The organism is Butyrivibrio sp. XB500-5, assembly GCF_003625505.1.
Taxonomy (GTDB): Bacteria; Bacillota; Clostridia; order Lachnospirales; family Lachnospiraceae; genus Butyrivibrio.
This window is the reverse complement of sequence record NZ_RAIS01000003.1, coordinates 1-57,671: the sequence shown is the minus strand read 5'-3', so window position 1 is coordinate 57,671 and position 57,671 is coordinate 1. Positions and strand designations below refer to the sequence as shown.

The following is a 57,671-nucleotide window of genomic DNA, read 5'->3' as shown; positions in this document are numbered from 1 at the left end:
GAAGCAAGGGTGCTTTATTACATTTCCGCTAAAGAGAAGTCTTGTCTGGATATTGTTATCTTCAAGTGCCTTGGTTATCGCATTTCTTGTAAGGTCGTTGCCCTTACCGTCCTTAGCACCATCCTTTACGATCATGATAAATCCAAACCATGAAGGGTTACTGTTTTCGGAAGGCTCGGGAAGGACAAGAACATCACTGAGCTCAGAAAGTCCGTCGTGAAGCTTCTTCCAGTTGCTTCTTCTTGCATCTGCAAAAGGAACCATCTTATCAAGCTGCGCACATCCTACTGCCGCCTGCATATCTGTTGCCTTTAAGTTATATCCGAGATGGCTGTATACATATTTATGATCGTATCCGACTGGTAACTGACCGAATTTGCCGTCAAATCTGTGACCGCAGAAATTATCTTTTCCGGGAGGACAAATGCAGTCTCTTCCCCAGTCACGATAGCTGCGAATGAGTCTGTGAAGGAGCGGATTGTTGGTATAAACGCATCCGCCCTCGCCCATCGTGATGTGATGGGGAGGATAGAAGCTGGAAGTTCCGATATCTCCCCAAGTTCCGGTAAATCTTGTCTCGCCGTCTATAGTATATTCAGATCCGAGCGCGTCGCAGTTATCCTCTACAAGCCAGAGCTCGTGCTTATCACAGAACTCTTTTACCGCCTTAAGGTTAAACGGATTTCCAAGTGTGTGCGCGATCATAACTGCCTTGGTCTTATCTGAAAGTGCCTTCTCAAGCATCTCTACATTGATGTTGTACTCGGGAACGGTAACGTCCACAAACACAGGGATTGCACCGTACTGCATGATAGGTGCGATCGTTGTGGGGAATCCGCAGGCAACCGTGATCACTTCGTCGCCTCTTTTTACTCTTCTCTCACCGAGCTCTGTTGCTGTAAGTGCCATGAAAGCAATGAGATTGGCGGAAGATCCGCTGTTTACAAGGCTTGCGAACTTTACATTTAAAAGCTTTGCAAATCTGTCTTCGAACTCATCGGTATATCTTCCGGCTGTAAGCCAGAAATCAAGCGAAGAATCAACGAGGTTCACAACCTCTTTTTCATCAAAAACTCTTCCTGAATAAGGGATTCTGTCTCCCTTGCTAAACTTCTCTTTATCAGTCTTAAGAAAGCGCTCGTAGTAGTCCTTTACAAGCTCAAGTATCTGCTCTCTTGCCATCTGCTGTTCGTTACTCATTAAAAAATCTCCTCAAAACTCTGTTTCTTTTATTACTGAAAATACTCTTTTATCTGCTTCTCCATGGAAGCTATTCCCTCGCCCGAAAAATAGGCATATGTCCACTCCGCGGTAGCTCTTACCGCATCGTCGATGTTCCATTTAGGCGACCACTTAAGTCTACTCTTTATCTTGGAACAGTCAAGTTTTAGGTAATTTGCCTCGTGCGGACCGCCGTCCGGACGAACCTCGATCTCAAGCTTATTGGGATACTTACAGTTCTTTTCACCTGCTGCGATGAGTTCGTTCCACACATCCGCATAGCTGCCCGCAAGCTTACCCGCTGTAACGGCGTCACCCTCATTGGGACCGACATTGTAATAGCCTGCATAAGCTTTATCTTCGTACTGCATCTGCGCAAGAAAAAGATATGCAGAAAGCGCCTCAAGCACATGCTGGAAGGGCCTTGTAGAATCGGGGTTTCTAAGAATTATCTTTTCACCTTTCATAGTCGCTCTCACGCAGTCGGGGATAAGTCTGTCGTTGGCAAAATCACCGCCTCCGATAACATTACCCGCTCTGGCTGTGGAAGTCGCAACACCCATTTCATTTAAAAATGAATTGATATAGGAATGTGTCACAAGCTCGGAGCAAGACTTTGAGTTGGAATAAGGATCGAAGCCGTCGAGCTTCTCATCCTCGCGGTAGCCCCACTCCCACTCATTGTTCTGATAAACCTTATCCGTTGTGACATTAAGAAAAGACTTAACGCTACCCGAAAGCCTTACGCACTCACAGATATTAACCGTGCCCATAACGTTGGTCTCATAGGTATAGCGCGGGTCCTTGTATGAATCTCTGACAATAGGCTGCGCCGCGAGATGAAACACGATCTCGGGCCTAACCTTATCAAAATACTCTTTTAACTCATCATAATTTCTTATATCGCCAAGATGCGAATCCATGATGTTCTCTATGTCCGCGATCTTGTATAAACTCTCGTTATCCTCAGGCTGTGGCAGCGCGTATCCGTGCACATCCGCTCCCGCCATAACAAGTATCTTGGAAAGCCAGCTCCCCTTAAATCCGGTATGACCGGTTATAAGAACTCTTTTTCCTTTGTAAAAATCAAGCATCATTCACCTTTCTCACACTCGGCCGCTTCTCTCTCGTAGTCCGCAGCCTGTTCCTCATTGCCCAGTGCTCTGTAGCACTTTGCAAGGGCAAGTCTCGGAAGTTCTTTACTCTTTTTTATATCAAGGACACTCTCGCACTCGTAAGCTCCGTTAAAGAACCATATGATAGCTTCGTCGTAATCCTTTTTACCGTAATAATATTCGCCGAGCTCGTAGCACATCTCGCTCGACATCTCAGTCGTCGCATCTTTCAATGAATATTTCAAAAGAGCCGGTGCATCGTCCTCGAGCACAGCAACATGCGCAAGTACGCAGCTTGCCTCTTTGATCTCATCGACGCCTCTATTTGTGTCGCATGCAGACTTTTTAAAAAACTCTTTTGCCTTTATAAAATCATCGTCGGTTCCGCCCATGAAAAGCTCGCGCGCATACATATTGTGAAGTCTCTTAGACAAATATCTACCGTCGTCAACCGCTTTCCTAAACGAAGCGAGGTCTCTTCCTGCGTGATTCTCCCTGGGTCTGTGGATGATCTCGATGTCGCTGTTGCACACAACAGGCTCAAGCGAAACCTGCTCGTGGATCGGATCCTCCCAGACGAAATGTCTGACGCGCTTAAAAAGCTTGGGTCTAAGCTCTCTGTCATAGTTGTAGACAGTTCTGAACGACAACTGATTGCAATAATACATCTGAACTATATCAATATCAAGTTTTTCGATGTCTTCTTTTAACTTAACGAATCTCTGACGATTCTCCTCATCCAGCTCCTCGTCTGCATCCGCAGCATATATATAGTCACAGGTCGCAAGTGAAAAAGAGTAGTTTCTTGCTTCACTGAAGTCGCCCGTCCACTTAAAATCGTAGACCTTCGCGCCGCACTCCTTCGCAATCTCTTTGGTCTTGTCAGTCGATCCGGTATCGACAACGATCATCTCATCGACGATCCCCTGAAGGCTCTTAAGGCATCTTCCAAGGCACTCCTCTTCGTTTTTTACTATCATGCAAACACTTACTGTAACCATATCCCCTCCGCTTTTATATCCCCAACGTTGTTTATACTCACTACCTAATTTTACCTTAAAATGCCCAAACTTGCCACTTTTCAATAATTTTCCTCTGAGTTACAATATCAATAAAACACCTGACGGGAATAATAAATGAAACCGATAAGCAATTTCTTTTTTCATATAAAAAAAATATCTGTCAAACGCGCCGCAGTAATGACGGCGTTTATCTTTGCTTCATCCGTATGCCTCTTTGGCTGTTCCGGAAAGAACGCCGTGAAGCAAGACGATAAGCCTGTCGTTAAAGAGACCACTCCTTATGACGGAAAAGAATATCTGGAAGAATCTTCTCTCACTGAAGCAGGCGAGGATCTTTCAGCGGCGGCCGCAGAGTTCACTCCCATAAACAACTTTGATACAGAGCTCAGCGTTCCAACCTACATTACCAAGGTCGATGACACCTGGTTCATTGTCGACTGCTACCACAACAGAGTCATTTATTCAAAAGAGCTTGGTGCTCCGCTTACATCCTGGCTCATCATGTCATCCGAGGCAACGCAGCCTCATACGATGGCAAGCGACGGGCACGTTTACGTTATCGACGACACCGAGAACAACCGAGTTCTTATATATGAAAAAGAGGATGATAAATACCTCCTCACACAGCGCTTTAATGATATAGGAACAAGACCTCACTACACTGTTTACGACAAGGACACCGATACCTTTTATGTATGGAGTTCGATCACGGGAGAGCTCTTTTGCTTTAGAAGAGAAGCTTCAACAAACCGCGTCTATCTTACGGATAAGCGCGTCATCTCATGCCTTGACGGCATATACGTAAGATCTTTTTCCATAATAGACGGTGATATTTACTTCGTCTCCGGCGTTTCGGATTCGGCGCCCGATTCCAAGATCCTTAAATGCAACCTTGAGACTCTTGAGATAGAAAAAGAATACCCGGTTCCCGACGAGCTTGCGGGAATGGTCCAGCTCACAAAAGCCGGCAAGGGCTTTCTTATAACAATCTCAACGGATAAGGCAGGCGCACAGGATAAGGCAACTATAGTTCAGACAGATTCGCTTGAAGCCCTTAGTAAAGGCAAGTACACGGATGTGTACGCCGACCACTTTATAGGCGGTGGAACGCCCTACTACATTTCAAATGTGGACGACACGTTCTTCCTTACCGAACACCGCATAAAAGGCCACTCCATCTGGTCGTTTAAGGTTGATGATAAGGATATCACTGATGTAACAGCAATTTACTGATGACAATCGCCCTTTCCGGCCACCGGAAGGGGCTTTATTTTTTTCTTTATAATATTTATAAATTTTTTAGATTTCTCTTCCTAAATTACGTTATAGCTAGTAAAATAGGATTGGGGGATGAACAAAAATGAAAATAATTACGAACGCCAAATCGTTAATGACATTATTTAAAGATTATCGCACAATGACTCACGAAGACCTTGAGGACTTCTATCAGTCTAAGTGCGACTACTATCAGGACTATGTTGGGATCAGCCTTATTGCCGGTTCTGTATGCTCCCTACTCTATATCATTTCCGATTACTTCCTTAACGGAAGTTTTATTCCCACACTCATTCCCAGATTTTCGATCATCTTTTTTATCATACTTTTTCTTGTGGTAACCAATAATACCAAAGAAAGAACGACGACTGTCCTTATAGACTACATACTCGGCCACGCAGTTGTCATCGCTACCATCTGGTCGATCTACCACCTCGATATCAAGGTCCACGCCAGTGAAGGCTTTATCATCATGAACCTGATATTCATGACCTTGGGTTTCGTATCAAGGCCGCGTGAGATAGCTTTTTCATCCGTGGCATTCATCTTGGAGATACTTATCTCAAACACATTCAATCACTACGAAAATCTCGACATTATAATCTCACTTCAGATCCCATGCGCGATCGCGGTATTCTTCTCACATTGCCTACTGACACTTGTATACCTCGACCACTACAGAGTCCAGCAAAAGCTTGAGCTTGCCATGGTAACGGATCCGCTCACGCAGGTTTATAACAGACATTTACTTGAAAAGATTGTAACGAAGAATGCTCTTATAGATGCAAAAGAGCCTGTGACGATCGCGATGCTCGACATCGACTTCTTCAAACAGGTCAACGATGAGCACGGTCACTACACAGGCGACTTGACTCTCCTTTATATGGGACAGATGCTCTCAAAGCAGACGCATGAGGATGACTACGTTATCCGCTTTGGCGGCGAGGAATTCATCATCATCTTAAAGGACTGCGATGTGAACAATGCCTGTGCCCGCATGGAGCAGTTCAGGCGTGATATCGAGGTGTCAAAAGATACTCCGGTACCGTTCACTATTTCGGTCGGAATCTCCAAATACACGGGGGACTTCGCAAAGACTATCCAGAACGTAGATCACGCGCTATATAAAGCAAAGAACTCAGGACGTAACTGCGTTGTGGTTGTATAAGAAAGATAAGACGGCATGTCGCTTGTTTCAGCCGTACGCATTGCATAAAAAAAGTCGCTCGAATATCGAGCGACTTTTATTTTATTCTTCAGTTGTATCTCCAACCGGCTTACCGCCTGTGGCAAGCCACTTAAGATATGCATTGATGAAAGGATCAAGCTCTCCGTCAAGTACGCCGTCAGCGTTAGATGCCTTGAATCCTGTACGTGTATCGTTGACCATTGTGTAAGGCTGAAGTACATATGAGCGGATCTGGCTACCCCACGCATTGTCTTTTACCTCACCGCGGATACCGTCGAGCTTAGCCTGGTTCTCTTCCTGTTTCATGATGAAGAGCTTAGCCTTAAGCATCTGCATAGCCTTGTCCTTGTTCTGGAACTGTGAACGCTCATTCTGACAAGCTACAACTACACCGGTAGGGATATGTGTGATACGTACAGCGGATGATGTCTTGTTGATGTGCTGTCCGCCGGCACCACTTGAACGATATGTATCAATTCTGAGGTCATCAGGATTGATCTCGATATCAACGTCTTCTTCTATATCAGGCATAACGTCGCAGGAAACGAAAGATGTCTGTCTCTTGGCCTGCGCATTGAAAGGGCTGATACGTACAAGTCTGTGAACACCGTGCTCTGACTTAAGAAGTCCGTAAGCATTGGTTCCGGAAATCTGGAAAGTAACTGACTTGATCCCCGCCTCGTCTCCGTCAAGAAGATCGAGAACCTCTGTTGTAAATCCCTTGCGCTCTGCCCATCTTGTATACATACGATAAAGCATGCTAGCCCAGTCACAAGCCTCTGTTCCGCCTGCTCCTGCGTTAAGTCTTAAAATTACATCATATTTATCATAAGGCTGGTTCAAAAGATTGCTGATACGGATATTCTCAAGAGTATTCTCAAAATCATCAAGCTCAGCTCTGATCTCTGCAGCCATATCATCATCGTCCACACCCTCTGCGTTCTGCATATCGATAAGATCGATGATATCACCGTACTGATTGTTGAGCTTCTCAATACCTGCAACAAGATCCTGCATGGTCTTGAGATCTTTGGTCTTCTTATTGGCTTTCTCTGCGTTATCCCAGAAGCCCGGCTCTTCCATTTCACGTGAGAGCTCTTCTATTATCTTTTTCTTGGAGTTCAGATCAAGTGACGCAGTAACCTCGTCGAGAGTTCCGCGAAGATTCTGAATCTCCACTTTCATTTGATCAAGTATAACCATTGTGTTCTCCTACCTATTACGCCCTTCCGCAGCAATTCTTATATTTTTTGCCGCTTCCGCAAGGACATGGATCGTTGGGATAAACCTTGGCTTCCACTCTCTTAACGGGGGTCTTCTGAGCAGAGTCGTCCTTATTGGTTCCTGTAACCTTGGCAACCTGCTCTCTTTCAACCTTCTCTTCAATGTGAACATGGAAAAGAAGTCTTACTGTATCTTCTCTGATAGCTTTAGTCATATCATCGAACATCTCATAACCTGCAAGCTTGTACTCAAGCTTGGGATCTCTCTGAGCATAAGACTGAAGTCCGATACCCTGACGAAGCTGATCCATATCGTCGATATGATCCATCCACTTTCTGTCGATGACCTTAAGAAGGATTACACGCTCGATCTCACGGATCTGCTCAGGCTCAGGGAACTCTGCCTCTTTTGCCTCATAGAGCTTTACAGCCTCTTCCTTGAGCTGCTGGATAAGGCCTGACTTTGTGAGATTATCTATACGTCCTCTGTTGATCTTCTTAAGAGGAACTGTAGGAAGAAGGATCTCATTGAGTTCCTTAAGATCCCAGTTATCGGGATCGTTCTCTTCACCTACTACAGTCTCAACAGACGCCTCAACAATATCAGTGATCATCTTGTAGATGGAATCACGCATAGAATCGCCGTTAAGAACTTTCTTACGCTCGTTGTATATGATCTCTCTCTGCTCATTGTTAACCTGGTCGTACTCGAGAAGGTTCTTTCTGATCGCATAGTTGTTGGACTCGATCTTCTTCTGAGCAGTCTCAATAGCCTTGGAAAGAGATGAATGCTCAATCTCCTGTCCCTCGGGAATTCTAAGTGCATTGAACATAGCAATGAGTCTCTCTGAACCAAAGAGTCTCATGAGGTTATCCTCAAGCGAAAGATAGAACTTGGATTCACCGGGATCACCCTGACGTCCGGAACGTCCACGGAGCTGGTTATCGATACGTCTACTCTCGTGTCTCTCAGTACCTATGATCTTAAGTCCGCCTGCTGCTCTTGATTCCTCATCAAGCTTGATATCGGTACCACGGCCGGCCATGTTGGTCGCGATCGTAACAGCGCCGTGCTTACCTGCCTCGGCAACGATCTCAGCCTCCATCTCATGGAACTTGGCATTGAGGACCTGATGCTGGATGCCTCTCTTTCTGAGCATCTTGCTGAGTTCCTCCGAAGCCTCGATTGTAATCGTACCTACAAGTACAGGCTGTCCTTTTTCATGTGCAGCCTCTACGGCATCGCAGATTGCGTTAAGTTTCTCTTTTCTTGTCTTATATACGGCATCCTGAAGATCCTTACGGATAACGGGCTCGTTGGTAGGAATCTCAATAACGTCCATTCCGTAGATATCACGGAACTCGCGCTCCTCTGTAAGAGCCGTACCTGTCATACCGCACTTTTTCTCAAATTTATTAAAGAAGTTCTGGAAAGTGATAGTCGCAAGGGTCTTGGACTCTCTCTTAACCTTAACATGCTCTTTGGCCTCAATAGCCTGGTGAAGTCCGTCTGAATAACGACGTCCGGGCATTACACGACCTGTAAACTCATCAACGATAAGAACTTCGTCATCCTTAACGATGTAGTCGTGATCTCTCTGCATGAGGTTGTTAGCACGAAGCGCAAGGATAATGTTGTGCTGGATCTCAAGGTTCTCAGGATCTGCGAGGTTCTCGATACGGAAGAATCTCTCAACCTTGGCAACACCCTGCTCTGTAAGGTTAACGATCTTATCCTTCTCATTAACGATGAAGTCTCCGGTCTCTTCTCTCTCTATACCCATGATGGCATCCATCTTGGAAAGCTCTTCCATATCCTCACCGCGAGTCATCTGCTTAGCAAGGATATCGCATGCCTCATAGAGTTTGGTTGACTTATCGGACTGACCTGAAATGATAAGAGGTGTACGCGCTTCGTCGATAAGGATTGAGTCTACCTCATCGATGATGGCATAGTTAAGTCCGCGAAGAACGCACTGCTCTTTGTAGATAGCCATGTTATCACGAAGATAATCGAAACCAAGTTCGTTGTTGGTTACATATGTGATGTCACAGTTATATGCGGCTCTTCTTTCTTCCGCATTCATGCTGTTAAGAACGACACCTACGGTAAGTCCCAAGAATTCATGAATCTTACCCATCCACTCGGCATCACGCTTAGCAAGGTAATCGTTAACTGTAACGACGTTAACACCCTGACCTGCAAGTGCATCAAGATATGAAGGAAGTGTAGCAACGAGTGTCTTACCTTCACCTGTTCTCATCTCGGCGATACGTCCCTGGTGAAGGATGATACCACCTATAAGCTGAACTCTGAAGTGCTCCATTCCAAGCACACGCTTACCTGCTTCTCTTACAACCGCATAAGCTTCCGGCATAATATCGTCAAGAGTCTGTCCCTCTGAAAGTCTCTTCTTAAACTCATCTGTCTTAGCTCTGAGCTCTTCATCCGAAAGAGCCTGCATCTGAGGTCTCATCGCCTCGATAGAATCAACGATAGGTCTGATCCTCTTAAGCTCTCTCTCACTGTGTGTTCCGATAATTTTGTCAATAATACTCATATTTAAATCTCCGTAAAAAAGGGTATAGTTTCCCTTTATTTTAGCAAAAGTCCGTTGTACATTGTAACAGATTTGCAAAAACTATTCAACTTCTCCCAATGAACTTATTCGAGATACTATTCTATTATTATCACCGAAGATTTTTAATCTTATCGATAAGCAGACGATGATTCCCTGCATACGCTTCATAAACAGGTTCCATTGCTTCCTGCCATTTAGATATATCATCAATTTGGGTTATTTTCACTTTTTCCTTGATCAGCTTATTATAAGCATTTGATTCCGCATCTTCTATCTCGGCTTTATTATATTCTTTGGCCATTTCCGCTGCGGTTAATAAAATGTTTTTATCCTCATCCGACAAATGCTTCCATGTGATCTCACTTATAAGAATGACGCTCGGTGAATGCGTGTGTGCATCAACCGTATAATAAGGTGCAACCTTATAAAACTGATTTGAATAATAGCTACATACCGGGTTCTCCGCTCCGTCCACCGCTCCCGACTGAAGTGCGGAATAAACATCGGCATAATCCATAACCACGGGTTCTGCACCTGTGGCTCTTATAACATCGCACAAAAGCTCATCTTCCATGCTCCGTATCTTTAATCCCTTAAGATCCGAAATATCTTTTATCGGTGCATCTACCGTCATAATATTTCTTGCACCCTCATCCAAGAAACATAGTCCCACCATATTTGAACCTGATTCCTGTATATCGGCAAGGATTTCTTTTCCTATTTCTCCGTCGCATACTTTCCAAAAATGATCATTATCTCTGAAAAGATACGGCATAGCCATAACACCGACTTCCATATTGGATATTCCTTCAAGCGCAATGGCATTTCCCCTGTACATATCAAGGGCTCCTATCCTTAGCTGCTCATAATACTGGGCATCGTTTCCAAGTTTCCCCGCATCGTATATCTCAATCTCAATCCGGCCGTCACTCATCTCTTTTACACGATCGGCAAAATATTTACCTGTGCGGGTAATGATATGATCGGACGGATTAACTTCGGCATAGCGCAAAATAATCTCAGGCTCGGAACCTATACTCTGATCCAACACTATTCCCGAACATGCAGACAAAAGAGCTGTCACCGCTCCCGTCAATACAGCACATACAATTTTCATCCTACGAAATGCCATATCCTGATACTCCTTGGTTCAAAAATCACCAAAAGGCGTACCGCCGGGCTCTGCTACCCGGCGTCTACGCCTTGACTACAACTATTATCAGTACAACAGATTAGGAAGGAACATACTCACCTGTGGAATAAAGGCTATTATCATTATAACAGCCAATATTGCAACATAAAACGGTATTGCTTCCCTTGCCGTCTCCTGAGGTTTACACTCCATTATCTCCGAAGTGGTATAAAGAGCTATTCCTACGGGAGGTGTCATGATTCCTCCTGTAACCACCGTCATCATGAGAACTCCGAAGTGAACCGGATCAATTCCGACACTCATGACAACAGGGAGAAGGATCGGTGTCATCAAAAGAGCTACCACGGTAGTCTCAACAAACATTCCGGCAAAAGCAAGCAGGATTATGATAAGAGTCAGCATGATGAACTTGTTACTTGTCACTCCCACAAGGAGCTGCGCAAGCTTTCTCGGAACATTCTCGTATGTTATGCCGTATCCGAAGATATTGGAGATCATTACTATCAGCATGATAACGCCGATATCTCTCACGCTTCTCTTAAGACATTCTACAAGTCTTTTGATATTAAGCTCTTTGTATACAAAAAATCCGATGAACAGAGCATATACCGCGGCAAAGGCTCCTGATTCGGCGGGGGTCATGATTCCCATTCTGATTCCAACGATAAGGATGACGGGAAACATAAGCGCCCACAGACTTTCAACAAATGCCTTTATTATCTCTCCGAAAGACGATCTCTTTTCCCTCGCGGGCTTATATCCTCTTTTCTTGGCAGATACGTGAACAGCCGTCATAAGTGCCGCGCACATAAGCATTCCCGGTATAAGGCCTGCCACAAATAACTTTCCGATAGATACATCACCGACAGAGCCGTATATGATAAGGCCCATGCTGGGCGGAATCGTTGCAACGATCAAAGATGAAACACCGTTTATCGCAGCACTCCAGCCTTTTGAATAACCGGACTTAACCATGTCGGCGCCCAAAACCCTGCATTCCATCGCAGCATCGGCATTGGCCGATCCCGAAACACCGCCCATAAGAGTCGACAACACGCAGCTCACCTGTCCCAAATGGCCCGGAAGATGACCAACCAGAGTATTCGAAAGCTTTATAAGTCTCTTCGTGATACCTGTCTCATTCATAAGGTTACCCGCAAAAATAAACAGCGGGATCGACAACATATTAAGCGATTGGGTCGAAGAAACAACTTTCTGCACAGCAATACTGTACGGTACGCTTGGATTTATTATAAAAAACAAAACTCCGGCAATACCTATCGCAAAAGCCACCGGCATTCCTATGGCTAGCAGCACAAGAAAAGTAATCATTACAATCAGCATACTTCGCTACCTCCTTGTACTCCGTAGGTTCCGTTCTCGGACTTTATCATCTTAAAAAGATTGATAACGGAAGTGATCAGCAAAAGGATGCTTCCTGCCGGAACACTGGCGCTCGCCCATGAATAACTCAGATTCATGTTGGAGAATTTCCTGGCAACGGAATCGATACAAAGCGGAATTCCGAAATATACAAATGATATCAAAAGAGCCATCGCCAAAACGTGACATGCTATCCTGATGATCTTCTGTACCTTCACAGGAAACTTTACCAAAAGCATGTCCACGTTAACCATACTCTTTTCTCTGATGGCCAAATCCGCTCCAAAAAAACAAGCCCATGTAAACAGTAAAAGAGAAGTATCACCGGCCCAGTTGAGAGGTAGTCCCGCCTTCCTAAGTACAGCCGACAAAAACATAAGGCCGACTATTCCGGCGAGAAGAAGACAAGCCACGACCTCTTCCGCTTTTACAAAACAGTTATAAAACTTCTTCATGGAATTACCTCCTAAGCCTTACTTCTTACCTATCTTTTCGTACAGCTCAGCTCTAAGCTCGGTAAATCCAAGTTCTTCATATGCTTTCTCAGATGCTTTTCTGAATGCTTCAATGTCAATTTCCTCGGGAGGAATGATAGTCATACCTGCTTCTGCCATCTTGGCTTCATTGTCTGCTGCCTGATCCTGAACAACCTTCGAAGCATTCTGTGCTGCAACCGCGCACTCATCGATAATTATTTTCTGATACTCCTCGGGTATTGTCTCCCAATACTTTTCTCCGACAATGATACCGTTCATAAGGAGAATATGTCCTGTCTGATCCATGTAATCAAGAACTTCATAAAGAGCTGCGGGATAAGAAGCCGATGTCTGTCCCTCTGCACCGTCTATGGTCTTGGTCTGAACCGCATTGTAAACGTCTGCCCATCCTACTGTGGAAACAGGTGTTGCTCCCAAAGACTCGATTGACTTACTCCATACGTCGGCACCGGGAGTACGGATCAGAACACCCTTAAGATCGTCGGGCGAATGGATTGGTTTGTTGGTAAGGAAATGTCTGAAGCCGTCGCACCATCCAAAGTTCAGTATCTTAATTCCGTGCTGTGATTCAAGCTCATCTGTCCATCCCTTAAAAGTATCGGTTTCCATGAATTTCTGCATCTCTTCATAGTTGTCCGCAAAGTATGCAGCATTAAGGATTCCCATTTCTTTTACATAATTACCCATTCTTCCGCAGTCGGTAAGAACAGCTACATTAGCTCCCTGAAGAGCCTGCTCTATAACATCCTCATCACTTCCGAGAGCTGCGGAAGGATAAACCTCTATAGTAACATGTCCGTCTGTCTTTTCCTTAACGGCATCAGCCCATGCGTAAAAACCGTCAACAAAAGGTGATCCCTCGCTAAGCTGAGTCGACATCTTGATGGTGTAATCCCCACCTGCTGCCGCCTTATCGCTTGCAGGAGCAGCTTCTGCGGAATCAGCGCCGGAATTTGTTCCGGTTGTTCCCGCGGAGCCACAAGCAACCACTAGCATAGAAACCGCCATTAACATAGCACCTATAACCTTCTTTTTCATACAAACACCTCCATAAAAATTTATTCCGTTACACCGTAATTGTATGAAGGAACAAATAGTTCATAAAGGTAATAAAATATTAAAAAGAGTAAAAAATGGTTGCTATTATTTTCTCGTCTGTCCCGACTCCAGGATCAGCATTGCACAGTATTCTTTGGGCGTGATACCTTCATTCTTTTTAAAGCTCTTCCCAAAATAATTGGAATCGGAAAAACCAACTTCATAAGCAATCTCCTGAATGCTCATGCTCCCTTTCCTCATAAGCTCTTTTGCCTCATTGAGTCTGACGCTTGTAAGATATTCGGAGAAGCCCTTTTTCTCTATATTCTTAAAGCACTTGCTAAGATGACCGGCGCTTACCCCGTTGGCATCCGCAACTATCTGCAGATTGATCTGCTCCTTATAATGCTCATGAATATAGTCCTTAGCCCGTCGCACAACAATAACATTATGATTGATCATAACGTCGGGAGAGCGCTCTATAAGTTCATCCACAACCTGAGCCATGATTTTGTCTATATCGCAGCCCTCTTTTTCAAACTCGGCAACAAGTCTGTCCACGTCCTCATTTGTAATCCTTATTCCAAGCTTCCTGTTGAGTCCTCTCAAGATTACCATCAGTTGCTGTAGGTACGGATCTGACAGCTCTTTTTCGGAATATTCAGCCATCAGACTCATCCTAAGTTTGGAAAGCCACAAAAGAGCCTGCTCCCTGTTCCTGCTGGCTATGGCAAAGCTCGCTTTGTCCGTGATCTCAAGAACATTTCTGATATGGGCTATATCTTTTTCAAGACCGTTTTGAACCTCTCTGTCTCCGTAGGTTTTTATAAATCCCGAAGCCTCTTCAAATCCTTTGGCAGCTTCGGCGCTTTTGTATATTCCGCTTACTCCGCAGTATACCGTGCCTCTCCCCAAATCCTTCATGTAATTTCGGGTCTTTCCGATGCACTGGTTAAGCTCGATAAATGAGTCCTCATCCTCCGCAAACACATACACCACCATGAAATCAAAGAGCCTGCTTAGAAGTGTCTGCGTCCCACCGATATGAAAGATTCCCTTTACGATATCGCAGCCTTTTTCGTCGATTCTTTTTATTCCGTCATAATAGAAAACAACACACTTACACTGCGCTTCGCCGATCCCCCACAAAGACAGATCCTTGGCTATCTCCGTCTCATCTTTTTGCTTGAGGGCCAGCTCCCAAACTATATCCCTGTCTATATCTGCGGTTACCGCATCGATTATCTTGTCGGCAGATGATTTCTTATTGAATCCACCGATAGTCGCTATTATATTGTCGATCGTCTGGAACAGTTCTTTGTCCAGATAAGGCTTTACCAAAAAGTCTTTTACCCCAAGTCGCATAGCCTGCTTGGCATAGGAAAAATCGTCATAGGCAGAGACAATCACCACCTGAACATCAGGATTTGTCTCCACAAGCTGCTCCGTAACCTCTAGCCCATCGAGCCTTGGCATACGTATGTCAAAAAGACAGATCTCCGGCTTTAGCTCTTTTGCCTTTTCAAGAGCCTCCGCGCCATCTGCCGCAGCGTACACCACCTCAAGGACTCCTTCATAATTCTCTGAAAGCGCCTTGCGTAAGTAGTCTCTCTCATATTCTTCATCATCCGCGATAATAACTCTAATAGCCACTACTCAACCTCTTTATACAAATAAAGTGTAATCAGGGTTCCTTCGGAACTGCTCTCTATCTTCATGCAGTCATCTCTGTGGTAAAAAAAGCAAAGCCTCTCATATACGTTACTAAGACCGATCCTTTTCATCGGTACATGTCCCATGATATTGTTCACAATCGCTTCCGGAACTCCGCAGCCGTTGTCCTGCACCTGTACCCGGATCATATCAGCCTTTTCTTCAATGAATACATTGACCTGTCCGTCCGACGTAGTGTCTTTAAGCCCGTGCTGTATGGCATTCTCAACAAGAGGCTGAATGATAAGCGGCGGGATTCTTATCTCCTCATCCATGTATGACTTTCTGACATCAAGCTTGATGCTGATCCTGCCCTTGCAATGTATCTTTTGAATAAAAAGATATTTCTCAAGAAGTTCCAGTTCCTCATCCATGGTGATAGTATCATTGCCTACCGCAATGGATCTCCTAAGTAGCTGAGACGTAGCCTTAACAAGCCTTATGGCCGTGTCTCCCTCTCCCATCTGTATATTCCTGATGACAAGACTTAATGTGTTAAAAAGAAAATGCGGATTCATCTGCATCTGAAGCTCATGCATCTTTGCTTCTGCGATGTGGCGCTTCTGCATTTCGTTTTCAAGTCTGGTCCTCATGAAATCTCTGTATATGTTGGTATTTAGCATGAATGAAATTACAGTAATGACCACAAGGAAAATGTTTCCGACAATAAGTACTCTCTTTATATTTGCAGCATACTGCGAGAATCTCACACTGACGTAATCGATATAATACGTTGTCAGGAGATTTAAGTTTCTTTCTATCTGGAAATTTAGTTCTTCGATCTCACTTATGCTTACCCTGCCGTAGCTGACATATTCCTGCATAAGCTCCTGTCTGTGCTCAAGCATCTGATAAACTATCCTGTACATCATGATGCAGTTTCTGTCTGCCTTCATACTGTCCTTGGCGTTATCAAGCTCACTGAATATACTTGCATTGGCATTCTGAAATTCCGTAAGATCATCTTCACTACGGGATCGTGAATAGGTTAAGAACGCGGCCTTAGAATCATCGTAAGAGCCGACGATATTGTTGATTGACTTATAATCCTGCAGATAATCACTGTATCTGTTTATAAATCCGGCTGTTAAAAGAACATTGAATCCAACCAAAAAACACAGGCATAATGAAAAAAAGAAATAACTGAGACTGTATTTCTCCTTAACCTGTTTGTCGGATGCTTTCGCTATTTTTTTCTCCCTTGGTCCAACAATTTTTTTCAGAACTATTTTCATATCCCCACCAAGTGATGCATTTTGGGTTGATCATCACAAAATCCAATTACGGATTAAAGTATCTATATTTTATCACAATTACAGATTTTTCCTATGCAAAAAGCTGCCGCAGGAATAATTCCCGTGACAGCTTTTGATCATCATAAAATACCTCAATAAGTTTTTGCAGTTTCCTCACCGTTCATTACGCGGATAGCGCCCTGTGCAAGTGCAAGGAGCTCGTCCTCTCCGGGATAAACGGTTACGGGTGCGATCCACTCAACACGATCCTTGATCTTGTCTGTGATAACCTGTCCGTAAGCGATACCGCCTGTAAGGATGATCTGATCAACCTTACCCTTAAGAACTGTAGCGCAAGCGCCGATGTTCTTGCAGATCTGATAGATGAATGCGTCACGGATAAGATTTGCTTTCTTATCGCCCTCTTCGCACATCTTGTTAACTTCTCTCATATCGTTTGTTCCAAGGTAAGCGTTAAGTCCGCCGCCACCTACGATCTTCTTTTTCATCTCTTCGTATGTGAACTTACCTGAGAAGCAAAGATCAACGAGTGCCTTAGCGGGGATACCGTTAGCTCTCTCGGGTGAGAATGCACCGTCACCGTTAAGTGCTGCAAATACGTCTACCATCTTGCCGTTCTTGTGAACGCCTGTTGATGTACCGCCGCCCATGTGAACAACGATAACGCTGATGTCTTCATACTTCTTGCCAATCTCTTTTGCATATCTTCTGGCAACAGCCTTCTGGTTGAGAGGATGATCGATAGATACACGCTCAACTTCAGGAATACCTGAAATACGAGCAACCTCATCCATCTCGTCAACTACAACGGGATCAACGATGTATGAAGGAACACCGATCTCATCAGCGATCTCTCTTGCGAGGATACCGCCGAGATTAGATGCGTGCTGTCCCTGAACTCCCTTCTTGAGGTCCTCAAGAAGAGCGTCTGTACACTCATATGTGCCACCGGGAATGGGACGAAGAAGTCCGCCTCTTCCTACGATAACGTTAAAAGACTTAATGTCGATGTTTTCTTTCTTAAGGAAATCAAGAATGATGTTCTTACGGAAATCCTTCTGATCAATAATAGTTGCGTACTGATTGATCTCCTCAGTGCTGTGTCTTAAAGTTTCCTCTTTTACAAGAGTCTCATCCTCGAAGATGCCGACCTTTGTAGAAGTTGAACCGGGATTTATAATTAAACTTTTTATCATGGTCTTTTCCTTTCTTTTTCATAATGAACTTCCGCTCTCGGGACAAGCCCTCGCCGGAAGACGTTCGAACTAGATTCGAAAGAACCTCATCAAGTTCTCTCAGCGGCTACAACTGCAGCAAGTGCGATTGAGTTAACCTTAACCTCAACACTGTCAGATCTTGATGTAAGGATAACGGGTGCCTTTGTTCCTGTAAGGATGTTACCGTTCTTAACCTTGGCAAGTCTTACGATTGTCTTGTATGTAAGGTTACCTGCGTGGATATCAGGGAAAAGAAGGATATCGGCGTCACCGACGATCTTTCTGTCAAGAGCGCCTGCCTTGTGCTGAGCAGCCTCGGGATCGATAGCAAGATCCATTGAAAGAGGTCCGTCAACGATGCAGTTCTTGATCTCGCCTGCTTCGTTCATCTTTGTAAGCTCAGCAGCCTCAACTGTAACGGGCATCTTGGGATTAACAACCTCAACTGCTGCAAGAGGAGCAACCTTAGGGCAATCAACGCCGCAAGCTCTTGCTACATCTACTGTATATTCAATGATGACTTTTTTATCCTCAAGTGTCGGATAGGGCATGAATGCAACGTCTGTAAGGAAAAGAAGACGATCGATTCCGGGAATCTCAAACACGCATACGTGTGAAAGAGGACGACCTGTACGAAGACCAACTTCCTTATCAAGAACGCTCTTAAGGAAATCCTTGGACTCCAAAGCACCCTTCATGTAAATGTCAGCCTTGCCGTCATGTACAAGTGAAACCGCTGTACGAGCAGCCTCGATGGTATCCTTAACATCGATGATCTCGTAATCGTCAAGGTTCATTCCAACCTCTGCTGCCTTCTTCGCGATCTCATCCTTGTCACCAACGAGAATGGGTTCAACGATTCCTCTCTCCTTAGCCACCTTAACAGCCTCAAGTACGTGTGTGTCCTGCGCTACGGCAACAGACATCTTCTTGGTTGTCGCTGTCTTAAGCTTAGCCAAAATGTCATCAAAGTTCTTACTCATGATAAATAAACCTCCACATAATTTATATGATATGTAATATTCAAAGCCATATGTCAAAATTTTAACACTCAAAAGCGGCAAATGCAATAAGCGAACAACTTATTTGAGCGTAAAAAAAGGAAATGCCACTCATGGCATTTCCTCTCATGATTCTCACATAAACGCTATATCCCTTTACAATATCAGAATCCTTCCATTCTGCGTTGCTTGCGAAGTGCAATTCTCTTCTCGGCACCTTCCCACTCAGCTTTTTCGCTCTCGGTTTTTACATTGAGACCGTAAGGCACAAGCACAGGTGTGTCGTCATCGTCGATACACACTTCTGTAAAATAAGCCCTGTTGAGAACATGTCGCATTCCGTTGCGTCTGTCTTCGACATACGTATCAACTCTGACTTCCATTGAAGTCTTTCCGACATACGTAATCTTTCCGATGATAACGATTATATCGTCGAGCTTAGCTCCCTGCTTGAACTGCATGTTATCTACAGCAGCTGTCGCTACAGGATTTCCTGAATGTCTTAATGCAACCGTCCCCGCAACTTCATCGATCCACGACATGAGCTTGCCACCAAACAGCCTGTTCTCGCTATTGATGTCGCCGTACTTAACGACTCTGGTCCACTCTGTTATTGAGTCCTCCACATTCTTCTTGTCTATCTGATGATCTACATGAAATACTTTTGCCATATACCGTCCCTCCAATAATAATTAATTATACGCCATTACGAGCCAAAATGGTGTACTATTTATGCCGCTTTCGACGTTTTCTCGCATGATATAAGAAAATCTTATTGCAGCTGATAAATTTAATGAAATGGGCAACTCCGATTTTATGTGATAACATTTGAGCGAATTGAATCAGAGAAGCTGACTGGAAAACCAGAGGTATTAAACAATATCTCTGGTTTTTATTTTTTTGAAAGGAGCAACATATGAGTCGAATATACGAATCGATCACAGAACTCATAGGAAACACACCTCTCTTACGCTTGAACGGTTTTATCAAGCAAAAGCAGTTAGCTGCTGATATTTTGGGAAAGATCGAATACTACAATCCAAACCAAAGCATCAAAGACAGGATTGCACTTAGCATGATAGAAGCTGCGGAAAAAGACGGAAGTCTAAAGCCCGGAGGAACGATAGTCGAGGCAACAAGCGGAAATACAGGAATAGGACTTGCGGCTTTTGCAGCTATCAAAGGATATAAATCCCGCATCTATGTTCAGGACAACGTAAGTATCGAACGTTTTAAAGTAATGAAAGCTTTCGGGACAGAAGTCGCAAATATGAGCGATATTCCCGAAGTAAAAAAAGCATTGGATGAAAACCACAATGACTATGTCGCAGGATACGCCGCATTTTACAAAAAGTTATCAGCCGGCGACGACAACATATTCATCGTAAATCAGGACGCCAATCCTGCCAATCCGGATATCCATTACCGGACTACCGCCCCGGAGATCTGGAACGATACGGAAGGAAAAGTTGACATCGTTGTAGCTGCCGTAGGAACCGGCGGAACGATCACAGGTGTAGGCAAGTACCTCAAGTCTAAAAAGCCTGAAGTCAAGGTCATAGCAGTGCAGCCCGGTGAAGGATCTATCCCTTCGGAAAAAAATCCTCACCCGGAAGAGATTGCAGGCGTACATCCTTTTGAAGGTATACCAAAAGAGTTTGTTCCTTCAAATCTCGATCCCGCCTACTACGACGAGTGTTTCCCCGTAGAGACCGCGCAGGCATACGAAGCTGCCAGAGCAGTTGCAAAGACTGACGGCATCCTTATAGGTGCATCTTCGGGAGCGATACTCTACGCTGCGGAACAGATCGCAAGAAGACCGGAAAACAAAGGAAAGACGATCGTAGCAATATTCCCCGACACAGGACTTCGCTACCTTTCTACTAACCTATATCAATAATTTCAAGGGAGAAGATTTTTATGAAAAAGAAATTGATCGGAAAAAGATTATTCAGCATTGCCCTACTTCTAACGCTGACAGCATCTGCTTTAATTGGATGCGGAAAAAGTGCAGCGTCGGAAACACAATATAAATACGGAAAAATACAGCTTCCCGGAAAAGACGGAGCACTCTGCGGAGCGCCTACATATGTAGCCTATGAAAAAGGCTTTTTTGCCGAAGAAGGCTTTGACGTAGAGCTTATCTCTGCTGACTTCGAGACCAGAAAGATCGGACTCAACAACGGAACGATCCCCATGGTAAACGGTGACTTCCAGTTCTTCCCTTCTATCGAAGAAGGCGTCGGTGTTAAAGTCGTAGACGGTTTCCACAACGGATGTATCAAATTTGTGGTTCGCCCCGATTCCGATATCTCCAAAGCTGAAGACCTAAAAGGCAAGAAGATCGGTGTCGACGAGATCGGCGGAACACCTCATCAGGTTGCAAGCGTATGGGTTGAGCAGGCCGGAATATCTGCGCTTCAGGAAGACGGCGAAGTGACCTTCCTTCCCTATTCGGACGGCAACCTAGAGCTCGCAGCTCTTTTAAACGGAGATATTGATGTGGCGGCAATGTGGGATCCTCTCGGATCTATAGCAGAAAAAGAAGGCAAGGTAAAAGTTCTTTTTGATCTTTCTACCGATCCCGCTTTCGCAGGTAAATACTGCTGCTTCCTGTTTGCATCAAACAAGGTTCTTGAAAGTGAGCCCGAGAAGGTCGCAGCCCTCCTTCGTGCATACCACAAAGCTCAGGACTGGATAAGCAAGAACCCTGAGGAAGCCGTGGATCTCATTATCGAAGGAAAATACTCGCAGATCAGCGACAAAGATCTCGCTGTTTCTCTTATAAAGTCCTATGAATATCCGAGCGAAGAATCAAGAGCTGCCGGAGAACACAGCATCGAAGGTGATGTTAAGTACTTCTCCACCGCGCTCAACGAGATCGGATATCTCAAGACAGAATCAAGCGAATTCACTGAAAAGAATTACTACGCTGTTGACATCACTAAAGAATAAGGCGGTGAATCATGAAAAAGGATAAGAGTAAAAAAGGAAAATACATACTAACTGTTGCTTTCACGTGCTTGGGATTTGCAATCGCAATACTTGTAAATCTGCTTTTTCCACAGATAAGTGAAAACGTGAACTTTGCCAAATACAACGTCGGTGCTTTTGAACTTGACGGAAACGGACTTCTTAGGATCGTGCTCCTTGCTCTTATTGCAGGCTATGCCGTATTTGGGATCATCGACTATCACGATGAAGCAAGGAGGGCCGCCTACATAAACAAAGCAAGCTTTCGCTTTGTAATGGGTCTGCTCATCGGTCTTTTGGATATTACGGGCACCAAGCTAAAGGTCCTTCCGCAGCCCTTTTTTCCGGGACCTGCAGAGATCTTGAGCCCCTTTCTTGAGGAATTTGATTTTATCCTCACCAATACATTTTATTCATTGAGGCTCTATTTCTTTGGTTTCCTATTCGGAGTTCTTTTAGGAGTCGGAACAGGAATCCTTGTCGGATGGTTTGACAGAGTTTATTACTGGGTATATCCCGTTTTGAAGATCACAGGAGTTATTCCCGCAGTAGCGTGGATGCCATTTGCACTTACTCTTTTCCCTACTCCGTTTATATCGGCGGTGTTCCTTATCGTAATATGCGCATGGTTCCCCATAGCATCGCTTACGGCCGCAGGTATACAGAGCACTCCGAAAGCTCAATATGAAGCGGCCAGGATACTCGGCGGAAACGCGGTGTACCAGCTGTTCCATGTAGCCATACCACATGCGATGCCACAGATATTTACGGGAATATCCACAGCAAACGCATTTGCCTTCACCACTCTTGTCATGGCAGAGATGCTGGGACAGCCCGGTGGACTTGGATATTACATCAATCTGTCAAAAGTCTGGAGCGCGTACTACAAGGTATTTGCAGCTATCCTGATAATGGCAATCCTATTCAGCGCGATCCTAAAGCTGATAGGCAGACTTCAGGATCACGTACTTCGCTGGCAAAGGGGGATCGTTAAATGAGTGAATCTGTATTAACCATAGAAAACGTGAATAGATTGTATGACGACGGAGAGCGCCAAGTAGAAGCGTTAAAAGACATAAACCTTGAGCTAAAGCGCGGAGAATTCGTATCGATCATCGGGGCTTCAGGCTGCGGCAAGACCACACTTCTTAGGCTTATCGCCGGACTCGACAAGATCAATACCGGTTCGATCGTCTTCAACGGAGAACCCGTAAAAGAACCCAATTACAAACGCGGTTATATTTTCCAGCAACACAACCTGTTCCCTTGGCTTACCGTTGAGCAGAACGTTGCAGCCGGCTTGAAGGCCCGCCACGTTTTTAAAAAGAACAAAGATAAGATACAAAAATACATCGATCTGGTCGGAGTTACAGGATTTGAAAAATCCTACCCACACCAACTAAGTGGCGGAATGTCACAGCGTGTCGCGATCGCCAGAGCGCTCATAAACGAGCCTGAACTTCTGGTACTCGACGAACCCATGGGTGCCTTGGATTCTTTTACCCGAGCCGATATACAGGACAAGCTCCTCGAGATCAGAGCGGAAAAGAATCTGACCATGCTGCTGGTCACTCACGATGTGGACGAAGCGATCTACATGTCTGATCGCATTGTTATCATGACACCTCGCCCCGGCAAGATCAGTGAAATAATCGATGTGAACATACCACATCCCAGAAACAGAGGCGGCGCGGAGTTCCTTGCTCTAAGACGCTCACTTCTCGATAGGTTCGATCTGGCAAATGCCCATCCCGAGCCTGAATATATGATTTAAATTTGGAGGACATAATGAAAAATAAAGTAGCTGTTTCAATATTATTTGTTGTTTTAGGAATTTTGATCCTTTTGGCACCCACAGTCATCTTCCCGGTTTGCCCCGCGGACATGAAGATGCACTGCCAATATACCAAGCAAGCTGAGATCGGTATAGGAATCCTCATAGCAGTACTCGGCATAGTAGCATTTTTCTTCTCTGAAGAGATAAGAGCCGGCATCAGCATTGCAGTTGCAGGTATCGGTATCCTGGAGATAGCGATACCCACAAAGCTCATAGGTGTTTGCGGAAGCAACATGATGACTTGCCATTCCGCAACCCGCCCTCTGCTTGTGGTTTTGGGCGTGCTCACGATAATCGTTTCCGTAGCCAATTCAGTTTATTTATTGAAAGTTAAAAAAGCATGAGTTCAATACATGATTCTTTTCTGCTAAAAAGCCTGCAGAGAAAAAAGCAAAAAAACATCAGCCTGATCTTGCTGATCACTATACTCTCTTTTGTTATGATCGGCGGTTCACTCTTCATATTGGTATTGCACAACGGATTAAAGGGAATGCAGAAGCGTCTGGGAGCAGACATTATGGTGATTCCCTCCGAGTGCGAAAAAACAGCCGAGAGCCTTCTTATGGAGGGTTCTCGGGAATATTTTTATTTTGACGCATCAGTTGCAGACAATATCAAAAATATCGACGGTATCGATAAGCTCACCAAACAGTTTTACCTTGCCAGCCTGTCAGCGGATTGCTGTACAAGCAAAGTCGGGATCGTGGGCTATGATCCCGAGACTGACTTTATCATTCAGCCCTGGATAAAAGAAAAGGCAAAAGGCAAGATCGGTAAAGACAAAGCAGTTGTCGGAAGTCAGATCCAGGTTGAAAAAGACGACACCATAAGAATATTCGGACGCACATATTCAGTCGTTTACAGACTTGCTGAAACAGGCACCAGCCTTGATACTTCCGCTTACTTCACAATGGACACCGTCCCACAGCTCATTGAAGATGCTCAGAGTAAAGGTGTTGAATTTCTGGACTCACAGAAAAACGGAAATGCCATATCTTCAGTTTTCATAAAACTTAAGCCCGGTGTTACGGACAGTGACGTCGCGCGAGATATCAGACATGCGCAGGAAATTGATGTAGACATCCTGTATCCGGAGGCAATACTAAAATCTTTTTCCGAAAACACCGATCACCTTGCTTCAGTTGCGTACTTTGTACTGTTTGCGGTGTGGCTTGCAGTTGAGCTAATACTGCTCATAGCATTCTATATCTCATCAAGCGGACAAAAGAAGGAATACGCTCTCTTAAGAGTGCTCGGCCTGTCAAGAAAACAGCTCATAGGAATGATCATCAAGGAAAGCTTGCTCATAACACTGGCAGGCTTTGTTGTTGGAGGTTTTTTGTCTGCCATAACAGTATTTCCCTTCGGAAGATATCTTGCCAACAACTTACGGTTTGCTTATATAACACCCACAGTATTTGAGACCGTTCTGATATTTTTCTTCGGGCTTGCCGCATCGGTCCTTTCGGGAATTTTAGCTTCATCAATCCCGATCGCAAGAATATGTAAGCTTGATGAATACTCCGCTCTTCGCGAGGAGGAATAAAATGATCGGATTGGAAAACATATCAAAAAAATATACACGCGGAAGCAGAACCTTTGAGGTCTTTTCAAATTATGATCTCAAGGTCAACCGCAATGAACTCCTTGTTCTTTCAGGTCGTTCGGGAAGCGGAAAGAGCACTCTTTTGGCCCTCCTTGGCGGCTATCTGAAAGCAGATGAGGGAAAAGCTTTTTTTGAAGGAATAGATCTGTCTTCCCAAAAAGACGCTGAGCTCTCTCACCTTCACACAGAACGCATAGGTTATCTTCCGCAGAGCAATGTGATGGTTTCGGAGCTTACTGTTTTAGAAAATGTCATGCTAAAATCTTTGATATCGGGTGATCCATCAGATTCCGAGAAAGCTCTTTTGCTCCTGGATCTGTTTGGTATCGGTGATCTCGCGGACAGATTCCCACACGAATTGTCAGGTGGTGAACTTCGCAGAGTTTCGCTTGCCAGACTGTTCTTAAGTGACCCCGATCTGTATCTTGTCGATGAGCCCTCGGGCGGTCTTGATAAAGAGGCAACAAGAACAGTTATGGATTATCTAAAAGAGCGTGTGAACGACGGAAAGACTGTCGTTGTGGCGACACATGATGATATCGTCAAAGAATACGCCGACAGAATATTGGAAATATAAGGAATTGTCATGGAAAATTACAGTATCAGAAAAGCAACCATAAACGATTTGGACAGCATAAGCGAACTTGAAGCCACCTGCTTTCCTGCTGCCGAAGCGGCAAAAAAAGAATCATTTAAGTCTCGTCTTGATAAATACCCCGACTACTTTTTTCTTTTATTTATTTCAGGAAAGCTTGTAAGTATGGTAAACGGACTTGTAACTGATATTCCCGATCTCCAAGATGAAATGTATGATGACGCGGGCATGCACGATCCAAACGGTGCCTGGCAGATGATATTCGGAGTGGACACTCATCCGGACTATCAAAGAAACGGCTATGCAGAAGCCACTCTTAAAGCTTTCATAGAAAATACTCGAAAGGAAAACCGCAAGGGCGTTGTCCTAACCTGCAAAGACAAGCTTCTTCACTACTATGAGAAGTTCGGTTTTGTAAACGAAGGCATCTCCGATTCAACCCACGGCGACGTGACATGGTATCAGATGAGATTGAAATTCTAAGTACATGTACGATCCCTTCGTTCCCCCAAATAACTTGTCAATATAGGAACAAGATTGATAGAATATGAAAAGAAAAAGAGACCGGTGTTTCCATCAACCGGACAACACCACAGGGAAGGAACGAAAATGCCAGAGCCAAAGATCAGTGTGATCATACCGGTATATAATACCGCCAAATATATGGACGAATGCCTAAAAAGTGTGCTGTCACAGACCTTTAAAGGCTACGAAGTTCTCCTTGTAGACGACGGCTCAACCGACGGCGTCAGCGGCGCTCTCTGCGATGAATATGCGCAAAAAGACGACCGCATCAAAGTTCTTCACAAAGAAAACGGCGGCCTCATGAGCGCCTGGATCGCAGGCGTTGATATCGCGGCTGCGCCCTATCTTTGCTTTGTAGACAGCGACGACTGGATCGACACCGATATGCTTGAGAAGCTCTATGCGCACACCGACAGCTCTTTTGCGGACGCTGAAATAATAGCAGGAAATTATATCGTAGAAAAAGCGGGTGAAAGAAGGAAGGAAACGCAGGCAGCCAAGCCCGGCGAATACACGGGCGATGCACTTATCACGCTCAGGAACAGCCTTCTTGGCAACGAGGTCCGTCCCGTCACACTTTCACGCTGCATGAAGCTCATATCAAAAGAGCTGATTCAGGCCAACATCAAATATTGCAACACCGACATCGTCATGGGCGAAGACGTCAACATCATGATCCCATGCCTGTGCGACTGCAAAAGACTCTTCATCTTAGAGGATGCTCACTTTTATCACTACAGGCTGGTCGGAAGTTCGATGGCTCATGCTTTCAGCCCACAGCTTATCGACAACCTTAAGCTCAACGATAGCACCTTCAAAGCTATCTTTAAGGACAAGAATATCGAAAGCGGCGAGCTTCAGCTCAACAGAGAATTTGTTCTTATGCTCCTTGTTGCACTTAAGAACGCGCTGAGATCGGATTCTAGCGACACCGTCGGCATGATACGCGATATCTTTTTACAGGAAGATATAAGAAAAAAAGTAATGTCCACAGATGTAGACATTACTTCAAAAGCCAATAAATTGTTGTACGCTTGCTTAAAGCGCCCCAGCAGATTCATGCTCGGCGTAGCAAAGCTCATAATCAACTACTACGACAAAAAAACCAATTAAATACGTATCTTGAGCGCTCGGTCACCGGGCGCTTTTTTATTCCTTCGTCGGGATTATCGTTTCCGATACCGCAAGTACAACCGCCATGATAGTTCCCGCGAGATTTCTGAAAGTGAAGTACGCATGATCCATCGAATGCTCGCGCGCTCCGAAATACCACATGAACGGGATCAGCCCCACGAACAGGATCGGAAGCACGACCGCGTTGTTTATCTTGATGTTCTTTTTATTCCTGATTGCGATAACGACTGCTGCCACGATCGCGATGACAGCCGCAAGGAGAACAGGCTTTACAAACAAGATCCTGCAGTTTTCAAGCACCGTCGCGATAAAGCCGTAATGCACTTCGCCGTGTCCGCTTCGATAAACAACCTGCTCGAAACCTTCCAAAAGCGCATTCTCTTTTCCGCCCGAAATGATGGTTCCGACGATCCACTTCATTCCCCACATTCCGACATAGCCGACGCCCCAGAATACAAGGTAAGAGATGACCGCTAGTATTCCTTTTTTGGTGCCCGACAACAGCTCTTTTTTCTTAAGGATCATATAGGTCAAAAGAGGCAGCGCAAACGATACGATCGGATATGTCAAAAAGTCCACGTACACTACAGTCATTCCAATGATGAGGAAAAGGATCGGCGCGTCTTTCGTGATGTCGATCTTGTCATAGCAAAGGAGCACCGCAAGTAGCGCTATCAAAGTCACGTTCATTACTGCCGCGTATTGGAAGTTCATTGCGCAGCTCACCGGATTGATCGCAATGAGCGCAGCCGTAAGTGCAGCGCCAAGGCGCATGTCTCCAGTCTTTTTAAGAGCAAGCTGAAGCACGAGTGACATCATGATCAGTTCAAAAACAAAATTCAAAATGCGGACATTGTTAAGGCTCATAAGGAGCAAAAGAGGCTTCAGCGGCACAAGGTATCCGTGCCAGTATCTAACATAATTAAACTGAAAGCTCTCGCCGTCGTAGTCCGTAAGCTCGAGGTATGCGTCATTGTTCTGCCCAACGTAATCATGGTGCGGAACTATTGCCGCGTTGAGGAACGGATTCGCATCATCCGAAGGTCCCGGGAAGATCGCATTCGCAAGTATAAACGTCACGTCCGTGTAGTCATCAAGCAGCGTGTACTGATAGCCCACCGACCACTCGGGATTGCTGCTCATTCCCTCGTACTGCCCAAGCGAGTTCTTTACGTTCTCTCTAATCCTTCCCGTCGGAAGCGCATACACCGCCACCAGCGCCAAATATCCCAGCACCGTTCCGACAAGAAGCGTTAATATTGTTCGTTTTATAAGTGTTTTTGCCATATATTCAGAATTCTCCGTTACTGTATAAGAATCACACAAACCAGACAGGAAGCTGCCATATATTGTCTCTTAGCTTGCCCGGTGCAGGACATGAACATATAACCGCGCCCATTCCGCGTTTCTTCTCTTCTACCTTATCAAGGATCGTAAATGCGCTTGTCATCTCAGCATTCACCTTGCTGTTTTTCTTGATCTCGATCGGATACAATGTTCCGTTCTGCTCTATGATAAAGTCAATTTCCGACTCTTTGTTTGCCTGTTTATCCTTGCCTCTATAATAAGATACATAATACCTGTAATCAAAACCGGCATTTGAGTATGATTTCAAAATTTCTGAGATAACATAGGTCTCAAAAAATGCACCACTCATGGCTCCGTTAGCAAGTGTCTCAGGAGTGAGCCATCTGGTTAGATATGCAGCAAGTCCTGTGTCTCTGAAATAAAGTTTTGCCGTCTTAATGGTTCTTTTAAGTGCGGAAGCTTTGTAAGGCTCAAGAATGTATATTATTCCGGAAACCTCGAGGATTGAAATCCACTTCTTGATCGTGTCAGCATCTTTTCCCACTTCATCTGCGATATTGGAATAATTAAGAATCTCTCCGGTTCTGGAAGCGCATGCGATCATGAACCTTCTGAAAGAATCAAGATCCTGAACTGCCGACAACTCCCTTACATCTCGCTCCAAATAAGTCTTCACGTAACTAGCAAAAAACATCTGCCAGTCCATCTCCGGATTCTGAAGTTCCGGATATCCTCCTCTGTGAATCCTATCCCAAATATTGAAAACCGCTTTAGCCGTCTTGTTTCTGGTCTTCACATATTCTTCGGTAGGGATAAAAGGCTCAGCAAAAGAGTCTTTCTCTATCTCTCGTAGTGACAGCGGAGCAAGCTCGATTATGGAAACTCTTCCCGACAAAGAATCGGAAACGAGGTCCATAAGCTTAAACGGCTGCGAGCCCGATAAAACATACTTGCCTCTTTCATCATCCTTGTCGCACTCCATCTTGAGGTACCTGAAAAGATTCGGAACTCTTTGAACCTCATCCATGAAAATAGGCGGCTCATTGAGTGCCAAGAAGGTATTGGGATCGTCATTGGCCTGATCTTCCAGGAACTGATCATCAAAAGTCAGCATCTTTCTATCTGGAAAAACATTCTTGATCAGCGTAGATTTTCCCGTCTGCCTTGCCCCTGTCACCAAAATCGCTTTATATAGTTTTTCTGCTTTAAGAAGTATATTCTCTGCATGTCTGTGTATATATTCCATGATTACGCCCTCTAAAACAAAATATGACTAATTCCGATTCGGATTCGGAATTAGTCATATTATAACATTTTGATCAGTATTTTTCAATGTTATAAGTTTAACTCCATAGGTCGAAATTCCAAGTGCAGCCAAAGTAGTAAAGTATTTCACGTTGTTTTGCGCCGCAGCTACCATGCCAATACTTTCAGCTTTAAGTACTCTTGCAATATACATCGATATTACAAGAGGAAAGAGGATATTCATAAGCTTATAAAGTGTATTATATATAGAATTTTTTACCAAAGATTTTTTATTATCCACTTATCGCACCTTACTACTGCCAGAAAAACAGATATGGTACCGTTCCTGTCATTCTAGCATTTAGCTTCAGATTTGAATTCATCATTATAAACGCTACTGCAGTAATACCATAAATAAAAATAATAATAATACGTCTTATAAATGGATTGTAGATTTTCTTTAACACCCTTCCCAAAAGCACATATTCAAACGGCATAAAGTACTGAGTGAATCTGGAAAAAACAGGCAACGAAAACGCCAAAATTTTTGCCATGACTACAATCAAAATCGAATACATTAAGAAATCATTTGAATAATTTCCGCAAAAAGATACCTTTCTAAAATATCGCTTCTCCCAATTTCCCGGTTTGATTGTCACCACAATCCTCCATCCCATTAACAATACTCCCGCAAAAACGAAAGTCATCAGATACGGAACAAACGAATATATACCAGACATTGTATATTTTGATTCTTTTAATAATTGTGATGAAAAATACGCATACTGTTTAGCATAAATACTGCTACTTTCGAGAATAATTCCAATCTGCTCCATTACCCAATCAAAGATTCCGTCTGAAAAGAATAGAAGTCCGCCCATAACAGTTGAAACAACAAAGATAGTTTTATTGAATTTGATATTTCTCATGATCAAAAAAACCACCCCAACTACCGCAGAATAATGCATGCTCATAGCAAGGAGTAATAAAACTATAAAAGACAGATATCTTACTAACATTGGAAGCTTGGAATAAAGTATCTCCGTTGCTATAAGCAGAAAACATACTGCCAGAATCTGCCTAAGTATTACCATACTTTGAAACCAATGATTCATCGTGACAAACAAAAAGATAGAAAGCGGAAGATCATCACAATTCTTATACATAAAAACCACAAACACTCCGATAACAAAAAGGGAGTGTACTGCTATCATAATCTGCGGATTATCCGTTATAATTCCGACTAGTTTATAAAATGTCAGAAAGCCGGGTTCGTACCTGGTTTTGACTCCGAAAATGTATTTCCACGGCAAGTGATGATACTTTATAAAATTACCATAGTACTGAAAATGCAGATCATTACCAACGGTATATTTTCGAAGCGCCTGTATCCCACCAAGCAAAATAAAAGAAAAGATAGCATACCACCTTTTTCTTTCTTGTGACATCCATGGTTTTAATATGAAACTGAACAACATGATCAGAGCTAATGTCAATATGTATATTTGCATGTTACTCCCGCTATTTCCTTTTATTCAACCATTCAACAAAATCAAACTGATCTATATTTCTTGCAATAGATATTTTGTTTTTGAAATGCGTCATCACAGGGACAAATTCTTCATCTTCATGTCCTTTGATACAAAAAGATGATCTTAGTTCTTCGTATGGAACGTGCGTAAATAAAACTTTATTTGCAAAAGGAAGTTCATCATATTCCTTCATAACCTCATATGAACAATCATTTCTGTCATTCATAACAAAAAAAAGATTGTTGAAATCAATTCTTTTCTTTCTGACATTCCATTTTTCTTGCGCTTCTTCTACAGATTTGTAATGAACCAAATGTAATCTGATTCCACCTTCTCCAAGTTCAGCAACAGGATACGGAGCATCATCTTCTACTTCAATCATAGGGCGATCGATCCAGTACGAAATATCTCTACAAAATGTAATAAAATCTCCGGCGTTAAAAAACATATTGATAGTAGGTGATTTAAATTCCATCCCCAACTCTTTGTATACCATTCCGCCGGTACAATCTGACGAAATAATAGTAACATTACGATTATTCAGTCTTTGTCGTTTCCCGGACAGAATAATTCTATCTCGCAAATATAATCTTAATTGCTTATAAATGTCTTTAATTATCATAACCGAATAACCTTACCCATTCTATTCAACAAGAATGCTATCCATTACTTCTATATAGTGTTCTGCAAATGCTTTTTCATTAAAAGACTTATTATACAGTTTAAGATTTTTTTCAGAGATTCTTTTTAGCGAATCCTTTGGTATAGACATCAACTTCTCAATTATCTCAACACATTCCGCATCATCTTCAAACAGCCTCACTCCTTCTTCATTAACAAAAGTCTTGTTTCCTCCTGTCTTTGAAGCAACGACTACTTTTCCCAATGATAAAGCCTCCAAAAGAACAATATCAAAATATGTCTCCTTGTTCGGCAAGACAAAAATATCAGACGCATTTATCAGATCCTGCGGATAATCCGTCCATCCTATTTCTATCCATCTATCATTCTTAAGTCCTTTAATGGGGCTTTCCAGTCCTCCAATCAAAAAGTATACATCTTTATATCTATTAAGAATAATCTCCCCTATACGCAATAAACGATCATATCCTTTAGCTTCGTTATGCCTACCGACAAATCCAATAACAAACGCACCTTCCGGTATGTTATATTCATCCCTGATTCTTTGCCTTGAGGATCTTACCTCTCTTTTTTGTACCCCTGTAAAGAGATATCTATAATACTGATTCTTCTCCCTCTTAATATCCTTATAATCAGACCACGCTTTTAAATAATACTCATCTGCATATTCACAAGGCAGCACAATATAGTCTGCACGCAAAAAAGCATATTTATCCGATTTCATCAGTGTTTTCTCGATAGAACGATCTATTAACTTCATAATACCCATCTTCCCAACTAATTCTTGATATAACGGTTCCGGGGAATGGGGCGTAAGAACAACTTTACCTTTATATTTACCAATGTGATCACGCATACTATAAAGATCCATAGTTGTATGAAAATGAACAGCACCATAGCTATCCAAATCTATTGAAAAGTTTTTTTTGCTTGCAATATCATTCTTTGTCTTGAAGTAATGCTTGATTGCATTGTAGGTTTTCGAATTTATCAGTTTTTTTACTACATGATTTTTCTTAAGCTTTTCTTTTCTACTTCTTTCCGTATTTTCTTTCGGAAGAAAATCTATCTGCAAGTCAGATGATTTAACCTGATCAATCCCTTCTTTCAAATTAAAGAGGTAACCGGCAGGTCCTCCAATAGGTTTAAGATAATCACTTGGTTTAAATATTAATACTTTTTTCATCTTGATTACCACATTCAAATAAACTGATCAAAGATTTTTCTAACTTTTCGACAGCCTGGTCTATGCGACAATTATGTTTGGCAAACTCTTTGCCGGCCATAGCGATATCATTTAGTAATTTGCTATCTGCACACAGTTTATCCATAGTCCTACTAAAACTCTTATTATTTACCGTAATGCCTCCCGGCAATTCTCTCGCGTTTCCTACGTCTAAACTGATGAATGGTGTCCCAAGCGCCATCGCCTCAATTAATGATATCGAATATGCTTCCCATCTACTTCCGCAAAGATAAAGAGTAGCATTTTTTATCAAATTCGGAATGTATTTTCTTTCAATTCCATAAAGAAATTGAACCTCTCTCTCTCCGTACTTCTTATCAAGTTTCCTTTTTAAGCGCTTTAACCTTTCAACATATTTATTTGTTGATGATCCACAAAAGCACATTGCATAATCTCTGCCGGCCTCGGATTTATAATATTCAGAAAGAATATAAAGCTGATTTTTGACATGATTATAATTAGCAACACTTATAAAATACTTTCCAGAGATATATGGTTCTTTTCCGGCTTTATCATCAAAAAAAACATCTTCTGCAGCATTACCTATAATAACGTTCTTTCCACAATAGTACCTTTCAAGATATTGCACGTCTTTATTATATTTAGTAAGGCTGATTATCATATCAAATGTATTGATATGACGCGGGACAAAATATTTATAATATTTATTCCAAGTAAAATAATTTACTGTATTTCCAAGTGTATGAAACAGATCACCTTTCCACTTTATCGAAGTCAGATATAACCCCTCGAAATCATGTGTATGAAGAACTATCTTTGCTTTTTTATTCTCTAGCACATCAAACAAACAATCCGCCGTAGGGGTTTGAAGCGATACCACAATGATCACATCACTGTTGTCTTCCGCTACCATGTTTTTAAATCTATCAATCTCACCTACAGGCTTTTTAAAACGATTATAACGAATACTAAAAGATTCTATACTCACTCCATTATATGAATTAGGCTTAGTTTCTTTTCGTATCGCAGTATATACTTTTACAGAATGTCCCTTCTTAACTAAGCCTTCTGCAAGATATTGCGTTACAACCGAAATACCGTTTTTTGCCAGATAATCATTAAATACAATAAATAAAACTTTCACTTTGTCCCCTCAAAACTATACTGTTAGCTTCTTCATAAAAAAAATAAAATAAAGATTCTTTAAGACTTTCCCTCTACATACTTTATTAACAAGTGCCGAATATGCAATCACAAAACAACTGAGTAACCCTTTTTTCTTTTTGGCTGCTTCGAATCGGGTATATTGATCACAAAACTTAGAATCTCCACACAATCTATTAAGATAATCCAGGTAGTCAGATTCAGAAAAACAATTACCTTTCCTGTTAATATCAATACAATATCTTGCACTAATGCCCTGAATCATAGATTTACTGCTCGTTGTATTTCCTTGAGATATTCTGTAAAACAAAAGTGGTTCCAAAATATAATGAAATATAGCTCCACTTTCTTTCATTCTTATCCAAAGATCTAAATCTTGACCTGCTAAATAATTGTTATATCCCCCAACTTTATCAAATGCCTCTTTTCTAAACATAACAGATGGATGAATCATAACCGTACCATATCTTATGCTTTTCATAAGCATCTGATCATTCTTTGGAACAGAATTCTTTGTGCTTATTACCTCTCCCTTCTCATTAATTCTTTTGACCGCAGAACAAACAAGATCAATATCGGGATGAGCAATCAAATAATCATACTGAATCCTTATTCTATCTATTTCACATATATCATCAGCATCCATTCTGGCTATATATTCCCCGGATGAATAAGCTATTGCTTTATTCAATGACTTCGCCAACCCGATATTACTGTCATTTCTTAATACACATATTCGATTATCTATACTCTCGTACTCTCTTAAGATATCCAAAAGCTCTGTGTTTTGAGGATTATCAATTACAACTATAATTTCTATATCAGGGAAAGTCTGATTCACAAGTGAATCCATTGCTTCTCTGACATATTCTTCATTTTCATTATATGTACTCATCACCACAGATACTTGTTTCATATACAAATCATCCCTTTAACTGACCATTCTCTTATTTGATCAAATACTTTAATGGTTTAATATACGCATGAATAAACCCGGTAAACTCAATACGAATTGGCTTTGGCAAACACATCACCATATTCCTTGCTATTTTCTTTTTTACGCTTCTATTATCCTTTGAAAGATTTAGCTCACGCCACGGAGATTTTTCTTTATAAGCATTCCATTTTCCCGAAAAAGGATGATTGCAATCGATTACCCATGGTCTATTATCCAAGTATGTTGAGGTAAAATGCACAATGCGTGGATCATTTAATGCTTCCTGCCTTTGAGATTCAGTATATGTAAAATATGACTTTCTATATTTCTTAAGCTCCTTCTCTGTGAAATATACTGTCAGGGACGTTATATTATACTTGGGTTCCAATCTGATTATATTTTTTGAAAGGACACCATTGAGCACAGATTCATCAGCATATTCCAATTTACCGTTATACTTTTGTACAAAAACCGTAGCCTTTTGATCAATATCAAGCGACCTCCACTTAACCATGTCGATCAAAAACATCCCCGCATTATAATAATTATCCTCTTTACTTAGTCCAATCGCCTTCTTATGAAGACTCCCCATTGCTTCGCAAACTCCGGCCCCAACAAAATCCCCCTCTAGTTTAACATTCCATAACTCTTTCAGATTTCCTAAAATCAGTGTGTCACAATCAATATAAAGCAGCCTGTCTATATCCGGATAATCCTTAAATACTTCCTGTAGAAAAACCCTGGAAAAAACATTTTCAATCCACCAATGCAATTCAATCCTTTCGCCTAAAAAGGGTTTTAAATTAGGCTTGGGAATGAATATAATCTCCCTACCATACTCATTTACAATTTGTACTAATTTTGATTTATTATAATCATCAACACCATCTTCTATAATATAAAAAGTTATATTATCCGCATCTTGGTTATTATCCATTAGAGACAATATACTTATCCCTGCGATATAAGCATAATTATTATCACAAAGATACATCACCTTCATTCAGCTTCCTCCAACACCTAATAATGCGCTAATTAACACCATTAATTATACCCCACATATTGTACTTTTGTCATAGCTAAAGGCGCAGATTTTGTGCCAATCTGCGCCTTGCCATTCATTATCATGTTTTCATAAGATCCGGTTAATCAAGAAGCACCGCGACGGCATCAAAAGAATCACCGGCCTCAAATTCCAGCATGAGCTTTGATGCGGCGATAGTTATCTTATGGTCGCCGGTCTCGTATTTATCCGCGATCTCATATTTGTTTTCAAGAGGAAGCTCTATCTTTTGCAATCCCTCGTGTTTAAATGAGTGCACGATGACAAGCGCCTTTCCGTTTTGTCCGTAGCGCACGCTCGCCTGATAGTCCTTCAGATTCCTGTTGGAATTCTGGAACGGTCCGAATCTATGCGTGAATCCGTCAGCGATAATGGGAGAAGCCTTTTTGTAGAAACCAACTCCGCGTAGCGCAAGCTCCCACTGTTCTTTATCAAGGTCAAAAACATCTCCCGAAATGCACAGTACGCCGTACATTCCCGCGCACACGGAATACGCTATCCTTTTAAGCTCATCGTCCTTTCTAAGAACCGCCCATATCTGGCTCTTTTGCGCAAGTACAAGCTTCTGAAGATCCGCAGCTATTACCGGAATCTCTTTTTCTTCATGCGCATCGGAAAAAGACAGATAATCCGCCGTTTCCATAAATGCGGGCACAAGCCTGTGACCGCCTGAAGAGCAGACTTCTATCGCGATATCGGGCACACTTTCTCTTATCTTTTTATAAAAATCCAAAGTCGCAAGAGCGCATGCTCTAAGGCCCTCGCCATAGCTCTCCGCGCCGTCGCATCCGATTCCGATCGTATCGTTGTAATCTATCTTGATGTATTTAAAGTTGTTGTCATTAAGGAAATCGACGACCTTGCCCGTAAGATATGATATAACCCATGAGCTTCTCATATCCCAGAATCTGCGCGTCCCGGACACGATAACCTTTCCGTCTCTTGTAAGAAGATGTGCACTGTCATCCGCCATATCGGAATCCTTGCCCACAACCTCAAGCTCAAACCAGATGCCCGCCTTCATGCCGGCAGCCGTTATCATGTCGACAGCTTTTTTTATTCCATGGGGAAAAAGATCCTTCGCAACATTCCAGTCTCCCATGTTATCCTGCCATCCTTTTACGGAATCGGCGTACCAGCCCGCATCTATAACAAAGTATTCGAAATCCTTTCCCTTTATCACATCCAAAAGCTTTCCGATAACTTCCTCGCCGGGCTCTCCCCATGTGGTGCAATACTCGTTAAATATTGCCGGAAGCTCATAAACTCTCTGCCCCGAAAGAAGCTTATTCCTCTGAATATCTAAAAGCCTGTCACATGCAGAATCAAAGTCGCTCCTTGCCGCAGTCACATATGCTTCGGGCGATACAAAGCTCTCTCCCGCTCTCAATGTCTTTCTCCAGTGCCCGAATTCAAAGTCCGCAATTCCCGCGCTTATGCTAAGTCCCTTATCAATCCTGACAGCTTCTATCTGCCACGACGCCGGCGTAGCAAGAGACAGCGCCCATATAACCCGCGACTTCTTATCTTCAACCGCTGCAAACGGGAAGTATCCGCGCACGGGCATAGATCCGATTGCACCGAACTTCTCGCATCTTACTCCGAAATTTGCCCATGAAGGTTCCAGCAAAAGATCTTCGACAGTCCTCTCTTCATGCCTGCCCTCTTCACTCCAGCGGCTTCTGAATCTGTGAAGTGTCAGCCGCTCTCGTCCCTCATCTTCCGTGTATGGCGTAAGCGCGCTTATATTCACAGAAGAAAGAGCTTCTATCGTGATCTCTTTTTCCGAATTATTTATAACTTCCGTAAAAACGCGTACACTACGACAGGCATGCGGTGCGATCACCACATGCCTTGCCTTGATTCCGTTACTGTTTTCAATTATCGTTTCAATTGTTTTTCCTTCACTCGTCTCTTTTACATCCTGAGATACGAACTTCATCGACATTGTTAGGGCGCTGTTATGCCTTGTTTCTCCCGCCGCAAAACCAATCGATGTCGCATCGCCCGTGCAGGAAATCTGCACAAGCGAATCAGGTTTTATCTTGTACAAAAAGAGCTCGCCTCCGACCGCAGGCACTATCGTAAACGAAACCTGCCCGGAATCGTCGATCATATAGATCGCATCCATATCATTAAGTGGTTTTCTTGTTATCATCTTTTTAAAGCTTTCCGCCCGATGTGGCGATTCCCTCAATAAACTGTTTCTGGAAGAAAATGTAAATTACGATCATCGGAACGCAGGAAATAAGCGCCGCCATCATAAGCTCCGGATATTTCTGCGAATACTGACCGTTCATCTTGGCAAGCGCGCTTGCAAGCGTTGTCGCCCTGTTATCGGGACAAACGATCATTGACCACATAAGATCCTTATACGCAAACACCGCCGTGAATATACCAAGCGCAACCATCGCAGACTTGGTAAGCGGAGCCATTATGTAAAAGAATGTCCTTGGAATATTACATCCGTCGAGTCTCGCCGCTTCTTCAAGGTCTCTTGGAAGCTGCATGTATGCCTGACGCAAAAGAAATGTTCCAAACGCGGACACGATACCCGGAAATACAAGTCCCCAGATAGTATTTGTAAGATGAAGCTTACTTACCATAACGTACTGCGGAATTATGAATATCTGCACAGGAATCATCATCTGGAAAAGAACCAGCGCAAACATAATATTTTTCCCCTTAAAATTCAGCCTTGCAAACGCATATCCGCTGAGGGTTGCCGTCAAAACCGCACAGAGAATTCTAAGTGCCATCATTCCAAGCGTATTGGCATAGAGTCTCACAAAGTCCATTGCCTTTATTACGTTTCCGAAGTTCTGAGTCTGCCACACGCTCGGCACAATAACGAAAGGATCAAGCTGCATCGTCTCCGCGGTTGTCTTAAACGCAGTTAAGAACATCCACAAAAACGGCACAAGCATCGTAAACGAGACGGCTATAAGTATGAAATACATAACTATCGTAGATATTTTCTTTTTCATGGTCGTCTCCTCCTTAATCGTAATGAACCCATTTCTTTTGTCCGATCAGCTGAACGACCGTAAATACCATGATCACAGCAAGGAGAACCACTACAACAGTTGCTCCGTAGCCGTTTTTACTCTTTTCAAAAGAGTATTTGTAGAACAGGAACACCAGTGACTGAGTCTTTTTCCAAGCGGGATTGTTAAGATCGATGAGCATGTAGATAAGGTCAAATACCTGCATCGCCGCAATTATTCTTGTTACCAGGACAAAAAATATTGTGGGAGAGATAAGCGGTATTGTGATGTTTATAAGCTGCTGCCATCCGTTTGCTCCATCGAGTGATGCTGCCTCGTAATAGTCTCTCGGCACTTCCTGAAGGCCTGCCAAAAACAGGACCATGTTGTAACCGATAACAGACCATATACCTATCACAGCTATTGAATAGATCGCAATGTTGGGATCCGAGATCCAATTAACCTTTATATGAAACGTGTTGTTTATCAGTCCGAAATTCGAGTTGTACAACCATTTCCATACCATAGCGATAGCGGCAGGCGCCACAACCATAGGAAGGAAAAAGATTGTTCTGAAAACGTCACGTCCTTTTATCTTTTTATTGAGCATGACGGCAAGTAAGAGTGCGATAACGATAGAAAAAGGAACTTCAACTACCGCATACTTAAGTGTATTCAATAAAGCCTGCCATACTTCGGTATCTCCAAATACTTTTTTATAATTATCAAGACCTACAAATACATTGCCTTTTCCGAAATCTCCGGTCTTATAAAAGCTCTGTCTGATCGTATCTATCATAGGATAGATGTTTAACACGATAAGTCCGAGCATCGTAGGTAGGATAAAGAGCCATCCCCATATAAATTCACTTTTTTGTCTTGAAGAGATTTTTTTCTTTTCCCGAGTTTTCACAAGATTCTCCTCTCGATCCGAATTCAAAATATTTGAAAGATGCACCCGGGGCTATCCCGAGTGCACCCTTCTTTTTTGGTACTTATATATTACTCTTCAGCAAGAGCAGCATTCATCTCTGCTGCGATATCCTTGCAGACTTCGTCTACAGGCTTTTCACCTGTCCATGCATCCTGAAGCTTTTCGATCATCATGTCTTCCCAAACTGTGGTATCTCTTGAATAAGGTCTGAATACGAGCTTGGAATCAAGCATCTTCATGTGTCCGTTAAGGTCAAATGCCTTAACACTGTTAACCCATGCATCTGATGTTCCGATGTAAGCTGACATTGTTACACCAAGCTCAGCCTGCTTAAGCTGTGCTTCTTTTGATCCGAGGTACTCGATAAGTGACCATGCTGCGTCGATGTTCTTGCCGTTTGCAGCTGCTGCCCATCCAAGTCCGTTGTAGATAGAAACTCTGTCTTCGGGTGACTTTGTGTAAGGAAGAACCGCAACGTCGCAATTTGCTGCTGCGTACTCGTTATCACGATAACCTGCAAGCATCCAAGAGCCGTTGATGGACATTGCTGTCTTACCTGTGCAAAGAAGCTCGTTGGGAGCTGTCTCGGATACAGTTGCAAGATCGGGGCATGAACCCTCAGCGATCATATCGGTAAAGAGCTTAACTGCCTTGATGCTGTTGGGATCGTCCATTCCCGATGTCTTCTTATCATCACTGATAACGTAACCGCCCATTGAATAGATAGTGTTGTAATATCCTTCCTGGTTATTGCCGGGAGCAATAGCATATCCCCAGTGGTCATCGTTTGTAAGCTTCTTTGCTGCTGCAGCGAAGTCATCCCATGTCCATGTGTCATCGGGATAAGCTACGCCCATCTCATCAAAGATAGTCTTGTTGTACCACAGAGCGATAGTATCGATATCCTTAGGTACTGCATACTGCTTGCCGTTTGACTGATAGAGATTAACGATTCCCTCGTAGTAATTCTTCATATCAATCTTATCACTTGCTGCGATCTTGTCCGTAAGATCAAGCAAAAGATCGTTCTCCATGTACTTCTGAGCAACATTAGAATGCATCCAGAACACATCGGGAAGTTCTCCGCCTGTAGCTCCTGCTTCGAGAAGTGTCCAGTAGTTATTCCAGTCAACTACCTGAATGGTAGCCTTGACACCTGACTGTGCGCTCCACTCATCAATAATCTTCTGAAGACCTTCTCTTTGACCTTCGTCCCAGATAGTTACGGAAAGTTCGCCTTCAACACTGTTTCCGATTGACTGCGGTGCATCCGCTTCCGGTGCTGCAGCTTCCTGCGCTGCTTCCGGTGCCGCTTCCTGACCGGGAGCAGACTGAGAGCCGCATCCGATCATCGATAATACAGTAACAGCACTAAGTAAAATGGCAATTACCTTCTTTTTCATGAATCTTCCTCCTTTTTCATACCTTCTCTTTACTGTTTTTTAACCCTGAACCGAATACAATTTCATGAAAAAAATATACTTTTTAGATGTCATTATGTTGTGTAATTATTTAGCTTCGATAACTTCCACATATGAGACGAAGTCCTGTCCCGTAGTAAGGAAGTTTGAATTGAGCTTATTTAAAGTAACTCCCATGTTCATAAGCTCATCGCCGTGATATTCCTCTCCTCTGAGCACATATACAAGATCCTTATCAAGACCCGCAAGCTTAAGGAATCCCGGCAATTGATTTACATTTGCCCTCATGCAATAAAATCCAAGTATTGCTTTCTTTTTATCCTTCGAAACAACCATCCACGCCGCCTGATCTTTTTCAAACGGAGATCTCAATCTGTAAAAAGTACCGAATTGCAAAAGCTCTCTGTTTTCCTTCATAAAGCTTATCTGCTTCTTGACTGTCTCAAATTCATCATCGGTGATGTGATTAAGATCAAGCTCGTAGCCGAAGGTTCCGAAATATGCCACGTTTGCACGTGTATCTATCGATGCGCTGCGTCCCGTCTGCTGGTTCGGAACTGCCGATACATGCGCTCCTATCGAAGAAATCGGATATCCAAAAGAACTACCGTACTGTATCCTTATTCTGTCGATGGCGTCGGTGTTATCGGAGCACCAAGCCTGAGGCGCATAATAAAGCATGCCCGCATCAAATCTGTTTCCGCCCGATGAACATGATTCAAATAAAATCTCAGGGAAATCGTTTCTAAGTCTCTCATATAAACTATAAACACCCATTATATATTTGTGATATACCATTCCCTGCTCATCTGCGGGTAAATCCGCATTATAGACCTCTGTCAGAGATCTGTTCATATCCCATTTAATATAGCTTATAGGCCCACTACCCATGACCTTCTTAAGCATGCCGTAGATATAGTCGACAACTTCATCCTTGGAATAATCAAGCACATATTGATGTCTTCCAAGCGATGATTTCCTTCCGGGAGTGCCAAGCACCCATTCGGGATGTCTTCTGTAAAGATTACTGTCGGGATTGACCATCTCAGGCTCGATCCAGAAGCCGAACTTCATTCCCAGTGCACTTATCTTATTTGCAAGCCCCGCCATTCCCTGAGGAAGCTTCTTGGGATTTTCAATCCAGTCTCCAAGTCCCGCATAGTCATCATTTCTTTCACCAAACCATCCGTCATCAAGAACAAACATCTCGACTCCGGCCTGACTTGCCTTCTCAGCGATCTCGAGAATTCTCTTTTCATCAAAATCCATGAAGGTCGCTTCCCAGTTGTTGATAAGGATAGGTCTGGGCGTATTCTTCCATTTGCCTCTCACAAGATTATTGTTATAAAGCTCGTGGTAAGTTTGGCTCAGATCATTAAGACCTTCACTCGTCCTTGCTATAACAACCTCGGGAGTTTCAAATTCCTCGCCTTCTTTTAATACCCAAGTAAATCTGTCGGGATTGATACCCATAAGTAGTCTCAAGCGTCCGAATGTATTGCCTTCTGCCTTCGCAAGGAAGTTTCCGCTGTATACAAATGACATTCCGATCGCTTCACCTTCGAAGTCATCTGTATTAGGTCTTTTTATGATAACGAAAGGATTCTGATTGGCGCTTGATACGCCGCGCTTACTTTCTATCGATATCGATCCTTCCGAGATCTTCTTGGTCACAGGGATTCTTTCTCTCGCCCATGCCCCCGAAAACTGCATCCATTCATAGTCCTGATCCGGAAGATCTATACAAGCACTGAGTGCTCTCGTTATTTTTTTTACGTCCGATCCGATGTTCTTAAACACTGCATGCCTTGCTATCACCGGATAATTCTCAAATATTGTGTATGAAAGAGTCATCGCCATCTTGGCAACTTCATCCTCAAGATATACCTCAAGGGTCATAGCCTCGTCCTGCCCTGCGTATGTTGCGGGAAGGCCCTTAAGCGGTGTCTTTCCTTTTATTATCTTATGATCTTTATAGACAAAAGAGCTGACTCTCGATCCGTTCTCCTGCTCAATCTCGAAAGCCTGTGTTCCGAAATCCGTAAGCCCGAAAGAAGGATATTCCTGACGGTTAAGTTCCATGGAATAGGACTCGGTGTCCGGATCCATCGCTACATTTGCAAGTCCGAAACGGTTTACAACGTATGACATATCCTCCTTATCATGTATGCGATTTCCGAAGTATATGCTTCCCAGATCTCCTAAAGGAGTAACTCCCATGATGTAGCTGATCTTGTCGTTATACAAATGATATTGTCGTGATTTGTTATGCCATATTATGTCCATTCGTAAAACCTTTCCTTAAGCATTAAGTGTTAACGTTTAAATCTATCAATTATAATCGGTTCAGGGTGACTTAAGTATATCTGATGAGATTTCTTTTCAAAATGGCATTCTTTGATTTTGGGATGTCAAAATGTGACTTGCTTTTTGGAAAATGATATTATATATATTACTAAAAGAGGAGGAATGCTTATGGCGGGCAGACTTGACGGATGTGATTTTTGTAAGTTCGTAAACTACGAGGATTCTGACGATTTCTACATGTACGAAGTAGGTAGAAACAAGTGCGATCCTCTCTATTCTTATGAGCATTTTGTAAGAAACAGGATCATTCTGCATTTTATCATAAAGGGAAAAGGGATACTTAGTGTAAACGATTGTCAGTACGATATTCATGAGCATCAGATATTTCTTATTCCGGACAACACCAGGTCTTTTTACCAAGCAGACAAGGACGATCCTTGGGAATATATCTGGATCCATATCGGCGGCCCCAAGATTCCTCAGATATTAAAAGCAGCGGGACTGACTCCCGATAATCCGGTATATACGCCTCTTGATCACTCCAAGCAAATCGAAGACCTCGCCATGGACATTTTAAAGCACTATAAAAGGCAGTATTACTGCGTAGGCAATCTTTATAAGATATGCGATTACATGATCGAGAACTCCTCTGCCAAGCAGGAAAAAGAAAAGAACAATACCCTTTTGTATGTAAAAAATGTTATAAATTATATCCAGCTCAAGTACTCAGAGCCAATTAAGATCGACACCATTGCCATGTCCCTCGGACTTAACAGAAGCTATCTCACTCGTCTTTTTAAAGAAGCTACAGGTTACTCGCTTCAAGAATATCTTCTTACGTACAGAATGAAGATGGCCGTCAAATTCCTTGAGGACGCCACTATCAATATCAATGAGATCGCTATGAGAGTCGGCTACGGTGATACATTCACCTTCTCCAAAGCTTTTAAAAGACACTTCGGTAGCGCCCCCACAGAATATCGTAAAACACTGCTAAAAGACAGCATTGCTTCATTGGCAAAGCTGAAAGAATCATAAACAAAGGCGACTGCATTCACTGCAGCCGCCTTATTTTTTAATTTTCTTCTTTTGATCTTTTGTAGATCATGTACGAGTAAACCGACGGGATAAGAAACATCAACATAAAAGTCGTAAACAGCACATACATTCCCCATTTAAAGAAACTGCTTATCATAATTACGATCCCGCCTATAACCCAGACGAATCCGCCCAGCCTGTGCGTCTTATTCCAGTTATCTTCACTTTCAAGCGTCCAGGGAAGCTTTATTCCCATCATATAACTCTGCTTTGTTTTCGGTAAGTAATTACCGATGAAAACAAACAACAATCCCACAAATAACGGTGTGATCACCTGAATATAAGTATCCACTTCAAATCCGGATGCTAGAGTTGCACTTGAACACAGGATCGAAACTAACGGTATGGTCCAGAATACAACTGTTTTAAGCTTGTCATTCATGTTCTCGTACTTCGGATCAAGTCTCATCAAAAGGGGGAGCAATACATTCACAAGCAGTAAAACTGCAGGGAAAACAATGGCCCCCACAAATTTACTTGAATATCCGTTTGGCGTTCCCGAAAAATCCCAGTGCGTAGTAATCTGATCCGGCAAGCTCGGATACAGTATTATTCCGACGATTATGGGGATAAGACACACAATCGATGTAATTATCAAAGTCTTTTTATTATCCTTCATTGGTCTCACTATCTCCTTTCAGATCGCATATCCACATCATGACTTCTTCCAACACGGAAGCATTAAGACTGTAATATATAAAGTTCTTCTGCTTACTTTCCGTTATCAGTCCCGCCTTCTTAAGCTGCGACAAATGATGTGATATCGTCGCTCCGGTCATATCAAAATGTTCACCGATCTCCCCTGCGGATAATGTATTATCCTTTAGCAGGTTCAATATAGTTCGCCTTGTAGGATCGGACAATGCTTTCATTGTTTCGTTAAAGCCCATCCTATGCACCTCCAATGTATTTAGATGTTTATCTAAATAAAATATACCCCTCGGCGCATTAGGTGTCAAGGGGTATTTAGAAATTTATCTAAATAATATTTTACTGTCTTTTTTTATAGAGATAATACTCTTCTTCGTGATCGGTTTCCTTGTACTCATAGACATTTACAAGGTCATAATTAAGGCCAATGAATTCCGGCTCGAAATCTGTCGCAAGGACAAAGTCCGTTCTTCCTTCTTTTATGTACTTCTTCTGTTCTTCAAACATCTTCTCAAGACCGATACCGTTGGTCTGGAAATACTCACACGTCGGCTTGATACCCGTTACAGTATATAATCCCGGGTCGATTGAATTTACTTCCAAAAGAGTGTCCGTCTCCGACAGCTCTTTTGCCGCCGCTAAAAGCCACATATCGTCTGCGGAATACTTTCTATACTCAGCATTCATCGTATTATTTGCAGCAAAGACAGTACTTATGACCATTACTAAAGCCGCAACAGCAGCATAGATATGACCTGAAACTGTCTTATCACGCTTTTGCAGCGCGGAATTTATGAGCTTTCCAAGATATGCAACTCCCGGAACCGCCAAAACCATAAGCGGTATTGAGTAGTATGCAAGCTTGTTTCCGCCAATAAAGATCACAAAGTAAGTACATGCGAAAATGAAAAGCAGCGCGATCCTTCTAAGTATGCCCTTTTCTCCAAACAAATGCAGGATAATGCCTGTGATTATCCATATGAAATAAGAAAAGCTATCTCTGATCAGCCAGTATAAGGTCTTTGTTATCTCATATATTTTCTTCAAAAAGCTGTAGTTTTCATCCGATGCCTGACTGTAGAAAAAGATATTGTTATAAACATAGCACCTATACCAATCATCCAGACTGTTTGTAAATAAGAAATAGATCAGCCATGGTATGGATGGGATCACCGCAAAAATGACAAACCTGATCGCCATTTTCACTGAAGTTCCAAATCCGCTTTTCATCCATATACAAGCAAAGGCAATGATAAACCATGCAAAGAAAAAGCCGAGCATAGTGTATTTGACCTGTGCAACGACACCTGCGCATATGCCCGATACTGCGAAGATCCGGTTACGGCTCTTTTCCTCTATCTCTTCACATAATAATTTATCCAGATAGTATAAAGAGATCATCAAAAGCGGCAGACAGAACTCCTCCGCTGCGCCGCCCCAGTAAAAACTCCATGAAGAATAAGCTGCTGCGCCGATGACCGGCACTAACACAAATGCCATATTTCTGCTGCTTTTTCTTTCTATAAGCTTTCCTGCAAAATAAAGAAAAACTGTAGCAGCTATGATCTCAAAAATAAAAACGCCAAAGAAGGATTTTTTTGAAATGAGATACGCAAACCCGTACAGCAAGTAGAGAAACGGCCCCTTCTGATCATAGAGATCTCTATAGATCACAAAGCCGTTCATCATGCCTTTTCCCATCGTAAAGTAGCTGTTGGCATCATCCCAGTTATTGCACACAAAAAGAATTGATGACCTTGTGGTAAACAACAATATGACAAATGCACAGATAAAGCTCCACGCAATAAGTGTGTATTTCTTCATCCTAAACCTCCACGTGGATGAGTGCCTCTGATGTCAGCTTGTGCAAAAACGGCATATCTACAAACGAGCAGAACAATACCGCCAAAATAAACAGAAGGACCAGCCACATAAGCCTTTTTTCTTTGTACAGCTTCTCGGGCTTTTGTACCGCTGAATCATCATCCAGTGACATTGCCAGATAATATGCATAGATCAAAAACATTACAGGGGTAACAAAAATATATTCGATCCTGTATTTGATCATGAAAACGCCAATGCAAAACGTCGAGATCAGTGCATAGAACAGCGCAGATGCCAAAAGCTTTTTTTCCGTATATATGACAAAAGATCTCCTGTACAGACCTGCAAGCTGTTTATCGCCTATCATGCGGTATTCCGCAAATCTCTTTGTCGCCATAAGGAATGCTCCGGCCATCCAATAACCAATGAGAACGCTTGAAGGCGGAACGGAATCTCCTGTAACTATGAACCATCCCATCATCAATCTAAGCATGTTATTTATTGATTCCGAAAGCACATCAACATAAGGAATGTCCTTGGTCCTAAAGGGTTTAACATTATACAAAAGTCCCATGATCAAAAGAACTAACGCTGTGATAAAGAACAGCTTATTTACTAACCATGAAAATACAAGCCCTATTATCGCAAATAAAAAGTATTCGACCATAACTAATTTAAAAGACATGTTTTCTGTAACTACAGGACGGTTCTTCTTGGTTGGATGGTACTTATCATACGGCGCATCAAGCCACTCATTTATCACATAATTGGCGCTGGCAATAAAGCAGGTTCCCAAAAAGCCTAATACAAAACCTGCCAAGCCGATCTCTTTATAAGATACGTCTGTGATCAGAACGGCTATTACCATTCCGGGAAGGATAAAGAGCTGCTTTATCCAATGATCAAGACGTGCGATTTTAAGATATTTATTCATAGCATTTTCCTCACAAACAAAAAAGGCAGAATACGAAAAAAAGAGCATAAAAAATGCTCATTTCTCGTATTCTGCCACTCATATACTTCTCTTTTCACGATCCGGGCTACTCGTTCTTAAGATAAACGACATAGTCCATATCATAAAAGCTCTACCTTACGGCTGTATAGTGTAACAAATTCATTTTTTCTAAGTTCGTATTATAACACAACTTCGGTGATCATAACAATAACCACAGGAGATTTACCACACATTGAAAAGATGTTATCTTCTGCGCTCTTTCGGATACCCTCAATGACACGGTCATCTCTGACCCCTTGGCCCAAGAATCTTGCGTACTCCTTAAGTGCCAATGCCTTTATTTTTTCCGAAAGCTCTTTTTGGATCTTTTCGCCCATAAAACCACAGCATTCTATTCGAATGTCAGATACACATCTTCCGGTTTTCTTTTCAACGCAAAGTTCAATGATAACAGCGCCGGATTCTGACAGGCTCTGTCTTTCATGGATTATCGAAGTGTCGATCCTGCTCTTCTCATATCCGTCTACAAGGATATCACTTAGCTTGATCCTATCTGTAACCTTACATGTTTCATCAGTCACTTCAACAACATCACCATTGTTGATCAGCAAGACATTTTCAGATGGTACGCCCACCTCGCATGCTATCTTTTTCGCTTCTCTTCTGGAACGGTATTCGCCGTGAGCCGGAATGACAAATTTGGGATGCAATATCTTATACAACAGCTTCAGTTCCTCAGAGCATGCATGACCGGTAGCATGTAGATCCTGGACCTGTACTATCGCACCCTTTTCCTCAAGACTATTCAAGGTACGGTTAAATACTACCTCATTACCATGGATCGCTACGGAACTGAAAAGAATGACATCATTCTTATTGATCTTGATCAGCTCATGATCTCCTGCCGCGATACCTGCTATACATTGAACAGATTCACCTGGGTTACCGGTAGTTACGATGACAAGTTCTTCTGCTGGATACTCATTCATCAGATTGATATCCAACAAAATATCATCATCAACATCTATATATCCCAATTTTCTTGCGATCGCAAAAACGCCCAGCATCAGCTCTCCTTCGAGAACAACCTTCCTTCCGTAGGCCTTACTGAGATTTATGATCTGCTGGATACGATCCATATTGGTCGCAAACGTCACAATGATAAGCCTGTTCTTGCTGTACAGATTATAGAACCTTCCAAGATGCTCGTAAACGCGCAGCTCAGAACTTGAAGTTCCTTCCTGCAACGCATTGGTACTGTCGGAAAGAACCGCAAGCACACCTTTTGATCCAAGCACCGAAAGCCTTGCTATATCTCCCGTCGTTCCAACAACCGGCGACATATCCATCTTAAAATCTCCCGTGTGAATGATCGTTCCGCAAGGAGTGTAGATTGCCAGCATTACAGAATCGGGGATACTGTGATTGGCCCTGATAAATTCTATCTTAAAGTCGCCAACTATTATCGTGTTCCCCTGCTTGACCGCCTTCGTCTTTACATCTTTTACCCCGAAATCTTTGATCCTTTTTTCTACTATACCGATCGTCAAAGGCGTTCCGTAGATAGGTGCCTTTATCTCCGATGAAATATAAGGGATCGCACCTATATGATCTTCATGACCGTGTGTCAGTATTATCCCTTTGAACTTATCAATATTTCTTTTGATGTATGTCACATCCGGTATCATTGCCGTTACTCCGGGCATATTATCCGGCGGAAAAGACATTCCGCAATCAATAACAATAATACTGTCATCAGACTCAACAAGAGTCATGTTCATACCTATTTTGTCAAACCCACCAAGAGGAATTATTTTTATCGAATCATTCATAGCAACTATCCTTATACTTTATTATGCTCACTTATCATTCATCAGTTATTTTTATATAATCTCTTATAATCTTACCATAAAAAGAGGCTGTAAACTCAGATAAACTCTAAACTTACAGCCAATCACATTACTGCCGGCGACCGGGATCGAACTTTTCGGGATTCCACAAAGCCGCAGAGAAAGGGGACTAGCCGACCTCGTCTCTTTTATGGACCACTTTGTGGACCACTTTAATACTATTTAAAAATATTTTCATCTAAAAGGAATTGCTCTATTCCAAGATAGACAATTCCGTTTTCATCCTGCCACGGCTTTAGATAATCCCTTACAACCACAATCTTGCTGAAAGAATCTGGTATACGCTTTAAAGAAGCAATCTCCTGCTCTTTTTTCTCCGAATCCGCTATGGACAATGCCGATTGTACATAGAATCTTTTTTCACCTTTATTAACAACAAAATCCACCTCAAGTTGTTTCCGAACTTTCTTTCCATCAGGATCCTTCGTATTATATTCTACCACTCCGACATCAACATTCATGCCTCTTCGTATCAGGTCATTGTACAGCACGTTTTCCATAATGTGGGTTTCCTCCAGCTGTCTGAATCCCAGCCTTGCATTCCGAAGCCCAAGATCCGTGTAATAATACTTTGCCGGAGTCCCGATATACTTCCTGCCTTTTACGTCATATCTAACTGCCTTTTTAATCAGGAATGATTCTTCAAAATAACCGATATATTTTTCAATCGTTTCAGAGCCAATGGCAATTTGCCTCTCACTCTTAAAAGTATTAGACAATTTAGTCGGATTGGTGAGGGAACCAATTCCCGATGCCAAAATGTCCAACAGAATAGACAGTACTTCCGCATCATTCTTTATTTCATGACGTTCCAAGACATCTTTAATATATGTCCTATCAAAAAGATCTTTCAGATAACGGCTCTTTTCTTCATGTTTTTCAAGCGCAGTTGCAAGAGGCATGCCTCCGTAAGTGTAATAATCCTGCCATGCACCGCGTTTGTCGTCCTCATATTCATTATAGAATTCCGCAAAAGAAAGGGGATACACCCGTATCTCATCACCTCTGTCCCTAAACTGCGTCAGGATATCGGAAGACAGCATTTTGGAATTACTTCCTGTCACATATACATCTGCGTTTTTCATTTGCATAAAGCCCAGAACCACATCAATAAATGTTATCTTGGCATCTGGATTATCTACATAGGGATTTTGTATTTCGGAAACAAACTGAATCTCATCTATTAGGATATAATACTTTTTTCCATCTTCGGTCATACGTTCCCTGACGTATTTATCAAGTTCGATCGGATTACGATACTTTGCATTCTCCAACACATCCAATGCCAAAGCAATGATATGGTCCTCTTGAACTCCTTCACTTATAAGCCAATCGCGGTACAACTGAAAAAGCAGGACAGACTTACCGCTTCTGCGAAGCCCAGTTATTATTTTTATCCGTCCATTGTCCTTCTTAGATATTATCTTGTTCAGATATTGTTCCCTAGGATACATGCGCAATCACCTCATGATTTTTTTGCGGATAACCGCACTTATTTCACATATAGCATATCCCTATCCTCCCGCATTGTCAATTTCATACATGATTTTTTTGCGGATAACCGCATTTTTTTCATGTGCCGATGTGATATATAAAAAAGCATCTTATATCCATTCCTATCTGTTTTCTTCAAGGAGCTTTAATCCCTCATCCAGGTCATACCCAAGTATTTCCTGAATCTTCTGAAAATCATACTTCTTATGCAGATTATCAAGAACGGCTGCCAATTCCTTCTTGCCATGCTTATGAATGAACATTGCCATAGCTTTCACTGCATTTGCATCACTTCCATTTGAATAAAAGCCTATCATACAGCCTGCCAGATTATCACAATCATAACACCCATCAAGGCCTTTTCCCTTACAACACGTAGCGTTGGGGCAAGTTCTGTCAGGGCAGCAGGTCGCGTAGGAACAAGTATTATAGGATGTCCTACAGCCGCCACACCATTCTTTCAAAAAGCAATGATTACAGGAAAGTCCACAGTATGCTATGGGATCTACGCCTTTCCTTGCCTTACGACATAGCTCGTTCTTAATCCGGCACATTGCTTCGACGTGCATGATCCAGTGTCTGGAGAAAGGCATCTGAATCAGTCCTTTAATATCCTTTCCGCACCAATAATCGATCAGCCAGAATGCATCTTCATCCTTACTAACTGTTCTGGTTTCGATAATCCTTTCCCTGTCATCATCAGTAATCTTCCTCTTTAGGTCTTTGTATTGCAGATCTTTAAGCAGCTCATTTGTTGAATCCATCACTGTCCTGCAATAATCATACAAAGCTCTCACATCGAGTTTTGCAGAAAACTCCGCGATTTCCTCTCCTTTCAGCTCATTGCCTGTGGTGATGATAGGACTGTTTATCCTGTGAAGCCAATCATCCGTAAAGAGGATTTGACTGTCCTGCGATATCAGTGTATGTGCCACAATATCCTCAATCCGAAATATATGCCACAGGGAATACCCAAGAGTCTTGCTGTGATACCCCTTCGCTCCTGCAAAAGGCATCAGGTAAAAGGCTTCTTTCGGGTATGTATTAACAATTGATGTTATCTGACCAAAAAGCTCTTCTCTTAGCTCAAGCAGAACTTTAATCCCTTCATCAAAGCTCCCTTTCTTTCCGATCAGAGATTGCATTTTCTTGTTTTTTTCTGACCATTCCTTATTCATATCGATTCACTCCTTCAGCAGTGCGTACATCTACACAGTACCCCTTATGAAACCATCCCACTTATATTATTAAGCCTACCATGTAACACTAAAAAAGTCCTCACCCACACAGATAATATCCCAAATTTCACTGAATCTATATGAAAACGAATCCTTTGTTTTTAATACAAAAAAGAGCTGTAAACCCAGATAATATTTAAGTTTACAGCCATTTTATTACTGCCGGCGACCGGGCTCGAACTTTTAGTGGTCTCGCAAAGCCGCATAGAAAGGAGCTTCGCCGACCCCGCCTTTCTTTTGTACCAAATTTGTACCACTTTCGTATAGCTCAAATCCTCTTGAATACTGAATAAAATGAGAATATGGTTATACCACTTTACATGAGCCCTTCATAATATGATTTTATCATTTCCTGAGATACTGGAACTTTATAGTCCTTAAGCTCAGCGTAGATCAACTCGGTCAGTTTCAATAGATTTGTCAATCTCCCTGAACCAGTGCAACAATCTTATTGCACTCTAGACTGACTTTCACTATGTAATCCAATACATTTTGCCTATCCTGCGGACTAAATATACTATTCATCTTAATCATCTACTCCTTCTTATCAAACCTATGAAATCAGCCAACTCCATCTCACCCATTTCCTGCTTATCTGCTTCAGCGTCACGCTGTCTGATAGATACAAGATGACTAGCCTTTTCTTTTTCCCCGACTATGATCATATAAGGAACCTTCTGCATTCTTGCTTCACGGATCTTAAAGCCAAGCTTTTCATCGCGATTGTCAAGCTCTGCGCGTATCCCTTCCTCATAGAATTTTGCCATGATCTCTTTTGCATAATCGTGGTATTTATCAGATACCGGCAACACTTTAGCCTGTACTGGTGAAAGCCAAACGGGGAACTTTCCTGCATAATGCTCAATCAAAATCCCCATGAAGCGGTCAATCGAGCCAAATACAACTCTGTGAAGCATGATCGGTCTATGTTTCTCGCCGTCTTCACCAATGTAATCAAGGTCAAATCGCTGAGGAAGCTGGAAATCAAGCTGTATTGTTCCGCACTGCCATGTTCTTCCAATGGAATCTTTTACGTGGAAATCAAGCTTAGGGCCATAGAAAGCGCCATCACCTTCATTGATCTTATATGGTTTTCCCACTCCTTCTACTGCCGCCTTAAGAGACTCTGTCGCCAGCTCCCAGTCCTCATCACTTCCTATTGAATTCTCCGGTCTTGTGGATAGCTCTATCTCATAAGGAAATCCAAACTTGGAATAAACCTCATCTATAAGTCTCATAACACCCTGAATCTCAGATAAAACCTGATCTTCACGCATAAAAATATGTGCATCATCCTGTGTAAAGCATCTTGCCCTCATGAGGCCGTGCAGAGTCCCGGACTTTTCTGCTCTGTGGACAATTCCAAGTTCCCCACATCTGATTGGAAACTCCCTGTATGAATGAGGCTTTGATTTATAAACCAGCATGCCTCCAGGACAGTTCATGGGTTTGATGGCATAATCCACATCATCAACGCTTGTCACATACATATTATCTCTGTAATGTTCCCAATGGCCTGACCTTTCCCAAAGTGACTTTGTCAGCATTATTGGTGTGGATATCTCCTGATAGCCTTCACGGACATGGATTTTTCTCCAGTAATCAATCAGCAGATTCTTAAGTATAAGGCCCTTTGGGAAATAGAAAGGAAGTCCAGGGCCTTCATCCATCAATGCGAACAACTCCAGCTCTTTTCCCAGTACTCTGTGATCCCTTGCCTTTGCCTCCTCAAGCTGATGAAGATAATCATCCATCATAGATGCCTTTGGAAAAGAGATTCCGTATATCCTTGTAAGCATCTTATTATGTTCATCCCCACGCCAGTATGCCCCTGCAACTGAGAGGAGCCTGACTGCCTTTATGTGACTTACATTAACGATATGAGGGCCGGCGCAGAACTCCGCATAGTCACCCTGTTTGTAAAAAGATATTACTTCGCCCTCAGGAAGCTCCCTTATCATCTCAAGCTTAAACGGCTCATTTGCATTCTCCATATAGAAAAGAGCGTCTTTCTTAGGCAGCTCATACACCTGAAGTGACAAGGATTCCTTGATGATTCTGCGCATTTCTCTTTCTATTGCGCCAAGGTCTTCTTCGTTAAAAGAAAAGCCAAAATCAAAGTCATAGTAGAATCCATTTTCAATTGCTGGTCCTATAGCACACTTTGCCTGTGGATAAAGCCGCTTAACAGCCTGTGCCAGAACATGGGCACTTGTATGCCAGAAAGCCTCCTTTCCCTCCTTTTCATCAAAAGATACTTCCATTACCTGACCATCTCTTTGTAATACTTTCATAATGTGTTGCTCCTTTCGTAAAAAGAATTATTAGTATCTGCAACAACATAAGAAATAGTGTCAAAAAATAAAAAAGCACCCAAAAGATCCACTGATCTTAAGGGTGCATTATGCACGGTTCCACCTTAACTTTTTACTTCAGATTCTAACAAATCCTATCCTTTGACGCAGGCATACGGCAACGCTTACTGTTGTTCAGCATTGCAGCTCAGGAATGGTTTTCGTCTGTTATCCTCATAAATGACTTCCACCAAGTGTCACTCTCTCTGGATGATTCATCACAAACTACTCTTTCCGTCAACGCTTTTCTTATGTTATTGAAATGATTCTAGCAAAGATCATCTTATAATGTCAACACTCACTTCTAGCATTCTATATATTTAGTCATTCCACGGCTCTTCGAAAATCCGAATCTCTCATAAAAGCCTTCCTTACCCTCTGCAGCAGTAAGACCAACGCTTGTGAAATTCCCCTTTTCAGTGTGTTCTGCTATATATTCCAAAAGCTTATTTACTATGGCAGTTCCAATTCCTTTGCCTTGATACTCCGGAAGTACTACTATCTCCTGAAGATACCAGTACATAACTCCATCGCCAACAAGTCGCCCCATTCCAACTACTTCATCATCTACTAGAGCCACCACATCATAGAGATTATTCTTAAGCGCTCTTTCGACAAATTTTGTCGGTCTTTCTCTAAAACCTGCAGAAATCTTCAACCTAATAAAATCTTCAGCCTTAAGCTTATTTTCTAAGAGCTTATACTCTAACATAATGAAACATCCCCTTTATTCATAATTTCAGAGTTGCAATCAATTCCTCTCCATCCATTTCGCCTGTTTCTTCAAATCCAAAGGATGCATAAAGTTCCTTCGCTACTACATTCTCAGGCTCATAAGACAACCAGCAGTAATCCGCCTTTCCACAGGGAAATGTCCTGATAAATTCAAGCGCAAGCTCGACAGCTTTTCTTCCATATCCTTTATGCTGATACCTCTGATCTATCATCAGCCTCCAAAGGTTGTAATTGCCATTCGCGATATCCGGTGCATCATCCCAGTAATCGTCTTTGTCAAAACCAATCATAAGAAACCCCACAAGCTGCTCATCATCGTATATCCCAAATGGAAAAGCATAACCATTTGCAGTTATAGTCGTATAAGCTTCTATGATACAAACGTCATTACTGGCAACAAACTCTCTTTGATCTTCTTTTACAGAAAGCCTCAGAGCATCCCAGACATTTTTACCATTTATACTCTCGAGTCTTACCAAGATGCCTTACCTCCTTATAAGTCAAAAGAATTACCACATTTTAAAATCTACACAACATCAATGATAACACAAAAAAGCCGTAAGCATAGATAAATTCTACACTTACAGCCTTTTAATTACTGCCGGCGACCGGGATCGAACCGGTACGGGTATTACTACCCACGGGATTTTAAGTCCCGGGCGTCTGCCAGTTCCGCCACGCCGGCATCTTTATCATGTTATGATAAAAAATACGCGATATGCGCTAACATATCGCGGATGGGGCCTACAGGGCTCGAACCTGTGACCCTCTGCTTGTAAGGCAGATGCTCTCCCAGCTGAGCTAAGACCCCTTAAAATTAAACTGGGTAATTAAACAAAAAATGGAGCTTCAGGGACTTGAACCCGGGACCGACCGGTTATGAGCCGGTTGCTCTAACCAACTGAGCTAAAGCTCCTGAAAACTAAAAGTGACTCCGACGAGAATCGAACTCGTGTTACCGCCGTGAAAGGGCGATGTCTTGACCGCTTGACCACGGAGCCTTATTCTTAGACCGCAGTTACAGTCTTCACTTTTTAGCTCCCCCTGTCGGACTCGAACCAACGACACTTCGGTTAACAGCCGAATGCTCTACCGACTGAGCTAAGGAGG

At 42.6% G+C, this 57,671-nt stretch carries 50 protein-coding genes, 5 tRNA genes and 1 other annotated feature (1 of these 56 running past the window's edge); of the genes, 12 read left to right on the top strand and 43 right to left on the bottom strand.

Features of this window, described 5'->3' with window-relative positions:
- The 3 genes in view from rfbH to D6856_RS06640 are tightly spaced (at most 32 nt apart) and all read right to left on the bottom strand, a layout consistent with a single transcriptional unit that may run on beyond the window.
- Positions 1 to 1,200 carry the 5' portion of a lipopolysaccharide biosynthesis protein RfbH gene (gene rfbH, locus D6856_RS06650; RefSeq protein WP_120686285.1) on the bottom strand. The gene continues 162 nt to the left of window position 1, outside the view, so the window shows 1,200 of its 1,362 coding nt (coding positions 1-1,200); its start codon is at positions 1,198 to 1,200; its stop codon lies beyond the left edge, outside the window.
- A 32-nt stretch (positions 1,201 to 1,232) separates the two neighbouring features.
- On the bottom strand, positions 1,233 to 2,315 hold the full coding sequence (gene rfbG / locus D6856_RS06645) for a CDP-glucose 4,6-dehydratase (RefSeq protein WP_120686466.1): 1,083 nt from the start codon (positions 2,313 to 2,315) through the stop codon (positions 1,233 to 1,235).
- Positions 2,315 to 3,337: a glycosyltransferase family 2 protein gene (locus D6856_RS06640; RefSeq protein ID WP_120686284.1), complete on the bottom strand. Its 1,023-nt coding sequence runs from the start codon at positions 3,335 to 3,337 to the stop codon at positions 2,315 to 2,317. The genes rfbG and D6856_RS06640 overlap by 1 nt, the downstream gene beginning before the upstream one ends.
- Positions 3,338 to 3,472: 135 nt before the next feature.
- Here D6856_RS06640 and D6856_RS06635 point away from each other — a divergent pair, with 135 nt between their 5' ends.
- On the top strand, positions 3,473 to 4,591 hold the full coding sequence (locus D6856_RS06635) for a hypothetical protein (RefSeq protein ID WP_120686283.1): 1,119 nt from the start codon (positions 3,473 to 3,475) through the stop codon (positions 4,589 to 4,591).
- Positions 4,592 to 4,718: 127 nt separating this feature from the next.
- Entirely contained in the window at positions 4,719 to 5,801 is a 1,083-nt protein-coding gene (locus tag D6856_RS06630) for a GGDEF domain-containing protein (protein WP_120686282.1), read from the top strand.
- An 81-nt stretch (positions 5,802 to 5,882) separates the two neighbouring features.
- On the opposite strand, the gene prfB is transcribed toward D6856_RS06630, so the two are convergent.
- The 11 genes from prfB to D6856_RS06575 form a co-directional block, all read right to left on the bottom strand.
- Positions 5,883 to 7,025 (bottom strand): peptide chain release factor 2, encoded by a 1,143-nt coding sequence (prfB, locus tag D6856_RS06625; protein ID WP_120686281.1) that lies wholly within the window; start codon positions 7,023 to 7,025, stop codon positions 5,883 to 5,885.
- Positions 7,026 to 7,041: 16 nt separating this feature from the next.
- The gene (gene secA / locus D6856_RS06620) at positions 7,042 to 9,606 is read right to left on the bottom strand and encodes a preprotein translocase subunit SecA (protein WP_120686280.1); all 2,565 of its coding nucleotides are present in this window, start codon (positions 9,604 to 9,606) and stop codon (positions 7,042 to 7,044) included.
- A gap of 130 nt (positions 9,607 to 9,736) precedes the next feature.
- Entirely contained in the window at positions 9,737 to 10,759 is a 1,023-nt protein-coding gene (locus tag D6856_RS06615; RefSeq protein WP_120686279.1) for a TRAP transporter substrate-binding protein, read from the bottom strand.
- Between the two features lie 87 nt (positions 10,760 to 10,846).
- Entirely contained in the window at positions 10,847 to 12,124 is a 1,278-nt protein-coding gene (locus tag D6856_RS06610) for a TRAP transporter large permease (protein ID WP_120686278.1), read from the bottom strand.
- Complete coding sequence (locus D6856_RS06605; protein ID WP_092247337.1) at positions 12,118 to 12,618, bottom strand: TRAP transporter small permease; 501 nt, start codon at positions 12,616 to 12,618, stop codon at positions 12,118 to 12,120. The genes D6856_RS06610 and D6856_RS06605 overlap by 7 nt, the downstream gene beginning before the upstream one ends.
- A gap of 18 nt (positions 12,619 to 12,636) precedes the next feature.
- Entirely contained in the window at positions 12,637 to 13,698 is a 1,062-nt protein-coding gene (locus D6856_RS06600) for a C4-dicarboxylate TRAP transporter substrate-binding protein (protein ID WP_120686277.1), read from the bottom strand.
- Between the two features lie 105 nt (positions 13,699 to 13,803).
- Complete coding sequence (locus D6856_RS06595) at positions 13,804 to 15,351, bottom strand: response regulator transcription factor (RefSeq protein WP_120686276.1); 1,548 nt, start codon at positions 15,349 to 15,351, stop codon at positions 13,804 to 13,806.
- The gene (locus D6856_RS06590; protein ID WP_120686275.1) at positions 15,351 to 16,646 is read right to left on the bottom strand and encodes a sensor histidine kinase; all 1,296 of its coding nucleotides are present in this window, start codon (positions 16,644 to 16,646) and stop codon (positions 15,351 to 15,353) included. The genes D6856_RS06595 and D6856_RS06590 overlap by 1 nt, the downstream gene beginning before the upstream one ends.
- A gap of 152 nt (positions 16,647 to 16,798) precedes the next feature.
- Positions 16,799 to 17,863, bottom strand: a complete 1,065-nt coding sequence (buk, locus tag D6856_RS06585; RefSeq protein WP_120686274.1) for a butyrate kinase — start codon at positions 17,861 to 17,863, stop codon at positions 16,799 to 16,801.
- A gap of 89 nt (positions 17,864 to 17,952) precedes the next feature.
- Positions 17,953 to 18,867, bottom strand: a complete 915-nt coding sequence (gene ptb / locus D6856_RS06580) for a phosphate butyryltransferase (RefSeq protein ID WP_120686273.1) — start codon at positions 18,865 to 18,867, stop codon at positions 17,953 to 17,955.
- Positions 18,868 to 19,049: 182 nt separating this feature from the next.
- Complete coding sequence (locus tag D6856_RS06575) at positions 19,050 to 19,556, bottom strand: acyl-CoA thioesterase (protein ID WP_120686272.1); 507 nt, start codon at positions 19,554 to 19,556, stop codon at positions 19,050 to 19,052.
- A 245-nt stretch (positions 19,557 to 19,801) separates the two neighbouring features.
- Here D6856_RS06575 and D6856_RS06570 point away from each other — a divergent pair, with 245 nt between their 5' ends.
- The 9 genes from D6856_RS06570 (at position 19,802) to D6856_RS06530 (ending at position 27,534) form a co-directional block, all read left to right on the top strand.
- Positions 19,802 to 20,785, top strand: a complete 984-nt coding sequence (locus tag D6856_RS06570) for a PLP-dependent cysteine synthase family protein (RefSeq protein WP_120686271.1) — start codon at positions 19,802 to 19,804, stop codon at positions 20,783 to 20,785.
- Positions 20,786 to 20,805: 20 nt separating this feature from the next.
- A complete protein-coding gene (locus D6856_RS06565; protein ID WP_120686270.1) occupies positions 20,806 to 21,840 on the top strand; it encodes an ABC transporter substrate-binding protein in 1,035 nt (344 codons plus the stop codon).
- An 11-nt stretch (positions 21,841 to 21,851) separates the two neighbouring features.
- Positions 21,852 to 22,856 (top strand): ABC transporter permease, encoded by a 1,005-nt coding sequence (locus D6856_RS06560; protein WP_120686269.1) that lies wholly within the window; start codon positions 21,852 to 21,854, stop codon positions 22,854 to 22,856.
- Complete coding sequence (locus D6856_RS06555) at positions 22,853 to 23,632, top strand: ABC transporter ATP-binding protein (protein ID WP_120686268.1); 780 nt, start codon at positions 22,853 to 22,855, stop codon at positions 23,630 to 23,632. The genes D6856_RS06560 and D6856_RS06555 overlap by 4 nt, the downstream gene beginning before the upstream one ends.
- 14 nt (positions 23,633 to 23,646) lie before the next feature.
- A complete protein-coding gene (locus D6856_RS06550) occupies positions 23,647 to 24,039 on the top strand; it encodes a DUF4418 family protein (RefSeq protein ID WP_120686267.1) in 393 nt (130 codons plus the stop codon).
- Positions 24,036 to 25,241 (top strand): ABC transporter permease, encoded by a 1,206-nt coding sequence (locus tag D6856_RS06545; RefSeq protein WP_120686266.1) that lies wholly within the window; start codon positions 24,036 to 24,038, stop codon positions 25,239 to 25,241. Before D6856_RS06550 ends, D6856_RS06545 begins: the two co-directional genes overlap by 4 nt.
- Position 25,242: 1 nt before the next feature.
- Entirely contained in the window at positions 25,243 to 25,878 is a 636-nt protein-coding gene (locus D6856_RS06540) for an ABC transporter ATP-binding protein (protein WP_158588850.1), read from the top strand.
- Positions 25,879 to 25,887: 9 nt separating this feature from the next.
- On the top strand, positions 25,888 to 26,379 hold the full coding sequence (locus D6856_RS06535) for a GNAT family N-acetyltransferase (RefSeq protein WP_199704125.1): 492 nt from the start codon (positions 25,888 to 25,890) through the stop codon (positions 26,377 to 26,379).
- A gap of 126 nt (positions 26,380 to 26,505) precedes the next feature.
- Complete coding sequence (locus D6856_RS06530; protein ID WP_120686263.1) at positions 26,506 to 27,534, top strand: glycosyltransferase family 2 protein; 1,029 nt, start codon at positions 26,506 to 26,508, stop codon at positions 27,532 to 27,534.
- A gap of 36 nt (positions 27,535 to 27,570) precedes the next feature.
- Here the strand turns inward: D6856_RS06530 and D6856_RS06525 are convergent, their stop codons facing one another.
- The 14 genes from D6856_RS06525 to D6856_RS06460 form a co-directional block, all read right to left on the bottom strand.
- The gene (locus tag D6856_RS06525; protein WP_120686262.1) at positions 27,571 to 28,842 is read right to left on the bottom strand and encodes a hypothetical protein; all 1,272 of its coding nucleotides are present in this window, start codon (positions 28,840 to 28,842) and stop codon (positions 27,571 to 27,573) included.
- Positions 28,843 to 28,873: 31 nt separating this feature from the next.
- Positions 28,874 to 30,109 (bottom strand): ATP-binding protein, encoded by a 1,236-nt coding sequence (locus D6856_RS06520; RefSeq protein WP_120686261.1) that lies wholly within the window; start codon positions 30,107 to 30,109, stop codon positions 28,874 to 28,876.
- Positions 30,110 to 30,163: 54 nt separating this feature from the next.
- Positions 30,164 to 30,409, bottom strand: coding sequence for an oligosaccharide flippase family protein (locus D6856_RS06515; RefSeq protein WP_120686260.1), 246 nt, complete (start codon positions 30,407 to 30,409; stop codon positions 30,164 to 30,166).
- 13 nt (positions 30,410 to 30,422) lie between these two features.
- Complete coding sequence (locus D6856_RS06510) at positions 30,423 to 31,556, bottom strand: EpsG family protein (RefSeq protein WP_207667269.1); 1,134 nt, start codon at positions 31,554 to 31,556, stop codon at positions 30,423 to 30,425.
- 73 nt (positions 31,557 to 31,629) lie between these two features.
- The gene (locus D6856_RS06505; RefSeq protein ID WP_120686258.1) at positions 31,630 to 32,262 is read right to left on the bottom strand and encodes a DUF1919 domain-containing protein; all 633 of its coding nucleotides are present in this window, start codon (positions 32,260 to 32,262) and stop codon (positions 31,630 to 31,632) included.
- A gap of 21 nt (positions 32,263 to 32,283) precedes the next feature.
- Positions 32,284 to 33,468: a glycosyltransferase family 4 protein gene (locus D6856_RS06500; protein WP_120686257.1), complete on the bottom strand. Its 1,185-nt coding sequence runs from the start codon at positions 33,466 to 33,468 to the stop codon at positions 32,284 to 32,286.
- Positions 33,446 to 34,633: a glycosyltransferase family 4 protein gene (locus tag D6856_RS06495; RefSeq protein ID WP_120686256.1), complete on the bottom strand. Its 1,188-nt coding sequence runs from the start codon at positions 34,631 to 34,633 to the stop codon at positions 33,446 to 33,448. The genes D6856_RS06500 and D6856_RS06495 overlap by 23 nt, the downstream gene beginning before the upstream one ends.
- Positions 34,634 to 34,648: 15 nt before the next feature.
- On the bottom strand, positions 34,649 to 35,569 hold the full coding sequence (locus D6856_RS06490; RefSeq protein ID WP_120686255.1) for a glycosyltransferase: 921 nt from the start codon (positions 35,567 to 35,569) through the stop codon (positions 34,649 to 34,651).
- A gap of 31 nt (positions 35,570 to 35,600) precedes the next feature.
- Positions 35,601 to 36,593, bottom strand: a complete 993-nt coding sequence (locus D6856_RS06485) for a glycosyltransferase family 8 protein (RefSeq protein WP_120686254.1) — start codon at positions 36,591 to 36,593, stop codon at positions 35,601 to 35,603.
- A gap of 142 nt (positions 36,594 to 36,735) precedes the next feature.
- A complete protein-coding gene (locus D6856_RS06480) occupies positions 36,736 to 38,811 on the bottom strand; it encodes a glycoside hydrolase family 36 protein (protein ID WP_120686253.1) in 2,076 nt (691 codons plus the stop codon).
- Between the two features lie 4 nt (positions 38,812 to 38,815).
- Positions 38,816 to 39,640: a carbohydrate ABC transporter permease gene (locus D6856_RS06475; protein ID WP_092249759.1), complete on the bottom strand. Its 825-nt coding sequence runs from the start codon at positions 39,638 to 39,640 to the stop codon at positions 38,816 to 38,818.
- A gap of 13 nt (positions 39,641 to 39,653) precedes the next feature.
- A complete protein-coding gene (locus tag D6856_RS06470; RefSeq protein ID WP_242948184.1) occupies positions 39,654 to 40,553 on the bottom strand; it encodes a carbohydrate ABC transporter permease in 900 nt (299 codons plus the stop codon).
- Positions 40,554 to 40,642: 89 nt separating this feature from the next.
- The gene (locus tag D6856_RS06465; protein WP_120686252.1) at positions 40,643 to 41,977 is read right to left on the bottom strand and encodes an ABC transporter substrate-binding protein; all 1,335 of its coding nucleotides are present in this window, start codon (positions 41,975 to 41,977) and stop codon (positions 40,643 to 40,645) included.
- A gap of 105 nt (positions 41,978 to 42,082) precedes the next feature.
- Positions 42,083 to 44,281 (bottom strand): alpha-galactosidase, encoded by a 2,199-nt coding sequence (locus D6856_RS06460; protein ID WP_120686251.1) that lies wholly within the window; start codon positions 44,279 to 44,281, stop codon positions 42,083 to 42,085.
- A 189-nt stretch (positions 44,282 to 44,470) separates the two neighbouring features.
- On the opposite strand from D6856_RS06460, the gene D6856_RS06455 reads away from it, so the two are divergent.
- Positions 44,471 to 45,340, top strand: a complete 870-nt coding sequence (locus D6856_RS06455; RefSeq protein WP_158588848.1) for an AraC family transcriptional regulator — start codon at positions 44,471 to 44,473, stop codon at positions 45,338 to 45,340.
- Between the two features lie 37 nt (positions 45,341 to 45,377).
- On the opposite strand, the gene D6856_RS06450 is transcribed toward D6856_RS06455, so the two are convergent.
- The 15 genes from D6856_RS06450 to D6856_RS06380 form a co-directional block, all read right to left on the bottom strand.
- Positions 45,378 to 46,019: an SdpI family protein gene (locus D6856_RS06450; RefSeq protein WP_120686249.1), complete on the bottom strand. Its 642-nt coding sequence runs from the start codon at positions 46,017 to 46,019 to the stop codon at positions 45,378 to 45,380.
- Positions 46,009 to 46,290: an autorepressor SdpR family transcription factor gene (locus D6856_RS06445; protein WP_120686248.1), complete on the bottom strand. Its 282-nt coding sequence runs from the start codon at positions 46,288 to 46,290 to the stop codon at positions 46,009 to 46,011. Before D6856_RS06445 ends, D6856_RS06450 begins: the two co-directional genes overlap by 11 nt.
- Before the next feature lie 100 nt (positions 46,291 to 46,390).
- Positions 46,391 to 47,875 (bottom strand): hypothetical protein, encoded by a 1,485-nt coding sequence (locus D6856_RS06440; RefSeq protein ID WP_120686247.1) that lies wholly within the window; start codon positions 47,873 to 47,875, stop codon positions 46,391 to 46,393.
- Between the two features lies 1 nt (position 47,876).
- Positions 47,877 to 48,809 carry a UbiA prenyltransferase family protein gene (locus tag D6856_RS06435; RefSeq protein ID WP_120686465.1) on the bottom strand — a complete coding sequence of 311 codons (933 nt, stop codon included), beginning with the start codon at positions 48,807 to 48,809 and terminating at the stop codon, positions 47,877 to 47,879.
- A 200-nt stretch (positions 48,810 to 49,009) separates the two neighbouring features.
- Complete coding sequence (locus D6856_RS06430) at positions 49,010 to 50,662, bottom strand: ribonuclease J (RefSeq protein WP_120686246.1); 1,653 nt, start codon at positions 50,660 to 50,662, stop codon at positions 49,010 to 49,012.
- A gap of 236 nt (positions 50,663 to 50,898) precedes the next feature.
- Positions 50,899 to 52,194, bottom strand: a complete 1,296-nt coding sequence (locus D6856_RS06425; RefSeq protein ID WP_120686245.1) for an ATP-binding protein — start codon at positions 52,192 to 52,194, stop codon at positions 50,899 to 50,901.
- A 162-nt stretch (positions 52,195 to 52,356) separates the two neighbouring features.
- Positions 52,357 to 53,412, bottom strand: coding sequence for a DUF3795 domain-containing protein (locus D6856_RS15445; RefSeq protein ID WP_120686244.1), 1,056 nt, complete (start codon positions 53,410 to 53,412; stop codon positions 52,357 to 52,359).
- A 590-nt stretch (positions 53,413 to 54,002) separates the two neighbouring features.
- Positions 54,003 to 55,766 carry a threonine--tRNA ligase gene (thrS, locus tag D6856_RS06415; RefSeq protein WP_120686243.1) on the bottom strand — a complete coding sequence of 588 codons (1,764 nt, stop codon included), beginning with the start codon at positions 55,764 to 55,766 and terminating at the stop codon, positions 54,003 to 54,005.
- Between the two features lie 96 nt (positions 55,767 to 55,862).
- Positions 55,863 to 56,076, bottom strand: a binding site (T-box leader).
- 54 nt (positions 56,077 to 56,130) lie between these two features.
- The gene (locus D6856_RS06410; RefSeq protein ID WP_120686242.1) at positions 56,131 to 56,538 is read right to left on the bottom strand and encodes a GNAT family N-acetyltransferase; all 408 of its coding nucleotides are present in this window, start codon (positions 56,536 to 56,538) and stop codon (positions 56,131 to 56,133) included.
- 19 nt (positions 56,539 to 56,557) lie between these two features.
- Positions 56,558 to 57,040 (bottom strand): GNAT family N-acetyltransferase, encoded by a 483-nt coding sequence (locus D6856_RS06405; RefSeq protein WP_120686241.1) that lies wholly within the window; start codon positions 57,038 to 57,040, stop codon positions 56,558 to 56,560.
- Between the two features lie 120 nt (positions 57,041 to 57,160).
- Positions 57,161 to 57,246 (bottom strand) — tRNA-Leu (locus D6856_RS06400).
- 53 nt (positions 57,247 to 57,299) lie between these two features.
- A tRNA-Val gene (locus tag D6856_RS06395) sits at positions 57,300 to 57,372 on the bottom strand.
- Between the two features lie 31 nt (positions 57,373 to 57,403).
- Positions 57,404 to 57,477: transfer RNA gene (locus D6856_RS06390), tRNA-Ile, on the bottom strand.
- A gap of 13 nt (positions 57,478 to 57,490) precedes the next feature.
- Positions 57,491 to 57,562 (bottom strand) — tRNA-Glu (locus tag D6856_RS06385).
- 37 nt (positions 57,563 to 57,599) lie between these two features.
- Positions 57,600 to 57,669: transfer RNA gene (locus D6856_RS06380), tRNA-Asn, on the bottom strand.
- Between the last annotated feature and the right edge of the window lie 2 nt (positions 57,670 to 57,671).

Bases quoted from the DNA above. Each gene is read 5' to 3' on its own strand.
- rfbG (WP_120686466.1), bottom strand. From the start codon at position 2,315: ATGCTTGATTTTTACAAAGGAAAAAGAGTTCTTATAACCGGTCATACC.
- D6856_RS06640 (WP_120686284.1), bottom strand. From the start codon at position 3,337: ATGGTTACAGTAAGTGTTTGCATGATAGTAAAAAACGAAGAGGAGTGC.
- D6856_RS06635 (WP_120686283.1), top strand. From the start codon at position 3,473: ATGAAACCGATAAGCAATTTCTTTTTTCATATAAAAAAAATATCTGTC.
- D6856_RS06630 (WP_120686282.1), top strand. From the start codon at position 4,719: ATGAAAATAATTACGAACGCCAAATCGTTAATGACATTATTTAAAGAT.
- prfB (WP_120686281.1), bottom strand. From the start codon at position 7,025: ATGGTTATACTTGATCAAATGAAAGTGGAGATTCAGAATCTTCGCGGA.
- secA (WP_120686280.1), bottom strand. From the start codon at position 9,606: ATGAGTATTATTGACAAAATTATCGGAACACACAGTGAGAGAGAGCTT.
- D6856_RS06615 (WP_120686279.1), bottom strand. From the start codon at position 10,759: ATGGCATTTCGTAGGATGAAAATTGTATGTGCTGTATTGACGGGAGCG.
- D6856_RS06610 (WP_120686278.1), bottom strand. From the start codon at position 12,124: ATGCTGATTGTAATGATTACTTTTCTTGTGCTGCTAGCCATAGGAATG.
- D6856_RS06605 (WP_092247337.1), bottom strand. From the start codon at position 12,618: ATGAAGAAGTTTTATAACTGTTTTGTAAAAGCGGAAGAGGTCGTGGCT.
- D6856_RS06600 (WP_120686277.1), bottom strand. From the start codon at position 13,698: ATGAAAAAGAAGGTTATAGGTGCTATGTTAATGGCGGTTTCTATGCTA.
- D6856_RS06590 (WP_120686275.1), bottom strand. From the start codon at position 16,646: ATGAAAATAGTTCTGAAAAAAATTGTTGGACCAAGGGAGAAAAAAATA.
- buk (WP_120686274.1), bottom strand. From the start codon at position 17,863: ATGATAAAAAGTTTAATTATAAATCCCGGTTCAACTTCTACAAAGGTC.
- ptb (WP_120686273.1), bottom strand. From the start codon at position 18,867: ATGAGTAAGAACTTTGATGACATTTTGGCTAAGCTTAAGACAGCGACA.
- D6856_RS06575 (WP_120686272.1), bottom strand. From the start codon at position 19,556: ATGGCAAAAGTATTTCATGTAGATCATCAGATAGACAAGAAGAATGTG.
- D6856_RS06570 (WP_120686271.1), top strand. From the start codon at position 19,802: ATGAGTCGAATATACGAATCGATCACAGAACTCATAGGAAACACACCT.
- D6856_RS06565 (WP_120686270.1), top strand. From the start codon at position 20,806: ATGAAAAAGAAATTGATCGGAAAAAGATTATTCAGCATTGCCCTACTT.
- D6856_RS06560 (WP_120686269.1), top strand. From the start codon at position 21,852: ATGAAAAAGGATAAGAGTAAAAAAGGAAAATACATACTAACTGTTGCT.
- D6856_RS06555 (WP_120686268.1), top strand. From the start codon at position 22,853: ATGAGTGAATCTGTATTAACCATAGAAAACGTGAATAGATTGTATGAC.
- D6856_RS06550 (WP_120686267.1), top strand. From the start codon at position 23,647: ATGAAAAATAAAGTAGCTGTTTCAATATTATTTGTTGTTTTAGGAATT.
- D6856_RS06545 (WP_120686266.1), top strand. From the start codon at position 24,036: ATGAGTTCAATACATGATTCTTTTCTGCTAAAAAGCCTGCAGAGAAAA.
- D6856_RS06540 (WP_158588850.1), top strand. From the start codon at position 25,243: ATGATCGGATTGGAAAACATATCAAAAAAATATACACGCGGAAGCAGA.
- D6856_RS06535 (WP_199704125.1), top strand. From the start codon at position 25,888: ATGGAAAATTACAGTATCAGAAAAGCAACCATAAACGATTTGGACAGC.
- D6856_RS06530 (WP_120686263.1), top strand. From the start codon at position 26,506: ATGCCAGAGCCAAAGATCAGTGTGATCATACCGGTATATAATACCGCC.
- D6856_RS06525 (WP_120686262.1), bottom strand. From the start codon at position 28,842: ATGGCAAAAACACTTATAAAACGAACAATATTAACGCTTCTTGTCGGA.
- D6856_RS06520 (WP_120686261.1), bottom strand. From the start codon at position 30,109: ATGGAATATATACACAGACATGCAGAGAATATACTTCTTAAAGCAGAA.
- D6856_RS06510 (WP_207667269.1), bottom strand. From the start codon at position 31,556: ATGTCACAAGAAAGAAAAAGGTGGTATGCTATCTTTTCTTTTATTTTG.
- D6856_RS06505 (WP_120686258.1), bottom strand. From the start codon at position 32,262: ATGATAATTAAAGACATTTATAAGCAATTAAGATTATATTTGCGAGAT.
- D6856_RS06500 (WP_120686257.1), bottom strand. From the start codon at position 33,468: ATGAAAAAAGTATTAATATTTAAACCAAGTGATTATCTTAAACCTATT.
- D6856_RS06490 (WP_120686255.1), bottom strand. From the start codon at position 35,569: ATGAAACAAGTATCTGTGGTGATGAGTACATATAATGAAAATGAAGAA.
- D6856_RS06485 (WP_120686254.1), bottom strand. From the start codon at position 36,593: ATGAAGGTGATGTATCTTTGTGATAATAATTATGCTTATATCGCAGGG.
- D6856_RS06480 (WP_120686253.1), bottom strand. From the start codon at position 38,811: ATGATAACAAGAAAACCACTTAATGATATGGATGCGATCTATATGATC.
- D6856_RS06475 (WP_092249759.1), bottom strand. From the start codon at position 39,640: ATGAAAAAGAAAATATCTACGATAGTTATGTATTTCATACTTATAGCC.
- D6856_RS06465 (WP_120686252.1), bottom strand. From the start codon at position 41,977: ATGAAAAAGAAGGTAATTGCCATTTTACTTAGTGCTGTTACTGTATTA.
- D6856_RS06460 (WP_120686251.1), bottom strand. From the start codon at position 44,281: ATGGACATAATATGGCATAACAAATCACGACAATATCATTTGTATAAC.
- D6856_RS06455 (WP_158588848.1), top strand. From the start codon at position 44,471: ATGGCGGGCAGACTTGACGGATGTGATTTTTGTAAGTTCGTAAACTAC.
- D6856_RS06450 (WP_120686249.1), bottom strand. From the start codon at position 46,019: ATGAAGGATAATAAAAAGACTTTGATAATTACATCGATTGTGTGTCTT.
- D6856_RS06445 (WP_120686248.1), bottom strand. From the start codon at position 46,290: ATGGGCTTTAACGAAACAATGAAAGCATTGTCCGATCCTACAAGGCGA.
- D6856_RS06440 (WP_120686247.1), bottom strand. From the start codon at position 47,875: ATGAAGAAATACACACTTATTGCGTGGAGCTTTATCTGTGCATTTGTC.
- D6856_RS06435 (WP_120686465.1), bottom strand. From the start codon at position 48,809: ATGAATAAATATCTTAAAATCGCACGTCTTGATCATTGGATAAAGCAG.
- D6856_RS06430 (WP_120686246.1), bottom strand. From the start codon at position 50,662: ATGAATGATTCGATAAAAATAATTCCTCTTGGTGGGTTTGACAAAATA.
- D6856_RS06425 (WP_120686245.1), bottom strand. From the start codon at position 52,194: ATGTATCCTAGGGAACAATATCTGAACAAGATAATATCTAAGAAGGAC.
- D6856_RS15445 (WP_120686244.1), bottom strand. From the start codon at position 53,412: ATGAATAAGGAATGGTCAGAAAAAAACAAGAAAATGCAATCTCTGATC.
- thrS (WP_120686243.1), bottom strand. From the start codon at position 55,766: ATGAAAGTATTACAAAGAGATGGTCAGGTAATGGAAGTATCTTTTGAT.
- D6856_RS06410 (WP_120686242.1), bottom strand. From the start codon at position 56,538: ATGTTAGAGTATAAGCTCTTAGAAAATAAGCTTAAGGCTGAAGATTTT.